Here is a 47,181-nt window from a genome sequence, read left to right as displayed (position 1 = left end):
TCAATTTATGGCAATAAAATATTAAATATATAAATTGCAATATGGTTCTTATCTTAATATTCCGTATTATTTTGCTAAGATTATACTATTACCATCGGTATCAGGAGGTAATCTCTTATTTGAATGTGTTAGTATAATTCAGGAGTTAAAGCGATGACAGAAGAAAGGCTACGGAAGAATCTTGTTTTTTTAATAAAAAAATATGTTCGGGAAAGTCAACAGGAAGCATTTTATGATGACATATCAAACCCTGATGTGCCAGTGAAAGGTATTTTAGCTGACTTTAATAAAGTCAAAATAAGAACCGTTGATGAAGCGGATGGAGATTTGATACGTGATATTTACTTTTATTATTGCTAACTAATAGTCATGCGGGGAATTGATTTTTTCAGGTTGTTTATTATATTTGTTTTTTATGGAGGGTGAACAGGTTGATGCATGGGGAAGGGTAAATGACTCTTGACTCGTCCCATTCCTTACCCTCCTTTATGAAGGATATTAGAAATATATTAATTACAGATTTTATTTTATATATCACACGTTACGCTGATTTCCTTCTTTTAACTATATTCAAAACCTGTTCGCCGCTGATGATAATCCCTTCGAAGGGCGATTGAGAAAATTACCCATAACCACCTGCTGCAGGAAATGCACTGGAATGTGCCGCTGACCTAAGTATACTGCGACCAGACAGTGATGACCCGCTTGCACTTACTGACGACATTAATGCCCCAGAGATCTTCTGGTTCCACTACCAGCCCAACGGCACGCCAGAGCGGATAGTGGATATAGAAGGGCAGATGCGCTGGGAAGGGGCGAACAGAGCCTGAGGTAAGCTACTGCTGGAAAGCGAGGCGCAGCTATCAGGATATCCCCAGAACTGGGTGAGCCAAACAAATCAGTATATGAAGTCAGGAATGCCTATCATGAATTACGATTCATATAAAGAAGTACTCGATTATCTCAGGTTTTTTTTCAACGAAAGAGTGGATTCATCAATTTATTTAGAAAAACTAATGACTTTGATTGAAGGATCTCGCACTGAAAAAACGGTGATAATAAGAGCAATTTATGAAACGTACATGCAGTATGTAAAACAAAGTAGAGATGGCATAAAAATTAACGCTGAGGAAAAAGAAATGTGGATTGACTTATTGCACCATTGGCAATAAGACTTTATTGTTATGCGGGTGTCATTGTAAATGGTTATAATAAATATAATTTGTACGCGGAAAATGCTCCTCATATGGATGTTCTCATGTTGAGTCGATTATATTATTAAGATCTTGTCAGACAATAAAAAGTAAATCAGGACAAAATGATTAAATTAAAATTTAAACCGATTACAGGTGAACTAAATCTTGATGATCTGCCTTTGGAAATTGATACTGAAGAAGGCTTTTGTAAGTGTGATTTATACCGCGAATTAGTAAAGCACAAAGCCGTTAAGAAAACCATGCCAAATCACTACCTTGTTGACTCAGCAGTGTTTTCCGATAAAGAATTTCAAGTTACTATACGCCCAGTGTGCTATGGTTTTCCTTTTATGCTTCATCTTGTTGATAAAAACAGTCAATACTATAAAGCATTAAATGATTGGAATGCTCGAACTAATATTCACATACTAAATGAATCAGTAAAAAGTTTGTCTGATTGGCTGAAAGAATCACTAAACCTGGACACGCCTGATACCATGGAAACAGACATCATTAGGTGGAACTTTGCGTGGGGGCGGGTTTCAGTCTCATATGAGACAAAGTCGTTTAATCATGGGATATATATAGTTTGGAATATAACGTAGTCACTTCCAGACAAGGTTGTTTAGATATGTTAGAAATGAAACTTGATGTTCATACTGGATTTGTAGCAATTAACAACTACCCAATCGAATTAAAAGATGTTGATACTTTTAAAAATTCCGCATTTTACAAGTTCTTCTCGCCATTGGCTAAAATAGGTCCTTTTTATTTCGCTATCGATAATATTAAATGGAAAGATCAAATTTTCATTTTGGAACTGAGGCCCTCAGCATTTTCTTTTACTCCATCATTATTCCTTACTAGTAAGGATGGGAATTTTTATAAAACGCTAGAGGATTGGGATAAAAGGGCTAGTCTGAGTAATTTATCGGATGAGCAGCAACGCTTGACAGCCTGGGTTGAGAGTGAAATAACCTCAAAGCCTAAACTTAAAATTACAACCCCCCCATATGGAATTCAATGGGAGCATGAATGGGGAAGTATTGTTGTACAGTCTAATGAAAAAAGCTTCGATTGTGGTATTTATATCGAATGGAATATTTGATTAAACAATGTTATTAATTAATAAAACCCCTCATTTCCTTCTCGCCTTACTTTTTTATTAATAAAGTTAAAGTCTAAAAAAATGAAAATAACTAATCGACTGAAAAAGAAGATATTAGTCCTGGATGGCATTGATAATGACTTTATAGATTATGGCGCAAAAGTAGCATGCCCTGAATGCGAGGGTGTAATAGTCTATTCCATCGTAAACTCATATGAGTTTGACTCGCTCTCTGAAGAGGTAAAATACTTTTTGGTTAAGAAAATGAGAGGAGTGAAGCTTGTTAGCGATCATAATGAATTTAGCTATGATGAAAGCCAATTACATGTTTCGAAAAAAGCATGTTCAAATTGTTTAAAAGAATTTTCTACTGTATTAACGTATAAAGAAGTGCAGCCAGCCCGATACCGGGTATATCTTGTGGGGCTTTTTGAAGGTGATTTGAAACAGATCAAACTTTAAACGTTGAGGTTTACCAATGATTGAAAATCTCATTTTTATTAAAGAAAATGACCTGGTTCAATGGGTATGTGGTGCAAGTAACATACTGGTTAGTATGCCGTTTTTAGACTATGCAATGGTCGACTCAACTCGCCAGTTAGTCTTTACGTTAAGCGAGCCAAAGCCATTACCAACCGTTTTGACCATCTTCAATGCGCAGGGCGAAAAACTATTTTGGTCTGCACCTCCTGAAGGCGCATTTTTCTATTACTTAACTTTCAACCTGTCAAAGGAAGTGGTTGTGGTCTGTAGCTATGCGGAAAAGCAAAACGGCTGGCATGAGTGGTTTTATTCCTGGGATATGAAGCGTAATGCTTTGTCTCAATTGGGCCCAGCGTATTAACATCAAAAGCGCCAAAAAACGATAACAATAACCGGTAGCCAAAGAGGGCCGAATAAGCAGTTCCAACAAGCGGTTTAAAACAGAGCTAAGAGGCAAAGGATGAGTACGGTTTACATTGTCATATTGACCTATATCAAACCCCTTGAAGAGGTTGACGCAGCGATACCTGCTCATGTGGAGTGGCTAAAAAAGGGGTATGCAGAGGGGATATTTCTGGCATCGGGTAGACGGATCCCAAGAACCGGTGGAGTCATACTCGCTAAATGCGAGAGTCTGGTCTCTCTCGAAGAGCGCTTGCGCGAGGATCCCTTTCAGGCGTTGAAGCTTGCGACTGCCGAAATCATTCCCTTCGAACCCAGTATGAAGGCAGAACTTTTAGACAATGTGTTTTGACCCCCCAATAAAAAAATCCACGCCAGGGCGTGGATTTTTTTATTCAAGACGACTCAGACGTTGAACAGGAAGTTCATCACGTCGCCATCTTTAACGATGTAATCTTTCCCTTCCGCACGCATCTTGCCTGCTTCTTTCGCGCCTTGCTCACCCTTGTAGGTGATAAAGTCTTCAAACGCGATAGTCTGCGCACGAATGAAGCCTTTCTCGAAGTCGGTGTGGATCTTACCGGCCGCCTGAGGCGCAGTCGCTCCCACAGGGATCGTCCATGCACGTACTTCCTTCACGCCAGCGGTGAAGTAGGTCTGCAGGTTCAGCAGCTCATAGCCCGCGCGGATCACGCGGTTCAGGCCCGGCTCTTCCAGACCCAGCTCGGCCATGAACTCTTCACGGTCGGCATCGTCCAGCTCGGCGATATCGGATTCAACGGCAGCGCAAACCGCCACAACCACAGAACCTTCCGCCGCGGCGATTTCACGGACTTTGTCCAGGTACGGGTTGTTCTCGAAACCGTCTTCGTTAACGTTGGCGATGTACATGGTTGGCTTCAGGGTCAGGAAGCTCAGGTATTTGATCGCCGCTTTGTCTTCGTCAGTCAGGTTTTTCAGCGCGCGCAGCATGCCCGCATTTTCCAGCTGTGGCAGGCATTTTTCCAGCGCAGCCAGTTCCGCTTTCGCATCCTTGTCGCCGCCTTTCGCTTTCTTCTGCACGCGGTGAATGGCGCGTTCGCAGGTGTCGAGGTCAGAGAGCGCCAGCTCGGTGTTAATGACGTCGATGTCGTCAGCCGGATCCACTTTGTTATTAACGTGGATGATGTTGTCGTTCTCGAAGCAGCGCACAACGTGGCCGATCGCTTCAGTTTCACGGATGTTGGTCAGGAACTGGTTACCCAGACCTTCGCCTTTGGAGGCACCCTTCACCAGGCCCGCGATGTCCACGAACTCCATGGTGGTTGGCAGAATGCGCTGCGGCTTCACGATTTCCGCAAGCTGGTCCAGTCGCGGGTCCGGCATTGGCACCACGCCGGTGTTCGGTTCGATGGTACAGAACGGGAAGTTCGCCGCTTCGATACCCGCTTTGGTAAGCGCGTTAAACAGGGTGGATTTGCCCACGTTTGGCAGACCGACGATACCGCATTTGAATCCCATTTCTAAATCACCTTAATATCTTGATAATCAATCCGTTAACGATAACCGATTGATGAAAAGTAAATAACTACGCCTATTATACACGTAACCCGCATGACGCGCGGTAAAAAAGCCGTATCGGGCGGATTATTGCGCTTTGAAAGCGTGTAAGCGATTTGTCGCTTTGGTTAAGCCGTCTTGCAGCCAGATTTCAGTGCAGCGCGCCGCTTCGTCTACCGCCTCGTCAATCAGTTTTTGTTCGGAAACCGGGGGTTTACCGAGCACGAAACCGACAACTTTGTTTTTATCGCCCGGATGGCCGATTCCCACGCGCAAACGGTGGAAATTCGGGTTATTGCCCAACTTGCTGATGATGTCTTTAAGACCGTTGTGACCGCCGTGTCCGCCGCCCAGCTTGAATTTTGCTACGCCAGGCGGGAGATCCAGCTCATCGTGAGCCACCAGAATTTCATCCGGATTGATGCGATAAAACGTAGCCATCGCCGCCACCGCTTTACCGCTCAGGTTCATAAAGGTGGTGGGCACCAGCAGGCGAACATCCGCGCCAGCAAGGTTGATACGTGAGGTATAGCCGAAGAATTTAGGTTCTTCACGCAGGGGAGCACGTAACCGTTCGGCCAGCAGATCGACGTACCAGGCTCCGGCGTTGTGGCGGGTGGCCGCATACTCCGCGCCCGGGTTGGCGAGGCCGACAATCAGTTTAATCGTCACGATTCAATTCCTAATGGGTTCCAGATCTGGCGCGTAGTTTACTGTCTGGCGCGCCGCTTGACAAAATTCTGCGGTTATCCCGGCGAAATTCGAATAATTACTCATCTGAACAATTAGAATTTCAAGCTGTTCAACACCTTATTTGTAAACTTTTGTTTGTGCGTTATCCGTAATTGTGATCATTCACGCAACTCATAAAAGGGGCGTTGTCTATACTTTACACACAAGGATTAGGGGCTTTTCCCCTGACAACCCAAAGTTCCGGAGGTGACATATGAAACGCAAAAACGCTTCGATGCTCGGTAACGTGCTAATGGGGTTGGGACTGTTCGTGATGGTAGTCGGCGTAGGTTATTCCATTTTAAACCAGCTGCCGCAGCTTGATCTCCCACAATACTTCGCGCATGGCGCGGTATTGAGCATCTTCCTCGGTGCAGTATTGTGGCTCGCCGGGGCGCGCGTAAGCGGACATGAGGAAGTCTGCGATAAATACTGGTGGGTGCGCCACTACGACAAACGCTGTCGTCGTGACCAGCATAAGCACAGCTAGTGCCTGATTAAGAACATCGAAACGACTCCATCCGGAGTCGTTTTTTTTTGCATAGCATATTGACCCTCACGTAACGTAAGGCTCCAGAGTGGTGGCACTGGCAAAGTAAAAAGGAGCAGTTATGTTGATTCAGGTGGGTGAGCTGGCGAAACGAGCCGGTATCACCGTGCGGACATTGCATCACTACGAGCAAACAGGGCTGCTGCTGCCTTCTGCCAGAAGCGCGGCAGGTTACCGGCTTTACAACCTGGCGGATGTCCAGCGTCTGCACATGATCCAGGCGCTGGCAAAAGCGGGGCTGGAACTTGCCGAAATCAGGGATTTTCTGGAAAAGGAGTCGCTGTCGTTGACCGAGCTACTCGATGCGCAAATCACGCTGCTGGATAAACAGCTGCGCAGCATACACACGCTGCGCGACCGGCTGGTGGAGTTGCGTACCGGGCTTACCGACGATGCGACGCCGGATCTGGAGTCCTGGCTACAGACTCTGGAGTTAATGAATATGTACGATCGCTGGTTTAGCAAAGAAGAGTTACAGCAGTTGCCGTTTGCGGTACAGAAGGATGCGCTGGCGGCTATCTGGTCAGGGCTGGTGGCAGAGGCTAACGCGCTGCTGGAACAGGATATACCCGTTACTGACACGCAGGCGATGGATCTGGCGACCCGCTGGATGGAACGTCTTGAACAGGACACGGCGGGCAAGCCGGAGTTTCTCACCCGGCTGAACGAGATGCACAGCGTAGAGCCACAGATGCAGGCGCAGACCGGCATCACCCCGGAGATGTCAGATTACATCACGCGGGCGTTTGCGGAATCTAAGCTCAGCATATGGGAGAAGTATCTCACTGCCGAAGAGATGGCCTTTACCCGGGCACATTATTTTGACCGCATGATGGAGTGGCCGCCGCTGGTGGCGAAACTGCATCAGGCGCAGCGGGACAATATCGCTCCTGACTCGAAGGAGGCGCAAAAGCTGGCTGAAAACTGGCTGGCATTGTTCCAGTCCTACGCAGGCACCAACCCGGAGACCCAGCAAAAGTTTCGTACGGCTATGCAGCAGGAGCCGCATCTGATGAAAGGAACCTGGATGACGCCTGCCGTGCTTGCATGGCTCCAGCAGGCGATCGGGGTGATGATGCAGAGATGTTTCTCTGCATCAGATAACTCACAGATCCGCTAACGCGGCTTCACGGTTAGGATAAAAGGCAAGGCGGCCAGGGATCGGCTGCACGCCCGCACGCGCCATGGTGCGCAGGGGCTGGAATTCCAGGTTGCTGACCCGCAGCTCGCAGCCTTCAGGCAGACGTGCAACAAAGCGCTGGAAGGCATCCAGACCACCGGCATCCAGTACCGGGACGGCATCCCACTTCAGCACCACAACCCGTTTCCCCGCGATGCGGGACTCCAGATCGCTGAACAACCCTTCCGCCGCGGCAAAGAAGAGCGGGCCAATCACGCGCAGCACCAGCACATCCTCAGGCACCTCCACGTTAACCGGAGAGAGGCGCGTCATCTGCGCGATGCGGCGCATAAACAGCAGGGACGCGAGCACGATCCCAACGCTGATGGCGATTACCATATCGAACAGCACGGTCAGCGACATGCAGATCAGCATCACGATGATGTCGTCTTTCGGCGCACGGCGCAGCAGATTCACCACCTTATGCGCCTCGCTCATGTTCCAGGCCACCATCAGCAGCAGGGCGGCCATGGCGGAAAGCGGCAGCCAGGAGAGCAGCGGGGCAAGGATCAGCAGCGCCAGAATCACCAGCACGGAGTGGATAACCGCTGAAACGGGGGAGGTCGCACCTGCGCGCACGTTTGCCGCAGAACGGGCGATGGCTGCCGTGGCGGTAATCCCGCCAAAGAATGGTGCGATGAGGTTGCCTAAGCCCTGACCGACCAGTTCGCTGTTGGCTTTGTGCTTGATGCCGGTCATGCCGTCGAGCACCACGGCGCACAGCAGGGATTCAATCGCTCCCAGCATCGCCATAGAGAACGCGGCGGGCAGCAGGGCGCGAAGGGAATCCCAGCTCAGGGTGAAGCTCGAACCAGGCATGTCCCACGGCAGCACCAGCTGCGGCAGCAGCTGTGGAATGCCGTTACCCTGCGAACCGTCCGCCAGAACATAGTGGAACTGCGAGCCGATAGTCGCGACATGGCCACCGAACATATTGACGATAGCCATCACCGCGCAGCCCAGCAGCAAGGCGGGCAGATGGCCCGGCAGGCGAATACCGAGGCGAGGCCAGACGATCAGCGTCCCCAGGGTGACTATTCCGATGGCGGCGTCGCCCAGGTTGGCCGTTGGCAGCGCCATAAACAGCGCCCCCACTTTCTGTAAATAGTGCTCCGGAACATGGGTCATTTGCAGACCGAGGAAATCCTTAATCTGCATGGTTCCGATGGTGATCCCAATCCCCGAGGTGAACCCCAGCGTCACGGAAAGAGGAATATATTCAATCAAGCGACCAAAACGGGCCAGACCGAACAGAATCAAAAAGACGCCGGACATCAGGGTGGCAACCAGCAGGCCTGCCAGACCAAACTGTTGTGAAACCGGGTAGAGGATCACCACAAAGGCGGCGGTCGGGCCGGAGACGCTGAAGCGCGAGCCGCCCGTCAGGGCAATAACAATCCCGGCAACGGCCGAGGTATACAGACCGTACTGTGGCGCAACGCCGCTGCCAATCGCCAGCGCCATCGCCAGTGGGATGGCAATAATCCCGACGGTGATCCCGGCAATCAGGTCACGGATAAAGCGTGACGAGGTGTACTTCTCTTTCCAGCAGGCGTCGATGAGGGCGCGAAAGGGCAGAACATGTGAGGAGGCTACGTTTTTCACAATTATCTATCATCCGTGTGCGCATCATCTGTCATGTGAATGGCAGGTGAAGGAGGCATTAATCATACAAATAAAACCCAGAGACAAAAAAACCCGCCGCAGCGGGTTTTTTGGCCGTGTTCGATTAGTGTTCGAACATTGCAGAGATGGATTCTTCGTTGCTGATACGACGAATCGCTTCGGCCAGCATCCCGGACAGGGTCAGGGTACGCACGTTTGGCAGTGCCTTGATCTCGTCGCTCAGTGGGATGGTATCGCATACCACAACTTCGTCAATGACGGAGTTGCGCAGGTTGTTCACGGCATTACCGGAGAAGATCGGGTGGGTCGCGTAAGCGAACACGCGCTTGGCACCGCGCTCTTTCAGCGCTTCAGCGGCTTTACACAGCGTACCGCCGGTATCGATCATGTCGTCAACCAGCACGCAGTCGCGGCCAGCCACGTCACCGATGATGTGCATCACCTGAGAAACGTTAGCGCGCGGACGACGCTTGTCGATGATCGCCATGTCGGTATCGTTCAGCAGCTTAGCGATAGCACGGGCACGTACCACGCCGCCGATGTCCGGAGAAACCACGATTGGGTTGTCCAGGTTCAGCTGCAGCATGTCTTCCAGAAGGATTGGGCTGCCGAATACGTTATCAACCGGGACGTCGAAGAAGCCCTGGATCTGCTCTGCGTGCAGGTCAACGGTCAGTACGCGGTCAACGCCGACGCTGGACAGGAAGTCAGCGACAACTTTTGCGGTGATTGGCACACGCGCGGAACGGACGCGACGGTCCTGGCGGGCATAACCAAAGTAAGGGATAACAGCAGTGATACGGCCTGCGGAAGCGCGACGCAGAGCGTCGACCATAACAACCAGTTCCATCAGGTTGTCGTTTGTTGGAGCACAGGTGGACTGGATGATGAAAATATCACCACCGCGTACATTTTCGTTGATTTGTACGCTGACTTCGCCGTCGCTAAAGCGACCTACGGCGGCGTCGCCGAGGGAAGTGTACAGGCGGTTGGCAATACGTTGTGCTAGTTCCGGGGTGGCGTTACCAGCAAAAAGCTTCATATCAGGCACGAGAAGAACCTCAGGCATGCGTCCAGTGGTGGATAGCGTTCGCCGCAAACTGCGGGGCCTAAGCGAAGGCTATCCAGGCGGTGTATTAAAGAGCGCGATGCAACGTCTGGAACAGGGTGACGTTGTCACCGAAACTCAGTCTGCGCCAGAATGGCCTGCTGTAGGGGGGAGGTGTTCATCCCGCGCGCTACAAAACCATGCAGCCAATCCGGCGCTTGCTCAAGCACCTGACGGGCGGCGGATTCGGTGTCAAATTCAGCAAAGACACAGGCCCCTGTACCGGTCAGGCGCGACGGCGCGTATTCTAACAGCCAGGAAAGCACCGCATCAACCTCGCGAAAACGTTTTCTTGCGATATCCTCGCAATCGTTGCTGAATTCACAATTTAATAACGTTTCTATTGACCGTACCGGGGTATTTCTTTTCAGGTCAGGATCTTTAAAGATGACCGGGGTCGGAATGCTCACGCCGGGGTGGGCAACCAGATACCATTTTTCCGGCGGGTTGACCGGGGAGAGGATCTCGCCCACGCCCTCGGCAAAGGCCGCGTGGCCGCGAACAAACACAGGGACATCTGCGCCCAGCGTTAAGCCCAAACCAGCCAGTTCATCCGTCGACAGCCCGCAGCCCCAGAGGTGGTTCAGCGCAACCAGCACGGTGGCGGCGTTGGATGAGCCCCCGCCGAGACCGCCACCCATCGGCAGACGCTTCTCAATGCGGATATCCGCACCGCTTCCCGCCGGCAGACGGCCCGACTCCGCGGCGGCTTTCATCAGCAGGCGCGCGGCGCGGACGATCAGGTTGTCCTCATGCGCCACGCCGTCGACCGGCGTCAGCAGGCAAATCTGCCCATCCTGACGCGGTTCGATGGCAATCGTGTCGCCATAGCCAATAAACTGAAACAGCGTCTGCAGAGTGTGATAGCCGTCAGCACGCTGGCCGGTGATGTATAAAAACAGGTTCAGTTTTGCCGGAGAAGGCCAGTGGGTCATCATTTAACGATCCAGTTGTCCATTTTCAGCTTGATGCGCTGGCTGCCCTGGGTCAGCTCCATGTTTGATGGCAGCGACGGTTTACTCTTGCTGTCATAGGCGCTGTACACCACTTTCCAGGTTTTGCCGTTCTGGGTGTAGTTGACCTGGCTCAGACGGTATTGATCGTCAAGCGTATAGTCGGTCGCTTCGCCCGGCAGGCCGAGGATCCACTGGCGCAGGCTGTTTAGCGGAATTGGCATCCCGGTCAGCTTGCCAATCATCTCTTCGGCATCGGTCGCCGTGTAGTGCTGGCCTTTGTTATCGGTGATCTGAGCTTCGCCCGGTTTGGCGATAAGCTCCAGCTCGGTGCTGCCAAGCGGGTTCAGCAGCAGCAGGCGATAGTTGTCCTGCCCCGTTTGCTGCCAGAAGAAGCGGGCATAAACCTTTTGTTCGTCAGAGAGATACGCGAAGGCGCCGCGCGTCTGGTACTGCTTCAAATTAAGGACGTCCTGCTGGTGCTGACGCCACTGCGGTGAATCAGGGCTTTTGCCCGGGCCTTTTGGTTGGGTGACAGTACAGGCGGTCAGAACCAGTGCTGCCAGCGGCAGCAGGCGAATCAGTCGGGTCATAATGAGGACAAATCCTTGAGATACGTTGCAGTTATAACTGTTAATGCTAGCGCCCCGCAGTGCTACCGTCTACGTTCAAATTATCTCAAAGCGTTGAGTAACCTATTACTCCGAAAGGAGGCGGTCTCTTTTATTGATCTCGCGCATCCTGTATGATGCGTCCTGCTAACCTTATTAACGCTGGTACTACTCCCGCTCAACATGACCCTATTAGCACTCGGCATCAACCACAAAACGGCCCCGGTTTCGCTGCGAGAACGCGTTACGTTTTCGCCGGATACGCTTGACCTGGCGCTGGACAGCCTGCTTGCACAGCCGATGGTGCAGGGTGGCGTGGTGCTTTCGACGTGCAACCGTACCGAGCTGTATTTGAGCGTGGAAGAGCAGGATAACCTGCACGACGCGCTGATCCGCTGGCTATGTGACTACCACAATCTCAACGAAGACGAACTGCGTAACAGCCTGTACTGGCATCAGGATAACGATGCGGTCAGCCATCTGATGCGCGTCGCCAGCGGTCTGGATTCGCTGGTGCTGGGCGAGCCGCAGATCCTCGGCCAGGTAAAAAAAGCCTTCGCAGATTCCCAGAAAGGGCATCTCAAGGCCAGCGAGCTGGAGCGCATGTTCCAGAAGTCCTTCTCCGTGGCGAAGCGTGTGCGAACCGAAACCGACATTGGTGCCAGTGCGGTTTCTGTTGCTTTCGCGGCCTGTACCCTTGCACGGCAAATCTTTGAATCCCTGTCGACCGTCACCGTGATGCTGGTAGGCGCGGGCGAAACCATCGAGCTTGTGGCGCGCCATCTGCGCGAGCATAAAGTGAAAAAGATGATTATCGCGAACCGCACCCGCGAACGCGCGCAGGTGCTGGCGGACGAAGTGGGTGCCGAGGTGGTGGCGCTGAGCGATATTGATGAACGTCTGAAAGAGGCTGACATTATTATCAGCTCTACCGCCAGCCCGCTGCCGATCATCGGTAAAGGGATGGTGGAGCGTGCGCTGAAATCCCGCCGTAATCAGCCAATGCTGCTGGTGGATATCGCCGTTCCGCGCGATGTTGAGCCAGAGGTTGGCAAGCTGGCTAACGCCTATCTTTACAGCGTGGATGACCTGCAAAGCATTATTTCGCACAACCTCGCCCAGCGTAAAGCGGCGGCGGTGCAGGCGGAAACCATTGTTGAGCAGGAAACCAGCGAATTTATGGCCTGGCTGCGCGCGCAAAGCGTCAGCGAGACCATCCGCGAGTACCGCGGGCAGGCGGAGCAGGTGCGTGATGACCTGACTGCCAAAGCGTTAGCGGCCCTGGAACAGGGCGGCGACGCGCAGGCGATTATGCAGGATCTGGCGTGGAAGCTGACCAACCGCCTGATCCATGCGCCAACCAAATCTCTTCAACAGGCTGCCCGTGACGGGGATGATGAACGCCTGACTATTCTGCGCAACAGCCTCGGGCTGGAATAGCGCCCTATACCCATTTTCTAAGACAAGGTGCACTTACGCCTATGAAGCCTTCTATCGTCGCTAAACTGGAAGCTCTGCACGAGCGCCATGAAGAAGTACAGGCGCTGCTCGGCGATGCCGGGACTATCGCAGACCAGGAACGTTTTCGCGCGCTTTCGCGTGAATATGCGCAGTTGAGTGATGTATCAAAATGCTTTACCGACTGGCGACAGGTTCAGGAAGATATTGAAACCGCGCAGATGATGCTCGACGATCCTGAGATGCGCGAGATGGCGCAGGAAGAGCTGCAGGATGCAAAAGCGCGTTCCGAAGAGATGGAGCAGCAGCTTCAGGTGCTGCTCCTGCCGAAAGATCCGGACGATGAACGTAACGCGTTTGTCGAAGTGCGCGCCGGGACCGGCGGTGACGAAGCGGCGCTCTTTGCCGGGGATCTGTTCCGCATGTACAGCCGCTACGCCGAATCGCGCCGCTGGCGCGTGGAGATCATGAGCGCCAACGAAGGCGAACATGGCGGCTACAAAGAGGTTATCGCCAAGATCAGCGGCGACGGCGTGTACGGACGTCTGAAGTTTGAATCCGGCGGTCACCGCGTGCAGCGCGTTCCGGCCACCGAATCTCAGGGCCGCATTCATACCTCCGCCTGTACGGTGGCGGTGATGCCGGAGCTGCCGGAAGCGGAACTGCCGGACATCAACCCGGCGGACCTGCGCATCGACACCTTCCGCTCCTCCGGGGCGGGCGGTCAGCACGTTAACACCACCGACTCCGCCATCCGCATTACCCACCTGCCGACCGGCATCGTGGTGGAGTGTCAGGACGAACGTTCGCAGCACAAAAACAAAGCCAAAGCGTTGACCGTGCTGGGCGCGCGCATCCACGCGGCGGAAATGGCGAAGCGTCAGCAGGCGGAAGCCTCTACGCGTCGTAACCTGCTGGGCAGCGGCGATCGCAGCGACCGTAACCGCACCTACAACTTCCCTCAGGGGCGCGTGACCGACCACCGCATCAACCTGACCCTGTACCGTCTGGACGAGGTGATGGAAGGGAAGCTGGATATGCTGATTGAGCCTATCGTGCAGGAATACCAGGCCGACCAGCTGGCGGCGCTGTCCGAGCAGGAATAATGGATTTTCAGCGCTGGTTACGCGAGGCGGCCGCTGAGCTTTCAAAAAGCGAAAGCCCGAAGCGCGACGCCGAAATTTTGCTTGAGCATGTGACGGGTAAAGCCCGTGCGTACCTGCTGGCGTTCGGCGAAACTGAGTTGACCGTAGAGCAGGAAGCACGGCTCGCCGCGCTGCTTGCCCGCCGTAAAAACGGCGAGCCGGTGGCGCACCTTGTCGGTGAGCGCGAGTTCTGGTCGCTACCGCTTTACGTCTCGGCGGCGACGCTGATCCCGCGTCCGGATACCGAGTGTCTGGTTGAGCAGGCGCTGGCACGTTTACCCGCAGCGGCCTGCAGCATTCTCGATCTCGGTACTGGCACTGGTGCTATCGCGCTGGCGCTGGCCAGCGAGCGGCCTGACTGCGATGTGACGGCAGTGGATGTGATGCCCGACGCGGTGGCGCTGGCACTGCGTAATGTGGAACGTCTCAGGCTCAGCAACGTAACGGTGCTGCAAAGCAGCTGGTTTGCTGCGCTGGAGAACCGCTCATTTGCGATGATTGTCAGCAATCCTCCTTACATTGACGAACATGATCCGCACCTTGCGCAGGGGGATGTTCGCTTCGAACCGCTGACGGCGCTCGTGGCCGCCAACGCGGGATTAGCCGATCTTGATCACATTGTGACAACGTCACGAGAGCATTTGCTTCCCGGCGGCTGGCTGCTCGTGGAGCATGGCTGGACGCAGGGAGAATCCGTGCGGGCACTGTTTACCCAGGCAGGCTACGCCGCTGTCGAAACCTGCCGCGACTACGGCGGCAACGAACGCCTGACGCTGGGGCAGTGGTCTTGAGTTCCGGGTATCTGCCATTTACTGATAAAGGCGTAAGGCTGACTGAAAGGCAGTTTGGCGTTATCATCTACATCGTTTTGAGTTTTATCGCGCCTGAGCGTCATTGTTCGCTCAGTCGTTACTGGGGTAAGTCATGAGGTCCTTAGCCGATTTCGAATTTAATAAAGTGCCGCTTTGCGATGGCATGATCCTGATTTCGGAGATGATACGCGACGATTTTACGTCGCAGTACGTTTACGATGAGCTGGAGAATCTGGTCAGCCTGGCGCGTGAAGAGATCAATCAGGCGCGCCCGCAGGACTGGCAATTAGAGAAGCTTCTGGAGCTTTTCTACGGCGAATGGGGTTTCTGCGACACGCGTGGCGTGTATCGCCTGTCTGACGCATTATGGCTGGACCAGGTCTTAAAAAATCGTCAGGGCAGCGCCGTTGCGCTGGGCTCTATTTTGCTGTGGGTTGCGCACCGCCTGGATATTCCGCTGGTGCCGGTTATTTTCCCGACGCAGATGATCCTGCGTGCGGAGTGGCTGGACGGTGAGATGTGGCTCATTAATCCGTTTAACGGCGACACGCTGGACGAGCATACGCTGGACGTCTGGCTGAAAGGCAACATCAGCCCGGTGGCCGAGCTCTTTAACGAAGATCTCGACGAAGCCGACAACGCCGAAGTCATTCGCAAGCTGCTGGATACGCTGAAGTCAGCGCTGATGGAAGAGCGTCAGATGGAGCTGGCCTTGCGTGCCAGTGAAGTGCTGCTGCAGTTTAATCCGGAAGATCCGTACGAAATTCGCGACCGCGGGCTTATCTATGCCCAGCTCGACTGCGAGCACGTGGCGCTGAACGATCTGAGCTATTTCGTCGAGCAGTGTCCGGAAGATCCTATTAGCGAAATGATTCGCGCGCAGATCAACGCGATCTCGCACAAACAAATTACACTGCATTAATCTTAATTCCGATTCACACCTGAATAAGGCGATCCTATGAAACAAAAAGTGGTTAGCATTGGTGATATCAAGGTAGCAAACGACCTGCCGTTCGTGCTGTTTGGCGGTATGAACGTGCTGGAGTCCCGCGATCTCGCCATGCGTATCTGCGAGCACTACGTGACCGTGACCCAGAAGCTGGGCATTCCGTACGTGTTTAAAGCCTCTTTTGACAAAGCCAACCGCTCCTCCATCAACTCTTACCGTGGCCCGGGCCTGGAAGAGGGGATGAAAATTTTCCAGGAGCTGAAGCAGACGTTTGGCGTGAAAGTGATCACCGACGTGCATGAGTCCTGGCAGGCGCAGCCTGTGGCAGACGTGGTAGACGTAATCCAGCTTCCGGCGTTCCTGGCGCGTCAGACCGACCTGGTTGCCGCGATGGCGAAAACCGGTGCCGTGATCAACGTGAAAAAACCACAGTTCGTGAGCCCTGGCCAGATGGGTAACATCGTCGATAAGTTTATCGAAGGCGGTAACGACAAGATTATTCTGTGCGACCGTGGCGCTAACTTCGGTTACGACAACCTGGTTGTGGACATGCTGGGCTTCAGCGTGATGAAGAACGTCTCTAACCAGTCGCCGGTGATCTTCGACGTGACCCACGCGCTGCAGTGCCGCGACCCGTTTGGTGCAGCCTCTGGCGGCCGTCGTGCTCAGGTGACCGAGCTGGCGCGCGCCGGTATGGCGACCGGCCTGGCAGGTCTGTTCATTGAAGCGCACCCGGATCCGGCTAACGCGAAATGCGATGGCCCATCCGCGCTGCCTCTGGATAAGCTGGAGCCGTTCCTGAAGCAGATCAAAGCGATTGACGATCTGGTGAAAAGCTTCGACGAGCTGGATACCAGCAACTAATAAAAAAACCCGCTTCGGCGGGTTTTTTTATGGGACATATTGCCGGGTAAGCGAAGCGCCGCTGGGCAAAAAGACTACGCAAAAATTGTCATCAAATACGCTACAAACAGCGCCATATGCGCCGCGCCGTTCAGGACATTGGTGCGGCCAGTGGAGAATGAAATCTGGCACAGCAGCAGCGAGGCCACCATCACAATCATCTCCGGCGCGCCCAGCGCAAACTGCAGCTCGTTACCGGTCATAAAGGCGATCAGCGTCACCACCGGTACGGTGAGTGAAATGGTCGCCAGCACGGAGCCGAAGAACAGATTCATCGCACGCTGCACCTGATTGTTCAGCACCGCCTTCAGCGCACCTAAACCCTCAGGGGAGAGGATCAGCAGCGCCACCAGGAAACCGGTAAAGGCCACCGGCGCGTTCAGCTCGGTTAACAGCGTCTCCAGCGGGTTGGCGTTCATCTTGGTGACGGCAATCACCGCAATCAGATGCACGATCAGCCAAACCGTGTGCCACGCGCTGCTGTGGGCCGACGGCTTGCCGTGGTGCGGGTCATCGTCGTCGCTGTCATCTTCATGTTCGTAAACAAACAGGCTCTGGTGCGTTTTGGTCTGAATGAGCAGGAACACGCCGTACATGGCGGCGGAAATCAGCGCGACCAGCAGCGACTGGCCGGTGGAGAAGTTTGCGCCCGGCAGCGCCATCGGGAAGACCAGCACGATGATGGCCAGCGGGAAGAGGGCGATCAGATACTGTTTAATGCCGAAAAGATTCATGTACTGGGTCGCAAATTTGCGTCCGCCCAGTAACAGAGAGAAGCCTACCAGGCCGCCCGTCACAATCATAATGATGGAGTAAAGCGTATCGCGCATCAGGGTCGGGGCGGCATCGCCGGTTGCCATCAGCGCGGAAATCAGGCTGACTTCGAGAATAACGACGGAAAGGCTGAGAATTAAAGAGCCATAAGGCTCGCCCAGGCGGTGGGCTAATACGTCCGCATGGCGAACGACGCTAAATGCGCTGGTTAAAATGCCCACCAGGGCAAGAATATTGATACCAACCACCACTGGCAGTGACTGACTGCTTCCCCAGAAGAGCAGCACAGCCAGTGCCAGAACCGGGAAAATGAGAGACGTCTCCTTGTGGCGGGTCTTTACCGCCTCGTGTGTTGCTGTCATGTGCTTCTCCATCAATGCAGGTGCTTGTAATTATAGATAGATTTTAAGGGCATTAAATTAACAGAAATCTGTTAAATAACCTTTATTTTTTACTTAATTTTACCCTTTGTTATGGTTTTCATGTTTAATGCCTATAATAAGATATTTCTTTTAAATATATATTTAATAACAATGAATTATGAAATTCATCCGTTCATTGTTTATGACCGGCTGGCACACCGGCGTATCGTCGTCCACACTTAACTCTTTAGGCAAAAGAGAGGTTAGTGATGCCATATAAAACGAAACGCGAATTACCCGATAACGTGAAAAACGTCCTGCCCGAACACGCGCAGGATATCTACAAAGAAGCGTTTAACAGCGCCTGGGATCAGTACAAAGATAAAGACGATCGGCGGGATGATGCCAGCCGGGAAGAGACGGCGCACAAGGTCGCCTGGGCCGCAGTAAAACATGACTATGAGAAAGGAGACGATGATAAATGGCATAAAAAGAAATAGCCGTGAAATTATTCGCTGCCTTCATTTTGACTTTTCAGGCGGTTGAACTTCCGTTGTATTGCAACTGGTCCGCTAATTGCTTATCGTAATTTGACTGCTGGCAAAATGACCAGCACAGAATGCCGGGAAGGCGAATTACAGATGTCGCAAGGAAGCATGCAGTGGCGGAGGTGGAAAGTGTTAACGCGTGATTTCTTAATGAAGGCAGATTGTAAGACGGCATTTGGTGCTATTGAGGAATCGCTTCTCTGGTCAGCTGAACAACGTGCGGCGTCGCTCGCTGCCACGCTTGCCTGCCGCCCGGATGATGGCCCGGTATGGATTTTTGGCTACGGTTCACTGATGTGGAACCCGGCTCTCGAATTTGTTGAATCGGCAACCGGCACGCTGCCCGGCTGGCATCGCGCATTTTGCCTGCGCCTGACGGCCGGACGCGGCAGCGCCTGTCAGCCAGGGCGCATGCTTGCACTAAAAGAGGGCGGACGCACCACGGGCGTCGCGTATCGCCTTCCGGATGCCACGCTCGAAGAGGAGCTGACGCTGCTCTGGAAGCGCGAGATGATCACCGGCTGCTATATGCCGAGCTGGTGCAAGCTGGAGCTCGACGACGGGCGCACCGTTAACGCGCTGGTGTTTATTATGGATCCGCGCCACCCGCTGTATGAAGCGGACACCCGCACGCAGGTGATTGCCCCGTTAATCGCCGCCGCCAGCGGGCCGCTGGGCACCAACGCGCAATATCTCTTCTCCCTCGATCAGGAGCTGACCCGCCTCGGCATGCAGGACGATTGTCTGAATGAGCTGGTGGTGAAAGTGAAGGCGCTGCTGGAAGGGAACCCGCTCAACAGCACGCTGCGACCGGGTTTTGCCTGAGAATACGCCCGGCGAGCCGGGCGTTTAAATTATGCTGCCACGTAGCTGACCGAATGCTCCAGCGACTGGCTGTGGCTGTCGATCAGCACATCCCACGTGCCGGTATACGGCACGGTAAGCCAGGCCTTGTCATCCTGCACGGTCAGAATATCCGCCTGGGATTGTTTCTGTGCTTTCGCACTCATCAGATGAATACGACAGCGCTCTGAGCAACGCACCACCACCGTATCCCCGCCAAACAGTTTCAAACTTGTTTTCACCAGTGCCATTTTCTACCCCGTCGATTTTGCCCATCCCGAGCGTGATGTTGTTCACAAAATACTCATTGCATAACACCAAAGCGGGGAGCGAGGGATGCTGATTTTGATCAAAAAATGGCATAACGATTAAACAAAAATGACAAAATTCCTGAAACCTTTCAGCTGACGCGCGTTTACCCTGTTTAACGCGCGCCTGAAGAAAATTAAATGCGGAAATGGCCGGCGGTTTCAGCAAGGTCGCCCGCCTGGCTTTGCAATGCGCTGGCGGCCGCGGCGGACTGCACCACCAGCTCGGCATTCTGCTGCACCATTCTGTCGAGATGGGTCACCGCGTGGTTGATCTCGTGAATGCCTTTCATCTGCTCGCTGGTGGCAATCGAGATCTCGCGCATGATGCCGGAGACGCTGCCGATGCTGGAGCGGATCTCATCCATGCTTTCCCCGGCCAGATGCACGTAGCGCGAGCCGGTGGCCACGCTGTCGGTGGTGGAGTCGATAAGCGATTTGATCTCTTTCGCCGCCTGGGCGCTGCGGCTGGCGAGGTTCCGCACTTCACCAGCGACCACGGCGAACCCGCGGCCCTGCTCACCGGCACGCGCCGCCTCGACGGAGGCGTTCAGCGCCAGAATGTTGGTCTGGAAGGCGATGCCGTCGATCACGCTGGTGATATCGCCAATCTTAGCGGACGCCACTTCGATGGACTGCATGGTGCTGATGGCCTGCGAAACCACTTCACCGCCGCGCGCTGCGGCCGCAGAGGCCTTGCTGGCCTGATCGTTGGCTTCTGCTGCCGATTCATTCGACTGGGTGACAGAGGCGGTGATCTCTTCCACGGCGCTGGCGGTTTCGCGAAGGCTGGACGCCGCCTGCTCGGTACGGCCTGAAAGATCCTGGTTACCTGCCGCAATCTCCTGCGCGGCGTTTTTCACCGAGGCGCTGGCGTCGCGGAGCTGAACCATTACCACCGAGAGCTTATCGCTGAAGGCGTTAAACGCCTGCGCAATTTGCGCCACTTCGTCATCGCCGCTGTCCGGCAGGCGCTGGGACAGATCGTTAGTGCCGTTGGCAATGTTGTGCATCGCGTCACGAATGTCGGACAGGCGCTTCAGCAGGCGGGCAATCAGGACGTGAACAATGGCGCCGCTCAGGAGTGCGAGGATCACCAGCGAAATCGCCGACGCTTTCAGCAGGGAACGCATGCCGGAGGTGGCATCGCTGCTGTCGAGGGCGACGACCAGGAGCCAGTTCGTGCCCGGCACGGCTGAGGCGATAAAGGTTTTATCCTTGTCATTCAGCGTTCCGTCGACCGGGTTACCGCTCTTCAGCGCCGCAAGGTCGATGCCTTTGATCGTCTCGGCAAACGGCTTCAGCGTCAGGGCCGGCTCGTTGGCGGCAATCACCGTGCCGTCGCTGTTCAGAAGCAACCCGCTGCTGGCCGGCGTGGGGTGGATCCCGCGCACGTTCGCCACCACGCTATCCATGGCGACATCGCCCGCCACCACCGCTTTCAGAGCGCCATTCTCTTTCACCGGCACGGCAAACGTGACCACCAGCTTCCCGGTCCCGGCATCAACGTAGGGTGCCGTTACCACCGGGCCGTCCGTGCTCACCACCTGTTGATACCAGGGTCGAACGGTGGGGTCATAATCCGCCGGGACGCCTGTCGGGTCGGAGAATTTCGCCGTCTTGCTGGCGTAACCCACGTAAACGTTGGTGAAACCGCCCGCCAGGGCAAGCTGCTTAAACGCCGGAACCGGATCGTCAGCCAGCGCGATGCTCTGTGCGGAGGTAATCACCGTCATTTTGCTTTTGACCCAGTCGGCAATCGCCATGTTGTGGCTGGCGCGGGTGCTGGTCAGAATATCGCGCTGGGACTGCTGGTTATCCTGGCGCGTGACCTGGAAGTTAATTACGGTATTGAGAAGAAGGGCGACGACGAGGCAGCCTGTCGTCGCGGCGATAATGCGTGCGCGAATGGATCTGAACATAAGTGAAATACCTGCTGTGTTGTTTCCATGCCTATCGGCAACCCCGCAGGTAAACTTGATGCTGAAACCGCGTCCATAAGAAAATAATATTTTTACGGGTTTATTATTAAAAAGTTAATACTTTATCCGCGGTCAGCGTCCATTCGGCCAGTTCAACCAGCGTACCAATTTCTACGCCCTCGATCAGCGGCAGCCCGGTAACGCCGCGCCCGTCGGTGCAGGTCTTACAGAGTTTTACCGGCACGTCCTGCGCGGTCAGGATCTCCAGCATCTGCTGAATGTTGTAGCCTTCCGCCGGTTTTTGACCCTTCAACCCCGCGGTCACGGCATCGGACATTAAAAATATCCGCAATACCAGGTCGCTCTCTTTTTCGCGTAGCGCGATCGCCAGGCGCAGGCTGTTGAAAAGGGATTCGCTGCCGTAGGCCGCACCGTTGGCGACGATCACAATCTTCTGCATGTTGACTCCTGTTTTTATAAAGGCACGAATATTGCTTAATTTCCCCGGAGTTTCGCTGTCCGGGAGAGTAAGCATGACATTAATGGCCGGCATTTCGCCAGGTGCAACCGAATGGCTCCAGCGCGCAAGGCGGATGCGCCGGGAGCAGCTCAGCAGGCTGGCGCAGCTGAACGTGCTGGTGCGCGGCATTAGCCAACTGGTGCATATGCTCCAGTGCGAGCGCGGCGCATCTAACGTCTGGCTCTGCTCACAGGGTAAGCTCTATGCGCCTGAATGCAAAGCCAGCCGGGCGCTGGTGGATGAAAACCTTGCTGCACTGAACGGCATTCTTGGAAAACAGTCCGCCTTTCCGGGAAGCGCCGTTTGCGAACGTATCGGCAATGCGCTGCTCACGCTGGAGACGCTTCCCGCGCTGCGCGACGGTGTAAATCGGCAAACGCTGACGGCTCCGCAGGCAATGGAGCACTACTCCCGCATGCTGCGCCACCTGCTCAGTATCGTACCGCAGCTTAATGACAGCATTGACGACCCGCAAATCGCGGGCCGTTTCGTCGCGCTATATAGCCTGATGCAGGGGAAAGAGCTGGCGGGACAAGAGCGGGCCCTGGGGGCGATTGGCTTCACGCAGGGCTTTTTCGATGACGTGACCCGCCAGCGGCTGGTTGACCGCATTGACGGGCAGCAGGCCTGCTTTGAGATCTTTCTCTCCCACAGCCAGGCCGACGTGCAGACTTCGTTCTCCCTTAATTGTCAGCCCGATCGTGAGACGGAGCAGCTCCGGCGCGTGGCCTGTACCCGCCAGCCTGCCGCAGACAATGGCCATACCGCACTCGCCTGGTTTGCGCTGCAAACGGCGCGGCTGGAGCATCTGCGCGCGCTGGAGGAGACGATCATCGCCGATCTGATGGTCGCGGTGGATGAGCGTATTCAGCGCGACGAGGCATACCCGCTTCCCGGGGATGAACAGGACGATCCGCTGGCGCACTACCCGGATAAACCGCTGCTGACCCTGGTTCGCCAGCAGGCACGAGAGATAGAGCAGCTTTCCCGCCAGCTCGCGTCGCTGCGCGATACGCTTGAGGAGCGCAAAACCATTGATAAAGCCAAAAGCGTGCTGATGACCCACCAGAACATGAGTGAAGAACAGGCCTGGACAACGCTGCGCAAAATGGCGATGGACAAGAACCAGCGCATGGTCGATATCGCCCGCGCGCTGCTTACGGTGAAGAGCGTCTGGCAGGTAACACCAAAGGAGTAGCTGCACAATCAGCGGGCATTTTATGCCTGATTGAGGTGCGTGAACGCGGTCAAAACCGGTTTTCGGCCCTGAAAGAGGGTCTTTAAACCTGGCACTGGCTTTGCATTATTTAATTAACCATTTTTGACGGTGCGCCAACGGCGGTGCATCAGTCTTCGGGATAAAGGCGTCCAGCGGTGCTTCGGCACGGCGGGCGCTTTTTTTTGGCTTTTTTTCGGGAGCGGTTATGGCGGATTTGTCGAGACGGCGATTTTTGCAGGCCAGCATGCTGGCGAGTGGCGCAGCGCTGTTACCGGGTGTTATGCAGGCTGCCTGGGCGGCTGGCTCAGATAAACCGGAACAGGAGACGGTGCGCGTCGGGTTTATCCCGTTGACCGACTGCGCGCCGGTGGTTATCGCAGCGTTAAAAGGCTTTGATAAAAAATACGGTATCACCATCGTTCCCACCAAAGAGGCGAGCTGGGCGGCGGTGCGCGACAAGCTGGTGGCGGGAGAACTGGACGCCGCACACATTCTTTACGGTCTGCTGTACGGGCTGGAGCTGGGCATCGCCGGCAAGCCGCAGCAGATGGCGAATCTGATGACGCTCAATCAGAACGGCCAGGCCATCACGCTTTCAAGCGATCTGGCGGAGAAGGGCGTTCGCGATCTCGACGGGCTGAAAACGCTGATCGGGCAGCAGGCGCCGGGAACCTACACCTTCGCGCACACCTTCCCGACCGGGACGCATGCCATGTGGCTTTACTACTGGCTGGCCAGCGCGGGCATTAACCCCTTTGACGACGTGCGCACGGTGGTGGTGCCGCCGCCGCAGATGGTGATGAACATGCGCATCGGCAACATGGTGGGCTTCTGCGTCGGCGAGCCGTGGAACGCGCGCGCGATTAACGACCGTATCGGCTTTACCGCCGCCACGTCGCAGTCCATCTGGGCCGATCATCCGGAAAAGATCCTCGGCACGCGTCGCGACTGGGTGGAGAAAAACCCGCACACCGCCCGGGCGCTGGTGAGCGCGGTGCTGGAGGCCGCGCGCTGGATCGAGGCGTCCCCGGAAAACAAACGCGAAACCGCGCAGATCCTCTCCCGCCGGGCGTGGCTCAACTGCAAAGAACAGTATCTCACCGGGCGCATGCTCGGCGAGTACGACAACGGCCTGGGCCAGCGCTGGCAGGACGCGCACCCGATCCGCTTCTTCAACGAGGGGGCTGTGAGCTACCCGTATCTCTCCGACGGCATGTGGTTCTTAACCCAGTTCCGCCGCTGGGGCTTGCTCAAAGCCGCGCCGGACTACGCGGGCATCGCGCAGCGCATCAACCAGACCTCGGTCTGGCAGGATGCCGCCACCGCCGTCGGCGGTATGTCCACGCCGTCATCACCGTACCGCAGCAGCACGCTGATGGACGGCACCGTCTGGAACGGCGCCGATCCGGAAGGGTACGCCAGCCGTTTCGCCATTCACCGTAAAGGGGCCTGATTATGCCGCATCTGCAAAACACGAAACCACAAGAGACGCCAGAGAGCGGGGAAGTGATTGTCCTGCCTCCGGTACAGGTTCGCCGCCGCCCGCCCGCGTTAGCGCGCCGGATGAACGACTTTTTCCAGCGCGTTATTCCGGCGCTGCTCGGCCTCGGGCTGCTGGTGGTGCTCTGGCAACTGGCGGCGATAAACAGCAAAGGCTTCCCGACGCCGCTCAGCACGCTTGATTCCGCCATTACCCTGTTTGCCGACCCGTTTTATCGCGACGGGCCTAACGATATGGGCATTGGCTGGAACGTGCTTGCTTCACTGCAGCGCGTCGCCATCGGTTTTGGCCTGGCAGCGCTGGCGGGTATTCCGCTGGGCTTTTTGATTGGCCGTTTCACCTTTTTCTCGCGCATGTTCAACCCGCTGATTGCGCTTCTGCGCCCGGTCAGCCCGCTGGCCTGGCTGCCCATCGGCCTGCTGCTGTTCCAGAAAGCGGAGCCCGCGTCGAGCTGGACCATTTTCATCTGCTCTATCTGGCCGATGGTGATCAACACCGCCGAAGGCGTGCGCCGCATTCCGCAGGACTACCTCAACGTCGCCCGCGTATTGCAGCTTTCCGAGTGGACGATCATGCGCCGCATACTCTTCCCGGCTGTGCTACCCGCTGTGCTGACCGGGGTGCGCCTCTCCATCGGCATCGCCTGGCTGGTGATTGTCGCCGCCGAGATGCTCACCGGGGGGCTGGGTATCGGCTTCTGGATCTGGAACGAGTGGAACAACCTCAACGTCGAAAACATTCTGATCGCCATCGTCATCATCGGCGTGGTCGGGTTGCTGCTGGAGCAGGGGCTGATGCTGATCGCCCGTCGCTTTAGCTGGCAGGAAAAATAAGGAGCGAACATGAAACCATTAATTCAGGTCCAGGCCGTGAGCCAGCGTTTTTCCACCGCCAGCGGCGAGTTTCTGGCGCTGCAGAACGTCTCTTTTGATATCCACGAGGGCGAAACCGTGAGTCTTATCGGCCACTCCGGCTGCGGCAAGTCGACGCTGCTTAACCTTATCGCCGGGATCGCACTGCCGACGGAAGGCGGGCTGATTTGCGACAACCGCGAAATCGCCGGGCCGGGGCCCGAGCGCGCGGTGGTGTTCCAGAACCATTCGCTGCTGCCGTGGCTGACCTGCTTCGACAACGTGGCGCTGGCAGTGGATCAGGTGTTCCGTCACACCATGAGCAAGGCCGAGCGCAAAGAGTGGATCGAGCACAACCTCGACCGCGTGCAGATGGGCCACGCGTTGCACAAGCGTCCGGGGGAGATCTCCGGCGGCATGAAGCAGCGCGTCGGGATTGCCCGCGCGCTGGCGATGAAGCCGAAAGTATTGCTGATGGATGAGCCGTTCGGCGCGCTGGATGCGCTGACGCGCGCCCATCTGCAGGACTCGGTGATGCAGATCCAGCAGGCGCTGAACACCACCATCGTGCTCATTACCCACGACGTGGACGAGGCGGTGCTGCTCTCCGATCGCGTGCTGATGATGACCAACGGCCCGGCGGCCACCGTCGGGGAGATCCTGCGCGTTGACCTGCCGCGCCCGCGCAACCGGGTGCAGCTGGCGGAAGACAGCCGCTATCACCACATGCGCCAGCAGATCCTCCATTTCCTCTACGAAAAACAGCCGAAAGCGGCGTAACGAGGGGGCGTTGATGCGACTGGTCATTATCGGGAATGGCATGGCGGCAACCCGGCTGATTGCTTCGCTCACCGGGCGAGCTTCCGGTCGGTTCGCTATCACCGTCATCGGTGACGAGCCGGAGCATGCCTATAACCGCATCCAGCTTTCGCCGGTGCTGGGAGGGGAAAAAACGGCTGCGGGCATCTGCCTTCAGGATGACCAATGGTACCAGGAGCGCGGCGTGACGGTGCTGCGGGGCGAAAAGGCACTCGCCGTGAACGTGGACGCACGGGAAGTGCAAACCACCGCCCGCACGCTGGGCTGGGATGCGCTGGTCTTTGCCACCGGGTCAACGCCGTTTGTGCCGCCGATTCCTGGGGGCGATGCGCCGCACGTCTTCACGTTCCGTACCCTGGAGGATACCCGCGCCATTCAGGCGATAGCCGGTCCGGCGGTGGTGCTGGGGGGCGGCGTGCTCGGCGTAGAGACGGCGGCAGCGCTGGCTCGTTCAGGTGACAACGTCACGCTCGTTCATCGCGGCCCGTGGCTGATGGAGCAGCAGCTGGACCAGCAGGCGGGCGTACTGCTTGAAGAGGCGCTGGCGGCGCGGGGCGTGCGCTCTGAACTCGCCTCCGGCATCGCGGCGATTAACGGGAATAGCGTGACGTTGCTCAACGGACGCCGCGTCGCCGCCGCGCGCGTGGTGCTGGCGACCGGCGTGCAGCCCAACGTCGCGCTTGCGCAGGCCAGCGGTGTTCGCTGCGCGCGCGGCATCGTGGTGGATAGCCAGATGCGGACCTCCGCACCGGACGTCTACGCCATTGGCGAGTGCTGCGAAATTGACGGCCAGACCTTTGGCCTGGTCGCCCCCTGTATGACGCAGGCGGATATTCTCGCCGCGCGGCTGGCGGGCGACACAGCCGCGCCGTTTGCCCTCACCGACAACGGCGTGCGCCTCAAGGTGACGGGCGTGGAGCTGTTCAGCCTCGGGCGCGCGGCGGCGCAGGCGGGCGATGTGGTCTGGAGCTCCTGGGATCCGCTAACCCGTCACTATCGTCGGTTACTGATCCATCAGGGTGCGCTGGCTGGCGTGCTGCTGATGGGCGACTGCCGCAGCGCGGCAACATTTACCGATTTACTGGCAACGGCTGCGCCCGCACGCGCGGACTGGCTGTTCGATCGTTTCACTACGCAACCGCAGGTTGCAGGACAGAACGCTATGACAAAACCTACTCTGGTGGTGGTTGGACACGGTATGGTCGGCCATCATTTTCTCGAAGACTGCGTTAACCGCAATCTGCATCAGCAGTATCAGATCGTTGTCTTTGGTGAGGAGCGCTATGCCGCCTATGACCGCGTGCATCTGTCGGAATACTTTGGCGGCCGAAGCGCGGCGTCGCTCTCGCTGGTGGAGGGGGAGTTCTTTTCCGATAACGGCATTGAGCTGCGCCTCTCGCAGCAGATCGTCGCTATCGATCGCGACGCGCGCGTGGTGCGTACCCCCAGCGGGCATGAGACCCACTGGGACAAGCTGGTGCTGGCGACCGGCTCATACCCGTTCGTACCGCCGGTACCGGGCAACGATCTGCCGGGCTGCTTTGTCTACCGCACCCTTGACGACCTGGACAACATAGCGGCCCACGCGGCGGGCTCGCGTCGTGGCGTGGTGATTGGCGGCGGCCTGCTCGGGCTGGAGGCGGCGAATGCCCTCAAGCAACTCGGGCTGGAAACGCACGTGGTGGAGTTTGCGCCCAATCTGATGGCGGTGCAGCTTGATAATGACGGCGCGGCGATGCTGCGCAGGAAAATCGAGGCGCTGGGCGTTGGCGTTCACACCAGTAAAGCCACCACGGAAATTGCTGCGACGGACGACGGGCTGGTGCTGCGCTTCGCCGACGGTGAACAGCTGGAAACGGACATGGTGGTCTTCTCTGCCGGTATTCGTCCTCAGGACGCGCTGGCGCGCAGCAGCGGGCTGGCTATTGGCGAGCGCGGCGGGATCTGCATTGATGACGCCTGCCGGACCTCCGATTCGAATGTGTTTGCCATCGGTGAATGCGCCCTGTGGGAGGGGAAAATCTTTGGCCTGGTGGCGCCCGGCTACCAGATGGCGCGCGTGGCCGCCGCCGTGCTCGCGGGCGAAGATAAAACCTTCACCGGGGCAGATATGAGCACTAAGCTCAAGCTGCTCGGCGTGGACGTGGCGTCGTTTGGCGATGCTCACGGGCGCACGCCGGGGGCGCTAAGCTACCAGTGGACGCACGGCCCGCAGCAAATCTACAAGAAAATCGTGGTCAGCCACGACGGCCAAACGCTGCTCGGCGGCGTGCTGGTGGGCGATGCCAGCGAATACGCCACGCTGGTGCAGATGATGCTTAACGGCATCAGCCTGCCGAAAGAGCCGGAAACGCTGATACTACCTGCGTTGTCAGGCAGCGCGCCAAAAGCGCTGGGCGTGGCGGCGCTGCCGGAAAGCGCGCAGATCTGTTCGTGTCATAACGTCAGCAAAGGCGATATCTGCCGGGCGGTGAGCGCGGGCGCAGCGGATATCGGCGCCGTTAAGCAGTGCACCAAAGCGGCGACCGGCTGCGGGGGCTGCAGCGCGCTGGTGAAGCAGGTGATGGAGTTCCAGCTTGCCGAGCAGGGCGTGGAGGTGAAAAAGGACATCTGCGAACACTTCCCGTACTCGCGCCAGGAAATTTATCACCTGGTGCGCGTCAACCATATCCGAACCTTCGACCAGCTTATCAGCCGCTACGGTCAGGGGCACGGGTGCGAGATCTGTAAGCCGCTGGTGGGGTCAGTGCTGGCCTCCTGCTGGAATGAGTATCTGCTCAAACCGGCGCATCTGCCATTGCAGGACACCAACGACCGCTACTTCGCCAATATTCAGAAGGACGGGACGTATTCCATCGTGCCGCGCATGCCCGCAGGAGAAGTGACCGCCGACGGGCTGATCGCCATCGGCCAGATTGCGAAACGCTACGGCCTGTACAGCAAAATCACCGGCGGGCAGCGTATCGACCTGTTTGGCGCCACCCTGGAACAGCTGCCGGAAATCTGGCAGGCGCTGGTGGAGGCCGGGTTTGAAACCGGGCACGCTTACGGGAAATCCCTGCGCACGGTGAAATCCTGCGTCGGGTCGACCTGGTGCCGCTACGGCGTGCAGGACTCCACTGGTCTCGCGGTCAGGCTGGAGCACCGCTACAAGGGCCTGCGCGCCCCGCACAAAATCAAAATGGCCGTTTCCGGCTGCACCCGCGAGTGCGCGGAGGCGCAGAGCAAAGACGTGGGGGTGATTGCCACGGACAAAGGCTGGAACCTCTATCTGTGCGGCAACGGCGGGATGAAGCCTCGCCATGCAGATCTCTTCGCCAGCGATCTGGATGACGAAACGCTGATCCGCACCGTCGACCGTTTCCTGATGTTCTACATCCGCACGGCGGATCGCCTGCAGCGCACCAGTACCTGGATGGACAACCTGGAAGGCGGCCTCGACTATCTGCGTGAGGTGATCCTCAACGACAGCCTGGGCATCGCCCACGAGCTGGAGCAGGAGATGGCCCGGGTAGTCGAGACGTACCAGTGCGAATGGCAAACCACGCTCAACGATCCTGACCGCCTGGCGCTGTTCCGCACCGCGGTGAACGTCGCGCCGTCGGACGAAAGCAAGCGCTGGCAGGAAATCTGCGGCATTGACGATATTCCGGAGCAGGCGGGCATTGGCGCGCGTCTTGGCCGTAAACCGATCGCGCTGTTCCGCTTTGGTCAAACTGTTTATGCCCTGGACGACCTGGAGCCGGGCAGCCGCGCGAACGTGCTGTCACGCGGCATTCTCGGCGATGCGGCGGGCGAGCCGGTCGTTGTCTCTCCGCTATACAAGCAGCGCATTCGCCTGCGCGACGGCTGTCAGGTGGAGAGCGGCGAACCCGCGGTGCGCGCCTGGCCGGTAAAAATTGAAAATGGCAAGGTGTGGGTCGGCAACGAAGAGCTGGTGATGCGCGCGGAGGCCTCATGACGGAAACCAGGACAACGTGCCCCTACTGCGGGGTCGGCTGCGGCGTGATCGCCAGCGTGGAGGATGGAGCGGTCAGCGTTCGGGGGGACGACACCCACCCTGCAAACTTTGGCCGCCTGTGCGTGAAAGGATCGGCCCTGGGGGAGACAACGGGCTTGCAGGGGCGATTGCTGTACCCCGTTGTCGATGGACTTGAGGTGGACTGGTCCCAGGCGCTGAACGCGGCGGGCGAGCGGTTGCGGGAGATCATCGACACATGGGGGCCACGGGCGGTGGCGTTTTACGCCTCCGGCCAGCTGTTAACCGAGGACTACTATGCCGCAAACAAACTGATGAAAGGGTTTATCGGCGCGGCGAACATCGATACCAACTCCCGGCTCTGCATGTCCTCGGCGGTGGTTGGCTACAGGTGCGCCTTTGGCGAAGACGTGGTGCCGTGCAGCTACGAGGATGTGGAAAACAGCGACCTGGTGGTGCTGGCCGGCTCGAACGCGGCCTGGACGCATCCGGTGCTCTATCAGCGTCTGGTGCAGGCAAAGCACATCAATCCACAGATGAAGGTGGTGGTGATTGACCCGCGTAAAACAGCCACCTGCGATATTGCCGACCTGCATCTGGCGCTTAAACCCGGCAGCGACGCCGGGCTGTTTGTGGGGTTGCTCAATCTGATCCAGGGCACCGATGAGTGGCCGATTGCCCGCGTGGCGGCGTTTTGCGACCTTCCGGCAGAGGATATTGGTACCTTTTACGACTGGTTTGTTACCGTGCCTCGCGCCATTACGCTCTACACCATGGGGATCAACCAGTCCTCCAGCGGCAGCGACAAGTGCAGCGCCATCATCAACGTGCATCTTGCCAGCGGGAAGTTCAACCGTCCGGGCTGCGGCCCATTTTCGCTGACCGGACAGCCAAACGCCATGGGCGGCCGGGAAGTGGGCGGGCTGGCGAACCAGCTGGCGGCGCATATGAGCTTCGAGCCGGACGATCTTTCGCGGGTGGCGCGTTTCTGGGGAACGGAACGGCTGGCACAGACGCCTGGGTTGATGGCGGTGGAACTGTTTGACGCCATCGCCCGCGGCGAGGTGAAGGCGGTGTGGATCATGGGCACCAATCCTGCCGTATCGCTGCCGGACAGCCACGCGGTGTGTCAGGCGCTGGCGGCCTGTCCGCTGGTGATTGTCTCTGAGGTGATGAAAGATACCGACACCAGCCGGTTCGCCCATATCCGTTTTCCGGCGCTGGGCTGGGGGGAAAAGGACGGCACGGTGACCAATTCCGAGCGGCGCATTTCGCGCCAGCGCGCGTTTCTGCCCGCGCCGGGTGAGGCGAAGCCGGACTGGTGGATCGTGGCTCAGATTGCAAAACGGCTGGGCTACGGCGAGGCCTTTGCCTGGCAACATCCGCAGGAGATTTTTTGCGAACATGCGGCGCTGACGGCGTTTGAAAATGACGGTGCGCGGGCGTTGAACCTTCAGGAACTGGCGGGGTTAACCCGTGAAGCGTGGGAGACGCTTGAGCCGTACCAGTGGCCGACGGGAAATTTACCGCGTCGAAACGTAGTGCCTGTCGATCCGCTGCCGCACGGCGCGACGGCTACCGCGCTATACCCGGCGATCCTCAACACTGGCCGTATCCGCGACCAGTGGCACACCATGACCCGTACGGGATATGTGCCCCGGCTGATGCAGCATATCGCGGAGCCGTTTGTTGAGGTCTGCGCCGCAGACGCCATTCGGTTTTCACTGTGCGACGGCCAGCTGGCGCGGATCGGCTCGCCGCGAGGCGTGATGGTGGCCAGAGTACGAATCAACGAGGGAATACGGGAAGGCGAAGCGTTTGCTCCTATGCACTGGAACGCTGAGTTTGCCCGCCAGGGAAAGGTTAACGCGCTGGTGGAAGGGCGCATCGATCCGGCTTCCGGCCAGCCGGAGAGTAAGCAAACCGCCGTCAGAATCATGCCCTGGCAGCCCGCCTGGCAGGGGGAGCTCTATGCCCGGGAATGGCCGGAAATCCCCTCTTCGGCTCACTGGTGGCGTAAAGCCTCGCGAATGACGATAGCGGGTGAAAAGCCGCTGCTGTCGTGGGTCATGGACTATGCCAGCGGCCGGGGCTGGCAGCTGCAGGTTGCGCAAACCGGGGAACGCAGCAGCGTGCTGGCCTGGCATAACGGCCATCTGATGCTGGGTTTTTGGGAAGGCACCGCCTTGCCCGATCTGGCGCACCCGGTGATAGAAGCCGCTTTTCAGTCACCACCCTCGACGCCCGCTGAGCGCCATGCGCTGCTGAACGGGCAGGGCGTGGGGAAGGTTACAGATCCGGGGCGCATCATCTGCAGCTGTTTCAGCGTTGGAGAAAACGCGATACGGGAGGCGATTGCCGGAGGCTGCGGTTCCGTTACCGCGCTGGGGGCGACGCTACGGTGCGGCACGAACTGCGGTTCGTGCGTGCCTGAGCTCAAAACAATGTTTCAGGAAATTCCGGAAAATTCCCCGTAAAGCTGCAAAGAGGGAGAAATCACGTTAAGGTACCTGGTGTTCTTACGTAAGCACCGGGTAATTCTTACGACATTGATGACTGTTTCTCCCCCTTTCCGAACGCTGGTTTTACTCTCCCTTGTTACTGCCGGAGCCGTTCACGGTGCGCCGAATTCCTTTATCCAGCAGGCACAAAACCCCTTTGATAATAACGGGGATAATCTCCCCGATCTCGGTATGGCAGCCCCCACCGGGGAGGGGGAAAAGCATCTCGCCGAAATGGCGAAAGCCTTTGGTGAAGCCAGTATGACCGACAACGGCCTGACTACGGGCGAGCAGGCGCGGCAGTTTGCCTTTGGTCAGGTGCGCGACGCGGTGAGCGGCGAGGTGAACCAGCAGATTGAATCCTGGCTGTCGCCCTGGGGGAACGCCAGCGTCAATTTGCTGGTGGATAACGACGGGAAATTCAACGGCAGCAGCGGGAGCTGGTTTATCCCCTGGAACGATAACAACCGTTACCTGAGCTGGAGCCAGCTCGGCCTGACGCAGCAGACGGATGGCCTGGTCAGTAACGCCGGAATCGGCCAGCGCTGGGTGGCCGGAAACTGGCTGCTGGGTTACAACACCTTTTACGACAACCTGCTGGATGAGAACCTGCAGCGTGCCGGGCTGGGAGCGGAGGTGTGGGGAGAAAATCTGCGCCTGTCGGCTAACTATTATCAGCCTTTTGCCGGCTGGCGCGACAGCTCTGACGTCCAGGAGCAGCGCATGGCGCGGGGATATGACGTGACCGCCAAAGCCTGGCTGCCGTGGTTTCATCACCTGAACACCAGCGTCAGCTTTGAGCAATATTTTGGCGACAACGTTGACCTCTTCAACAGCGGAACCGGGTATCACAACCCGGTGGCGGTCAATCTCGGGCTTAACTATACCCCCGTGCCGCTGGTGACGCTAACCGCCGGGCATAAGCAGGGCGAAAGCGGAGAGAGCCAGAATAACCTCGGGCTGAAGCTCAACTATCGCTTCGGCGTGCCGCTGGTTAAGCAGCTCTCCGCCGGAGAGGTCGCGGCCACGCGATCCCTGCGCGGAAGCCGCTATGACTCGCCGGAGCGTAACAGCCTGCCGGTGATGGAGTTCCGCCAGCGTAAAACGCTCTCCGTCTGGCTGGCAACCCCGCCGTGGGATCTCAAAGGAGGCGAAACCGTCATGCTGAAGCTGCAGGTTCGCAGCACTCACGGTATTCGTCAGATCCACTGGCAGGGTGATACCCAGGCATTGAGCCTGACGTCCCCGGGGAAAAGTGACAGCACCGACGGCTGGAGCGTGATCATGCCTGCCTGGAATGACGCTGAAGGGGCGACAAACCGCTGGCATCTCTCGGCGGTGGTGGAAGATGCGAAGGGCCAGCGCGTCTCATCCAATGAGATCACGCTCGCTGTGGTGCAGCCGCTGGTCGCATTACCTGACGACGACCCGCGCTGGAAGCTGCTGCCGGATGAGTAATGCTTAAAAAATACGTTCCTGATGGACCCACACCGCGGCTTCAACGCGGGATTTTAGCTTCATTTTCTTGAGCATATGCTTCACGTGCACTTTAACCGTGCTTTCGGTGATATCCAGGCGGCGGGCGATCATTTTGTTCGGCAGGCCCTGGGCAATCAGCTTAAGAATATCGCGCTCGCGCGGCGTTAACTGGCTGACGTCGCGGTCAGAGGTGGCGCGGTTCGCCCGCAGGCTGGCGGCCAGCACCGGCGTCAGGGCCTCGCTCAGCACCATCTCGCCTGCGGCGGCCTGCTGCAGCGCCTTCAGCAGGTCTTCTGGCTCCATATCCTTCAGCAGATAGCCATCCGCGCCGCGCTTCAGCGCCGTGACCACATCCTCTTCGTGGTTGGAGACGCTAAAGACCACCACGCGACCGGAAAGGGATTTCTCGCGCAACTTGTCGAGGGTTTCCAGACCGTTCATGCCGGGCATGTTGAGATCGAGCAGGATCAGATCCGGATCGAGGGATTCGGCCAGCTCAATACCCTGTTCACCGTTGCTGGCTTCGCCAACCACGGTAATGTCGGGTGCCATGCTGACCAGCTGTTTTACGCCAGTACGCAGCATCGGATGGTCGTCGATCAACAGGATGGATGCCGGTTCCTGATTAGTCATGGGTTTCTCCTTGAGCAGTTGTAAGCGGTTTTTCGGGAATAAAGGTGACCACAACTTCCGTGCCACCCGTCTCTCTCCGTCGAACCTGGCAATCACCGCGCAGGCTTTGGGCGCGGTCTCGCATAATGATTAAACCATAGTGGTTAGTGCGTTCGGCATTTTCCGGCACGCCGCGACCGTTGTCGTGAACCGTCAGCCTGACCTGATTAGCGTGCTGGCTGACGGTAACCGTAACCGCCGTCGCTTCAGCGTGTTTGAGCACGTTGCTCAGCGCTTCGCGGGCGATCTGCAGCAGATGAATCGCCTGATGGGAAGGGACAAACCGCGGCGGCAGCTGGTAATCCAGCTTCACCGGGAAGCCGAGCCGGGCGCTAAATTCCTGGCAGCTGGATTCCAGCGCCGGGCGCAGCCCCGGCTCGGTCAGCTGCAGGCGGAAGGTGGTCAGCAGCTCGCGCAGCTGTACCCAGGAGGTGTTCAGCTCGTTGCGGATCTGGCTCAGCAACTGTTTGTTGCTTTCCGGCATTTCCGCGTCCTGCATCTGCAGGCAGCTCACCTGCATTTTCATACAGGAGAGCGACTGGGCGATAGAGTCGTGGAGCTCGCGGGCGATGGTCGCGCGCTCTTCCATGACGATCAGCTGCTGCTGTTTTTCCTGGTGCCTGTCGAGCGCCAGCGTGGCCGTTAGCTGTTCAACCAGGGTGTCCACCAGCTGCTGCTGGTCGTGGCTCAGATGACGTCCGGCTGGCAGGGTGGCCAGCAGAATACCGTACTGGGTGTGGCTGTCCGTCAGCCGCCACTTCAGGGTAGTGCCGCCAGAAGCCTGCAGCGGCAGGCCGCGCGGGCACAGGTGACAGCCTTTATCATCGCAGGACATGTCGGACTGACAGGTAAACTCCTGATGATTATCTTCATCTTCCACATCGTAAACCCGCAGCTCCAGGTCATGCAGCAGGGTCAGATTTTGCAGGCCGTTCAGCACCGGCGAAAGGCGTTCACATAGCGGCACCTGCATGTGCAGCCGACGGTTGGCTTGCCACAGGAAGGAGAGGATCTCATTTTTCTGCTCCAGCCCGGCGGTTTTTTCCTGCACGCGCTGCTCCAGCACCGCGTAGCTTTCGGAGAGCTCCGCCGACATGGTGTTCAGCGCCTGGCCGAGCATGGCCATCTCGTTGCGCCCGCTGATGTGCGTGCGCTGGGTAAAATCTCTGTTCGTTACGGCGCGCGCCATCGCCAGCAGCTGTTTCCAGGGATTCAGCAGCCGCGCCCGGAGCCAGATAATGGTGAAGATCAGCAGCAGGCCCATAAACAGCGCCATGGCACGGTGTACCATTACCACCCGGTCGATGCGTAATTCGGTGGTTTGGTCGAAAGAGGAGACCAGCGCGTCAATGCGGGAGACGAAACCCGCTACGTCCTGCGCAACGGTTTCGGTGCTGCGCGCCTGTTTCAGACCGGGTTCCAGCTGGGTGTGCCAGTAGCCCTGCAGGGCTTTAAGCTGGGACTGCTGGCCGGCGCGGATGGCGGCGTTTTCCAGTTCGGGGCTGAAGGCCGTGCGCTCCATTTCATCAATTAAGGGCCGATCGTCCTGCGTCAGGGGGACCGACGCCAGCAGACGATAACTCTGCATGCGTAGAGAACCTGCCTCGTTGATGGCATGTGCATTACCCTGTACCCCTTGTACCAGCCAGCCGGAAATCGCCATGCCGGCCACGCCCAGGGCGGTAGACAGCAAAACAATCAGGGCTAGCTGATTGACGAGAGTCAGCGGTGATAAACATCTTTTTAACATAGAGTTGCCGGGCTCCTGACGTGGCCTGCTTGCAGGAATGGCGCTATTCTGGTGCATACCCTGGAGTATACCCATACCAATAAAGGATTACCTCTAAATTGCCAACGGAGTATAGGTGAAGAAGCGGTGGTAGCAAGGAACCTTCAGTGCAGTGAAAAACCACGTCTTTTTTACCGAATTATCCTACTCACTAAGGATAACCCCTTTTTTTGCGCCGCAAATCCCCGCACTTTTCCTTTGATTTATATCAACTTACCGCCGCCCTAAAACCCTAATGTTTGCAGCATCATTCGAGAATCAGAGGTGTCTATGAGTCACTCATCCGCTCCCGAAAGGGAAAATGGTGCCGTTATTACAGACTGGCGTCCAGAGGATCCGGCGTTCTGGCAACAGCGCGGCCATCGTGTAGCAAGCCGGAATCTGTGGATTTCCGTTCCGTGTCTGCTTTTAGCGTTTTGCGTATGGATGTTGTTTAGCGCGGTCGCGGTAAACCTGCCGAAAGTAGGGTTTACGTTCACGACCGATCAGCTGTTTATGCTTACCGCATTGCCGTCGCTGTCTGGCGCGCTGCTGCGTGTCCCTTACGCGTTTATGGTCCCGGTATTCGGTGGACGTCGCTGGACGGCGTTCAGTACGGGCATCATGATCGTCCCTTGCGTGTGGCTAGGCTTCGCGGTGCAGGATACCTCCACGCCGTTCAGCGTGTTCGTGATTATCTCCCTGCTGTGCGGTTTCGCCGGCGCTAACTTCGCCTCCAGCATGGCGAACATCAGCTTCTTCTTCCCGAAAGCGAAGCAGGGCGGCGCGCTGGGTATTAACGGCGGTCTGGGCAACATGGGCGTAAGCGTGATGCAGTTGATTGCGCCGCTGGCGATCTCTGTTTCTATTTTTGCCGCCTTCGGTGGCGGCGGCGTTGAGCAGGCGGATGGTTCTTCCCTCTACCTGCAGAACGCGGCCTGGATTTGGGTTCCGTTCCTGGTGGTGTTCACCCTCGCTGCGTGGTTCTTTATGAACGATCTGAGCGCGTCGAAAGCATCCCTGAGCGAGCAGCTTCCGGTGCTGAAGCGTGGACACCTCTGGGTGATGGCGCTGCTGTATCTGGCTACCTTCGGTTCGTTTATCGGCTTCTCAGCGGGCTTTGCCATGCTGTCGAAAACCCAGTTCCCGGACGTGCAGATCCTGCAATTCGCCTTCTTCGGTCCGTTCATTGGCGCACTGGCACGTTCGCTGGGCGGCATGATCTCCGACCGTCTGGGCGGGACTCGCGTTACGCTGGTGAACTTTATTGTGATGGCAGTCTTCTGCGCGCTGCTGTTCCTGACGCTGCCTTCTGACGGGCAGGGCGGTAACTTCTTTGCCTTCTTCGGCGTGTTTATGGTGCTGTTCCTGACGGCCGGGTTGGGGAGTGCTTCTACCTTCCAGATGATCTCCGTGATCTTCCGCAAGCTGACGATGGATCGCGTGAAAGCGCAGGGCGGAAGCGAAGAGCAGGCCATGCGTGAAGCGGCGACGGATACGGCTGCGGCCCTGGGCTTTATCTCGGCTATTGGCGCAATTGGCGGCTTCTTTATTCCGAAAGCGTTCGGCATCTCGCTTGACCTGACCGGCTCTCCGGCTGGCGCCATGAAAGTCTTCCTCGTCTTCTATATCGCCTGCGTCGTGATTACGTGGCTGGTATATGGCCGTAATACCAAGAAAAACAAGTAAGTGTGATTATCCGTTAACGTGGCCTTCGGGCCGCGTTTTTTTTCGACTGAATAATAGTTACAACATACTGAAAGCTTTTACAGCAGTCATCTGCGGGTAACACCGTGATCGCCATCGCTTTGCAGGGATGTCTACCCCTTAATACCTGAGATGTTAAATTTTGCCGGGGTTATTGTACGATGAATGATAAATATCTTTATAAATCATTCATTTATTCGTTTTAAAAATATACCGCTTTGGTGGTATTTGGTCTAACCCCTCCTTTTACAGTCCCTCTTCGTCTTGATCGTTATCAATTCTCCCCCTCTTTCAGGGCGTTACCTTCGCTGCAAATCAGCAATGTCGATTTAGAGAGCCACAGGCTCCATACAGGAGATACCCGATGAGCAAATTTTTGGACCGGTTTCGCTACTTCAAACAGAAGGGTGAAACTTTTGCCGATGGGCACGGCCAGGTTCTGGATACCAACCGGGACTGGGAAGACGGTTACCGCCAGCGCTGGCAGCATGACAAAGTCGTCCGGTCTACCCACGGCGTAAACTGCACTGGCTCATGTAGCTGGAAGATTTTCGTTAAAAACGGTCTGGTGACCTGGGAAATGCAGCAGACCGACTATCCGCGCACCCGTCCGGATATGCCGAACCATGAACCGCGCGGCTGCCCGCGCGGGGCCAGCTACTCTTGGTATCTCTACAGCGCCAACCGTCTGAAATATCCGCTGATGCGCAAACGCCTGATGAAAATGTGGCGTGAAGCGAAAGTGCAGCACAGCGACCCGGTTGATGCGTGGGCCTCTATCATTGAAGATGCCGACAAAGCGAAAAGCTTCAAGCAGGCGCGCGGTCGCGGTGGTTTCGTTCGTTCTTCCTGGAAAGAGGTGAACGAGCTGATTGCCGCCTCTAACGTCTATACCGTAAAAACCTACGGTCCTGACCGCGTGGCGGGCTTCTCGCCAATCCCGGCGATGTCGATGGTCTCTTACGCTTCCGGCGCGCGCTACCTGTCGCTTATCGGCGGGACCTGCCTGAGCTTCTACGACTGGTACTGTGACCTGCCGCCTGCCTCTCCGCAGACCTGGGGTGAGCAGACCGACGTGCCGGAATCCGCCGACTGGTACAACTCCAGCTACATTATCGCCTGGGGATCTAACGTTCCGCAGACCCGTACCCCGGACGCGCACTTCTTTACCGAAGTCCGCTACAAAGGGACCAAAACCGTTGCGGTCACCCCGGACTACGCGGAAATCGCCAAGCTGTGCGACCTGTGGCTGGCACCGAAACAGGGTACCGATGCCGCGATGGCGATGGCGATGGGCCACGTCATGCTGCGCGAATTCCACCTCGACAAACCGAGCCAGTACTTCACCGACTACGTGCGTCGCTACACCGACATGCCGATGCTGGTGATGCTGGAAGAGCGTGAGGGCTACTATGCCGCGGGCCGCACGCTGCGCGCCGCCGATCTGGTGGACGCGCTGGGCCAGGAAAACAACCCTGAGTGGAAAACCGTTGCCTATAACAGCAACGGCGAGCTGGTGGCGCCAAACGGCTCTATCGGCTTCCGCTGGGGCGAGAAGGGCAAGTGGAACCTTGAGCAGCGCAACAGCACCACCGGTGAAGAGACGGAGCTGCGCCTCAGCATGCTGGGCAGCCAGGACGAGATCGCCGAGGTTGGCTTCCCGTACTTTGGCGGTGAAGGTTCCGAGCACTTCAACAAGGTTGAACTGAAAAACGTGCTGATGCACAAGCTGCCGGTTAAGCGCCTGCAGCTGGCCGACGGTTCTACCGCGCTGGTCACCACCGTCTATGACCTGACCATGGCGAACTACGGCCTGGAGCGCGGTCTGAACGACGAAAACTGCGCAACCAGCTATGACGACGTGAAGGCCTATACCCCGGCCTGGGCGGAGCAGATCACCGGAGTACCGCGCGCGCAGATCGTTCGTATCGCCCGCGAGTTTGCGGAAAACGCCGACAAGACCCACGGTCGCTCGATGATCATCGTGGGTGCCGGTCTGAACCACTGGTATCACCTCGATATGAACTATCGCGGCCTGATCAACATGCTGATCTTCTGCGGCTGCGTCGGGCAGAGCGGCGGCGGCTGGGCGCACTACGTGGGCCAGGAAAAACTGCGTCCGCAGACCGGCTGGCAGCCGCTGGCGTTTGCCCTTGACTGGCAGCGTCCGGCACGTCACATGAACAGCACCTCCTACTTCTATAACCACTCCAGCCAGTGGCGCTACGAGACGGTTACCGCGCAGGAACTGCTGTCGCCGATGGCGGATAAATCCCGCTACAGCGGCCACCTGATTGATTTCAACGTGCGCGCTGAACGCATGGGCTGGCTGCCGTCTGCGCCGCAACTGGGCACTAACCCGCTGCGCATTGCACAAGAGGCGAAGCAAGCGGGGATGTCGCCGGTGGATTACACCGTGAAATCGCTCAAGGAAGGCTCCATCCGCTTCGCGGCAGAACAGCCTGAGAACGGCAAAAACCATCCGCGCAACCTGTTCATCTGGCGCTCCAACCTGCTGGGCTCGTCCGGTAAAGGCCACGAGTACATGCTGAAATACCTGCTGGGCACCGAGAACGGTATTCAGGGTAAAGATCTCGGCAAGCAGGGCGGCGTGAAGCCAGAAGAAGTGGAATGGAAAGACAACGGTCTGGACGGCAAGCTGGATCTGGTGGTGACGCTGGACTTCCGTCTGTCCAGCACCTGCCTGTACTCCGATATCGTGCTGCCAACCGCCACCTGGTACGAAAAAGACGACATGAATACCTCGGACATGCATCCGTTTATTCATCCGCTGTCTGCGGCCGTTGACCCGGCGTGGGAATCGAAAAGCGACTGGGATATCTACAAAGACATCGCGAAGAAATTCTCCGAAGTCTGCGTAGGTCACCTGGGCAAAGAGACCGACGTGGTGACGCTGCCAATCCAGCACGACTCCGCTGCCGAACTGGCGCAGCCGCTTGACGTGAAGGACTGGAAAAAAGGCGAATGCGACCTGATCCCGGGCGTGACCGCGCCGCACATCATTCCGGTTGAACGTGATTACCCGGCAACCTACGAGCGCTTTACCTCCATCGGCCCGCTGATGGAGAAAATCGGTAACGGCGGCAAAGGCATCGCCTGGAACACCCAGAGCGAAATGGACCTGCTGCGCAAGCTCAATTACACCAAAGCGGACGGCCCGGCCAAAGGCCAGCCAATGCTCAACACGGCAATTGATGCGGCGGAGATGATCCTGACTCTGGCACCGGAAACCAACGGCCACGTGGCGGTGAAAGCGTGGGCGGCCCTGAGTGAATTTACCGGTCGCGACCACACGCATCTGGCGAAGAATAAAGAGGAAGAGAAAATCCGCTTCCGCGATATCCAGGCCCAGCCGCGCAAGATTATCTCCAGCCCGACCTGGTCTGGTCTGGAAGATGAGCATGTGTCCTATAACGCTGGTTATACCAACGTTCACGAGCTGATCCCATGGCGCACGCTTTCTGGTCGTCAGTCACTGTATCAGGACCACCAGTGGATGCGCGACTTCGGTGAAAGCCTGCTGGTGTACCGTCCGCCAATCGACACCCGCTCCGTGAAAGCGGTGATGGGCGCGAAATCGAACGGTAACCCTGAGAAGGCGCTGAACTTCCTGACGCCGCACCAGAAGTGGGGTATCCACTCCACCTACAGCGACAACCTGCTGATGCTGACCCTGTCGCGCGGTGGTCCGATTGTCTGGATGAGCGAAGCGGACGCCAAAGATCTGGGTATCGAAGATAACGACTGGATTGAAGTGTTCAACAGCAACGGCGCCCTGACGGCGCGTGCGGTGGTGAGCCAGCGCGTGCCGGCCGGGATGACCATGATGTACCACGCGCAGGAACGTATCGTGAACCTGCCGGGTTCAGAGATCACCGAGCAGCGCGGCGGTATTCACAACTCCGTGACCCGTATTACGCCGAAGCCGACCCACATGATCGGTGGCTATGCGCAGCTGGCCTACGGCTTTAACTACTACGGCACCGTAGGATCGAACCGCGATGAGTTCGTGGTGGTACGTAAGATGAAGAATATTAACTGGTTAGACGGCGAAGGTAATGACCAGGTACAGGAGAGCGTAAAATGAAAATTCGTTCACAAGTCGGCATGGTGCTGAATCTGGATAAGTGCATCGGCTGCCACACCTGTTCAGTGACCTGTAAAAACGTCTGGACCAGCCGCGAAGGTATGGAGTACGCCTGGTTCAACAACGTGGAAAGTAAGCCGGGCACCGGCTTCCCGACCGACTGGGAAAACCAGGAGAAGTGGAAGGGCGGCTGGATCCGCAAAATCAACGGCAAGCTGCAGCCGCGCATGGGTAACCGCGCAATGCTGCTGGGTAAAATCTTCGCTAACCCGCACCTGCCGGGGATTGAGGATTATTACGAGCCGTTTGATTACGACTACCAGAACCTGCACAACGCGCCGGAAAGCAAACACCAGCCGATCGCCCGCCCTCGCTCGCTGATCACTGGTCAGCGCATGGACAAAATTACCAGCGGTCCAAACTGGGAAGAAATTCTGGGCGGCGAGTTCGAAAAGCGCGCCAAAGACCAGAACTTCGAGAACATGCAGAAGGCGATGTACGGCCAGTTCGAAAACACCTTCATGATGTATCTGCCGCGCCTGTGCGAACACTGCCTGAACCCGGCGTGCGTCGCGACCTGCCCGAGCGGTGCCATCTACAAGCGTGAAGAAGACGGCATCGTGCTGATCGACCAGGACAAGTGTCGCGGCTGGCGCATGTGCATCACCGGCTGTCCGTACAAAAAAATCTACTTCAACTGGAAGAGCGGTAAGTCTGAGAAGTGCATCTTCTGCTACCCGCGTATCGAAGCCGGTATGCCGACCGTCTGCTCCGAGAGCTGCGTAGGTCGTATTCGTTACCTCGGCGTGCTGCTGTACGACGCGGACGCGATTGAGAATGCCGCAAGCACCGAGAATGAGAAAGATCTCTATCAGCGTCAACTGGACGTCTTCCTCGATCCGAACGATCCGAAGGTGATTGAGCAGGCGCTGAAAGACGGCATTCCACAGAGCGTGATTGACGCCGCGCAGCAGTCGCCGGTGTACAAAATGGCGATGGACTGGAAGCTGGCTCTGCCGCTGCACCCGGAATACCGCACCCTGCCGATGGTCTGGTACGTGCCGCCGCTGTCTCCGATTCAGTCTGCGGCGGACGCGGGCGAGCTGGGCAGCAACGGTATTCTGCCGGACGTGGAAAGCCTGCGTATCCCGGTTCAGTATCTGGCAAACCTGCTGACAGCAGGGGATACCCAGCCAGTACTGCTGGCGCTGAAACGTATGCTGGCGATGCGCCACTTCAAACGTGCGGAAACCGTTGACGGCGTGAACGATACCCGCGCGCTGGAAGAGGTCGGCCTGACCGAAGCGCAGGCGCAGGAGATGTACCGCTACCTGGCGATTGCTAACTACGAAGACCGTTTCGTGGTGCCAAGCAGCCACCGCGAGCTGGCCCGCGAGGCCTTCCCGGAGAAAAGCGGGTGTGGCTTCACCTTTGGCGACGGTTGCCACGGGTCAGACAGTAAATTCAACCTGTTCAACAGCCGCCGCATCGACGCCATGGATGTGACCAGCAAAACGGAGCCGCACCAATGATTGAACTCGTCATTGTTTCGCGTCTGCTCGAGTACCCTGATGCTGCGCTTGCGCAGCATCAACAGGAACTCTTTGATGCACTCGCGTCATCTGAAAACCTGGATAAAGAGGATGCCCAGAAGCTGGGCGTTTTCCTCCGCGATCTGCTGGCGCGCGATCTGCTCGACGTGCAGGCGGACTACAGCCAGCTGTTTGACCGTGGTCGTGCGACGTCTCTGCTGCTGTTTGAGCACGTTCACGGTGAATCCCGCGACCGCGGTCAGGCGATGGTGGACCTGATGGCCCAGTACGAGCAGCACGGCCTGCAGCTCGACAGCCGCGAGCTGCCGGACCACCTGCCGCTGTACCTGGAGTATCTGGCGCAGCTGCCGAAAGAAGAGGCGCTGGGTGGTCTGCAGGATATCGCCCCGATTCTTGCGCTGCTCGGCGCGCGTCTTCAGCAGCGTGAGAGCCGCTATGCGGTGCTGTTCGATCTGCTGGTGAAGCTGGCGAACGCCTCGGTCGACAGCGAAAAAGTGGCGGAAAAAATCGCGGATGAAGCCCGGGATGATACCCCGCAAGCGCTGGATGCGGTCTGGGAAGAAGAGCAGGTGAAATTCTTTGCTGACCAGAACTGCGGCGAGTCTGAAATCTCCGCTCACCAGCGTCGTTTTGCCGGCGCGGTTGCCCCGCAATATTTGAATATCTCTAACGGAGGACGGCACTAATGCACTTCCTGAATATGTTCTTCTTTGACATTTACCCGTATATCGCGGGCACCGTATTCCTGGTGGGAAGCTGGCTGCGCTATGACTACGGCCAGTACACCTGGCGTGCTGCCTCCAGCCAGATGCTGGATCGCAAAGGGATGCACGTCGCGTCTAACCTGTTCCACATCGGTATTTTGGGGATTTTTGCCGGTCACTTCCTTGGGATGCTGACGCCGCACTGGATGTACGAAGCGTGGCTGCCGATTGAAGTGAAGCAGAAGATGGCGATGATCGCCGGCGGTGCCTGCGGTGTGATGACCCTGGTGGGTGGCCTGCTGCTGCTGAAACGGCGTCTGTTCAGCCCGCGCGTGCGTGCAACCACCACTGCAGCGGACATCCTGATCCTCTCCCTGCTGATGGTGCAGTGCGCGCTGGGTCTGCTGACTATTCCATTCTCTGCGCAGCATATGGACGGCAGTGAAATGATGAAGCTGGTGGGGTGGGCGCAGTCCGTCGTGACCTTCCACGGCGGAGCGTCTGAGCACCTGGACGGCGTGGCGTTTATCTTCCGCGTTCACCTTGTGCTGGGGATGACGCTGTTTGTGCTGTTCCCGTTCTCCCGTCTGGTGCACATCTGGAGCGCGCCGGTTGAGTACCTGACGCGCAAATACCAGATTGTGCGTGCCCGTCGCTAATTCAGCGTCTTGATACCAACCCCGCATTCGCGGGGTTTTTTTTCGCCCCAGCCCAGGTTGTTGCCCGCTGCAGCAAACAGGATCAGCGCGCCGCCCGCCAGCTGCGTCAGGTTCAGCGAGTGTCCGAATACCAGGTTATCGACAACGATCGCCACCACCGGATAGATAAACGACAGGGAGCCGGTAATGGGGGTAGGTAGCTTCTGAATCGCGCTGTAGAGCAGCTGGTACATAATGCCGGTATGGACGATGCCGAGCGTCAGCAGGATCGGCCAGGGAAAATCACCGGAAAATGACGGCCGGCTGGCAAACGGCAGAAGCATCACGACGCCCGTCAGCACCTGAATAAAGGCAATATGCTGCGGTGCGATTGTTTTCAGTTTGCGCGCAATGATTGCCGTCAGCGCGTAGAAGAAGGCCGCGGCCATTGCCAGACCAATACCCGCCAGCCATTTAGTGTCGTGGGTGCCGGTCAGCTCGCTGGAGAGCAGTATCACCACGCCGCCGAAGGCGAGGAACAGCCAGCCCCATTTCACCACGCTGACGCGCTCGCCTAAAAACATCCCCATCAGGACCAGCATAAACGGCTGAGTGTTATAGACCACGGTCGAAAGACCAATAGAGATCCGCTCATAGGCTGCGAAGAGCAGCAGCCAGTTCACCACTAATGCCACACCGCCGAGAATCGCCAGCAGCAGCGTGGTGCGGGTGAGGGGGCTAAAGGGCTTTTGACTTACCCGGATAAAAATGAAAAGCGCTATTGCCCCAATAAGGCAGCGCCAGAACACCACTTCCGTCACCGGCAGACCGCTGAGCAAAACAAACGCGCCGATAGAGCCGGAAATTAACATCGCCAGACTCATCTGCCAGACGCCTTTATGTAAATCACGCATTATTCACCTCCTGATTAATAACGCTATTGTCGGAAATCGCTGTTGGGTTTTACAGGGGTGAGATAAGGTTGAAGGTGTTAACTGCATTTTTAAATTAGGTGAAACGAGTGGAATACCTTATTGATGATATCGATCGGCAAATTTTAACCTGCCTGGTTGAGGATGCGCGCATGTCGTTGAAGGTGCTCAGCGGCCGCATCGGCCTGACCTCACCCAGCACGGCAGAGCGTCTGAAGCGGCTGGAAGAGCGGGGCGTGATTCAGGGGTATGGCGCACGGGTGAATCTCGCGGCGCTGGGGTATACGCTGCAGGCGCTGGTACGGGTTCGCCCCTTACCGGGGCTGTTGCATAAGGTGGATAAGTATATTCAGGCGATGCCGGAGTGTATTGAGAGCGACAAGGTGACCGGGGAAGACTGCTTTGTGATTAGGCTGGTGGTGCGATCGATAGAACAACTGGATGCGCTGCTGGACGGGCTGGCGGAGCATGCCCAATGTAATACGTCGATTGTGAAAAGTTCGCCAGTGAAGCGTCGTTTGCCGCCAATGTAGTCGTCTGTCGCCGGGTGGCGGCTGCGCCTCGCCCTTCGGGTCGTTGCCTGCGGCAACGCTTTCTCGCTGCGCTCGAATCGAACCTTAGTCGAAGCTTCTCATCCTTCCCCTTACGGAAATACATGATGCACGGTGCGAGCAGAATGTTAAGTGTCGTTTGAAAGTGATGGTGGTGGGGGAAGGAT

At 57.1% G+C, this 47,181-nt stretch carries 43 protein-coding genes, 1 other RNA gene and 1 pseudogene; 31 read left to right on the top strand and 14 right to left on the bottom strand.

What is annotated here, in order from left to right; all coding sequences use genetic code 11:
- The first annotated feature begins 153 nt into the window (after positions 1–153).
- From IM295_RS20450 to IM295_RS20415, 8 genes are all read left to right on the top strand, one after another.
- Positions 154–360, top strand: coding sequence for a hypothetical protein (locus tag IM295_RS20450; RefSeq protein WP_049138207.1), 207 nt, complete (start codon positions 154–156; stop codon positions 358–360).
- A gap of 293 nt (positions 361–653) precedes the next feature.
- The gene (locus tag IM295_RS23315) at positions 654–830 is read left to right on the top strand and encodes an RHS domain-containing protein (protein WP_349675188.1); all 177 of its coding nucleotides are present in this window, start codon (positions 654–656) and stop codon (positions 828–830) included.
- A gap of 96 nt (positions 831–926) precedes the next feature.
- Positions 927–1,172, top strand: a complete 246-nt coding sequence (locus tag IM295_RS20440) for a hypothetical protein (protein WP_193067258.1) — start codon at positions 927–929, stop codon at positions 1,170–1,172.
- A gap of 146 nt (positions 1,173–1,318) precedes the next feature.
- Positions 1,319–1,801 carry a hypothetical protein gene (locus tag IM295_RS20435; protein WP_045261113.1) on the top strand — a complete coding sequence of 161 codons (483 nt, stop codon included), beginning with the start codon at positions 1,319–1,321 and terminating at the stop codon, positions 1,799–1,801.
- Positions 1,802–1,827: 26 nt separating this feature from the next.
- Positions 1,828–2,304, top strand: a complete 477-nt coding sequence (locus tag IM295_RS20430) for a hypothetical protein (RefSeq protein WP_193067257.1) — start codon at positions 1,828–1,830, stop codon at positions 2,302–2,304.
- 81 nt (positions 2,305–2,385) lie between these two features.
- Positions 2,386–2,766, top strand: a complete 381-nt coding sequence (locus IM295_RS20425; protein WP_045261112.1) for a hypothetical protein — start codon at positions 2,386–2,388, stop codon at positions 2,764–2,766.
- Positions 2,767–2,782: 16 nt separating this feature from the next.
- A complete protein-coding gene (locus IM295_RS20420) occupies positions 2,783–3,148 on the top strand; it encodes a hypothetical protein (protein WP_038416203.1) in 366 nt (121 codons plus the stop codon).
- 99 nt (positions 3,149–3,247) lie between these two features.
- On the top strand, positions 3,248–3,541 hold the full coding sequence (locus IM295_RS20415; RefSeq protein WP_038416202.1) for a YciI family protein: 294 nt from the start codon (positions 3,248–3,250) through the stop codon (positions 3,539–3,541).
- A gap of 53 nt (positions 3,542–3,594) precedes the next feature.
- Here the strand turns inward: IM295_RS20415 and ychF are convergent, their stop codons facing one another.
- On the bottom strand, positions 3,595–4,689 hold the full coding sequence (gene ychF, locus IM295_RS20410; protein ID WP_003856650.1) for a redox-regulated ATPase YchF: 1,095 nt from the start codon (positions 4,687–4,689) through the stop codon (positions 3,595–3,597).
- 126 nt (positions 4,690–4,815) lie between these two features.
- Positions 4,816–5,400: an aminoacyl-tRNA hydrolase gene (gene pth / locus IM295_RS20405; protein WP_008499504.1), complete on the bottom strand. Its 585-nt coding sequence runs from the start codon at positions 5,398–5,400 to the stop codon at positions 4,816–4,818.
- A gap of 274 nt (positions 5,401–5,674) precedes the next feature.
- On the opposite strand from pth, the gene ychH reads away from it, so the two are divergent.
- Positions 5,675–5,950 (top strand): stress-induced protein YchH, encoded by a 276-nt coding sequence (gene ychH / locus IM295_RS20400; protein WP_028013466.1) that lies wholly within the window; start codon positions 5,675–5,677, stop codon positions 5,948–5,950.
- A gap of 121 nt (positions 5,951–6,071) precedes the next feature.
- On the top strand, positions 6,072–7,130 hold the full coding sequence (locus tag IM295_RS20395) for a MerR family transcriptional regulator (protein ID WP_193067256.1): 1,059 nt from the start codon (positions 6,072–6,074) through the stop codon (positions 7,128–7,130).
- Here the strand turns inward: IM295_RS20395 and dauA are convergent.
- From dauA to lolB, 4 genes are all read right to left on the bottom strand, one after another.
- Positions 7,116–8,795 (bottom strand): C4-dicarboxylic acid transporter DauA, encoded by a 1,680-nt coding sequence (gene dauA / locus IM295_RS20390; RefSeq protein WP_193067255.1) that lies wholly within the window; start codon positions 8,793–8,795, stop codon positions 7,116–7,118. The genes IM295_RS20395 and dauA overlap by 15 nt on opposite strands.
- Positions 8,796–8,919: 124 nt before the next feature.
- Positions 8,920–9,867, bottom strand: a complete 948-nt coding sequence (gene prs, locus IM295_RS20385; protein WP_003856663.1) for a ribose-phosphate diphosphokinase — start codon at positions 9,865–9,867, stop codon at positions 8,920–8,922.
- Between the two features lie 125 nt (positions 9,868–9,992).
- Positions 9,993–10,862 (bottom strand): 4-(cytidine 5'-diphospho)-2-C-methyl-D-erythritol kinase, encoded by an 870-nt coding sequence (ispE, locus tag IM295_RS20380; RefSeq protein ID WP_193067254.1) that lies wholly within the window; start codon positions 10,860–10,862, stop codon positions 9,993–9,995.
- Entirely contained in the window at positions 10,859–11,470 is a 612-nt protein-coding gene (lolB, locus tag IM295_RS20375) for a lipoprotein insertase outer membrane protein LolB (RefSeq protein WP_028013462.1), read from the bottom strand. Before lolB ends, ispE begins: the two co-directional genes overlap by 4 nt.
- A gap of 201 nt (positions 11,471–11,671) precedes the next feature.
- On the opposite strand from lolB, the gene hemA reads away from it, so the two are divergent.
- From hemA to kdsA, 6 genes and pseudogenes are all read left to right on the top strand, one after another.
- On the top strand, positions 11,672–12,928 hold the full coding sequence (gene hemA, locus IM295_RS20370; RefSeq protein ID WP_021240361.1) for a glutamyl-tRNA reductase: 1,257 nt from the start codon (positions 11,672–11,674) through the stop codon (positions 12,926–12,928).
- A gap of 41 nt (positions 12,929–12,969) precedes the next feature.
- Positions 12,970–14,052, top strand: a complete 1,083-nt coding sequence (gene prfA / locus IM295_RS20365; protein ID WP_193067253.1) for a peptide chain release factor 1 — start codon at positions 12,970–12,972, stop codon at positions 14,050–14,052.
- Positions 14,052–14,882: a peptide chain release factor N(5)-glutamine methyltransferase gene (gene prmC / locus IM295_RS20360; protein ID WP_193067252.1), complete on the top strand. Its 831-nt coding sequence runs from the start codon at positions 14,052–14,054 to the stop codon at positions 14,880–14,882. The genes prfA and prmC overlap by 1 nt, the downstream gene beginning before the upstream one ends.
- A gap of 8 nt (positions 14,883–14,890) precedes the next feature.
- Positions 14,891–14,974 (top strand): annotated as a pseudogene (locus tag IM295_RS23135) (siroheme synthase); the annotation flags it as partial.
- A gap of 41 nt (positions 14,975–15,015) precedes the next feature.
- A complete protein-coding gene (gene sirB1 / locus IM295_RS20355; RefSeq protein WP_028013460.1) occupies positions 15,016–15,825 on the top strand; it encodes an invasion regulator SirB1 in 810 nt (269 codons plus the stop codon).
- A gap of 36 nt (positions 15,826–15,861) precedes the next feature.
- Positions 15,862–16,716, top strand: coding sequence for a 3-deoxy-8-phosphooctulonate synthase (gene kdsA / locus IM295_RS20350; protein WP_028013459.1), 855 nt, complete (start codon positions 15,862–15,864; stop codon positions 16,714–16,716).
- A 74-nt stretch (positions 16,717–16,790) separates the two neighbouring features.
- Here the strand turns inward: kdsA and chaA are convergent, their stop codons facing one another.
- Positions 16,791–17,891: a sodium-potassium/proton antiporter ChaA gene (gene chaA, locus IM295_RS20345; RefSeq protein ID WP_041909576.1), complete on the bottom strand. Its 1,101-nt coding sequence runs from the start codon at positions 17,889–17,891 to the stop codon at positions 16,791–16,793.
- Positions 17,892–18,160: 269 nt separating this feature from the next.
- On the opposite strand from chaA, the gene chaB reads away from it, so the two are divergent.
- The gene (gene chaB, locus IM295_RS20340; RefSeq protein ID WP_014884191.1) at positions 18,161–18,391 is read left to right on the top strand and encodes a putative cation transport regulator ChaB; all 231 of its coding nucleotides are present in this window, start codon (positions 18,161–18,163) and stop codon (positions 18,389–18,391) included.
- 177 nt (positions 18,392–18,568) lie between these two features.
- Positions 18,569–19,264, top strand: a complete 696-nt coding sequence (locus tag IM295_RS20335; RefSeq protein ID WP_028013457.1) for a gamma-glutamylcyclotransferase — start codon at positions 18,569–18,571, stop codon at positions 19,262–19,264.
- 29 nt (positions 19,265–19,293) lie between these two features.
- Here IM295_RS20335 and IM295_RS20330 read toward each other — a convergent pair whose 3' ends face one another.
- The 3 genes from IM295_RS20330 to IM295_RS20320 all read right to left on the bottom strand — a co-directional run bounded on the left by IM295_RS20330 (position 19,294) and on the right by IM295_RS20320 (position 21,972).
- On the bottom strand, positions 19,294–19,533 hold the full coding sequence (locus tag IM295_RS20330; RefSeq protein WP_013096243.1) for a DUF1883 domain-containing protein: 240 nt from the start codon (positions 19,531–19,533) through the stop codon (positions 19,294–19,296).
- Between the two features lie 194 nt (positions 19,534–19,727).
- Entirely contained in the window at positions 19,728–21,512 is a 1,785-nt protein-coding gene (locus IM295_RS20325; protein WP_193067251.1) for a methyl-accepting chemotaxis protein, read from the bottom strand.
- Between the two features lie 106 nt (positions 21,513–21,618).
- Positions 21,619–21,972, bottom strand: coding sequence for a DsrE/DsrF/TusD sulfur relay family protein (locus IM295_RS20320; RefSeq protein ID WP_048998380.1), 354 nt, complete (start codon positions 21,970–21,972; stop codon positions 21,619–21,621).
- 73 nt (positions 21,973–22,045) lie between these two features.
- Here IM295_RS20320 and nasR point away from each other — a divergent pair, with 73 nt between their 5' ends.
- The 7 genes from nasR (at position 22,046) to IM295_RS20285 (ending at position 34,360) form a co-directional block, all read left to right on the top strand.
- Positions 22,046–23,230 carry a nitrate regulatory protein NasR gene (gene nasR, locus IM295_RS20315; RefSeq protein ID WP_069732824.1) on the top strand — a complete coding sequence of 395 codons (1,185 nt, stop codon included), beginning with the start codon at positions 22,046–22,048 and terminating at the stop codon, positions 23,228–23,230.
- Between the two features lie 226 nt (positions 23,231–23,456).
- A complete protein-coding gene (locus IM295_RS20310; RefSeq protein ID WP_028013453.1) occupies positions 23,457–24,704 on the top strand; it encodes a CmpA/NrtA family ABC transporter substrate-binding protein in 1,248 nt (415 codons plus the stop codon).
- A 2-nt stretch (positions 24,705–24,706) separates the two neighbouring features.
- The gene (ntrB, locus tag IM295_RS20305) at positions 24,707–25,585 is read left to right on the top strand and encodes a nitrate ABC transporter permease (protein ID WP_028013452.1); all 879 of its coding nucleotides are present in this window, start codon (positions 24,707–24,709) and stop codon (positions 25,583–25,585) included.
- 9 nt (positions 25,586–25,594) lie between these two features.
- Entirely contained in the window at positions 25,595–26,383 is a 789-nt protein-coding gene (locus IM295_RS20300; protein WP_028013451.1) for an ABC transporter ATP-binding protein, read from the top strand.
- 13 nt (positions 26,384–26,396) lie between these two features.
- Positions 26,397–30,383 (top strand): nitrite reductase large subunit NirB, encoded by a 3,987-nt coding sequence (gene nirB, locus IM295_RS20295; RefSeq protein ID WP_193067250.1) that lies wholly within the window; start codon positions 26,397–26,399, stop codon positions 30,381–30,383.
- Complete coding sequence (locus tag IM295_RS20290; RefSeq protein ID WP_193067249.1) at positions 30,380–32,878, top strand: nitrate reductase; 2,499 nt, start codon at positions 30,380–30,382, stop codon at positions 32,876–32,878. The genes nirB and IM295_RS20290 overlap by 4 nt, the downstream gene beginning before the upstream one ends.
- A gap of 75 nt (positions 32,879–32,953) precedes the next feature.
- Positions 32,954–34,360 (top strand): YchO/YchP family invasin, encoded by a 1,407-nt coding sequence (locus IM295_RS20285; RefSeq protein ID WP_047368715.1) that lies wholly within the window; start codon positions 32,954–32,956, stop codon positions 34,358–34,360.
- A gap of 3 nt (positions 34,361–34,363) precedes the next feature.
- Here the strand turns inward: IM295_RS20285 and narL are convergent, their stop codons facing one another.
- Together narL and narX are read right to left on the bottom strand one after the other, a co-directional pair.
- Positions 34,364–35,014 (bottom strand): two-component system response regulator NarL, encoded by a 651-nt coding sequence (gene narL / locus IM295_RS20280; protein WP_003856701.1) that lies wholly within the window; start codon positions 35,012–35,014, stop codon positions 34,364–34,366.
- Positions 35,007–36,803, bottom strand: coding sequence for a nitrate/nitrite two-component system sensor histidine kinase NarX (narX, locus tag IM295_RS20275; protein WP_032644884.1), 1,797 nt, complete (start codon positions 36,801–36,803; stop codon positions 35,007–35,009). Before narX ends, narL begins: the two co-directional genes overlap by 8 nt.
- Positions 36,804–37,112: 309 nt before the next feature.
- Between narX and IM295_RS20270 the strand changes: the two genes are divergently transcribed.
- The 5 genes from IM295_RS20270 to narI all read left to right on the top strand — a co-directional run bounded on the left by IM295_RS20270 (position 37,113) and on the right by narI (position 45,552).
- The gene (locus tag IM295_RS20270; protein ID WP_047364940.1) at positions 37,113–38,510 is read left to right on the top strand and encodes a NarK family nitrate/nitrite MFS transporter; all 1,398 of its coding nucleotides are present in this window, start codon (positions 37,113–37,115) and stop codon (positions 38,508–38,510) included.
- A gap of 382 nt (positions 38,511–38,892) precedes the next feature.
- Entirely contained in the window at positions 38,893–42,636 is a 3,744-nt protein-coding gene (locus IM295_RS20265) for a nitrate reductase subunit alpha (RefSeq protein ID WP_126345830.1), read from the top strand.
- Entirely contained in the window at positions 42,633–44,168 is a 1,536-nt protein-coding gene (narH, locus tag IM295_RS20260; protein WP_028013444.1) for a nitrate reductase subunit beta, read from the top strand. The genes IM295_RS20265 and narH overlap by 4 nt, the downstream gene beginning before the upstream one ends.
- Positions 44,165–44,875 carry a nitrate reductase molybdenum cofactor assembly chaperone gene (gene narJ, locus IM295_RS20255; RefSeq protein ID WP_193067248.1) on the top strand — a complete coding sequence of 237 codons (711 nt, stop codon included), beginning with the start codon at positions 44,165–44,167 and terminating at the stop codon, positions 44,873–44,875. The genes narH and narJ overlap by 4 nt, the downstream gene beginning before the upstream one ends.
- A complete protein-coding gene (gene narI / locus IM295_RS20250) occupies positions 44,875–45,552 on the top strand; it encodes a respiratory nitrate reductase subunit gamma (protein ID WP_021240339.1) in 678 nt (225 codons plus the stop codon). The genes narJ and narI overlap by 1 nt, the downstream gene beginning before the upstream one ends.
- On the opposite strand, the gene IM295_RS20245 is transcribed toward narI, so the two are convergent.
- Positions 45,549–46,445 carry a DMT family transporter gene (locus IM295_RS20245; protein WP_193067247.1) on the bottom strand — a complete coding sequence of 299 codons (897 nt, stop codon included), beginning with the start codon at positions 46,443–46,445 and terminating at the stop codon, positions 45,549–45,551. The two genes, narI and IM295_RS20245, sit on opposite strands and share 4 nt — an antisense overlap.
- A 107-nt stretch (positions 46,446–46,552) precedes the next feature.
- On the opposite strand from IM295_RS20245, the gene IM295_RS20240 reads away from it, so the two are divergent.
- The gene (locus IM295_RS20240) at positions 46,553–46,996 is read left to right on the top strand and encodes an Lrp/AsnC family transcriptional regulator (RefSeq protein WP_100170128.1); all 444 of its coding nucleotides are present in this window, start codon (positions 46,553–46,555) and stop codon (positions 46,994–46,996) included.
- 5 nt (positions 46,997–47,001) lie between these two features.
- Here IM295_RS20240 and IM295_RS20235 read toward each other — a convergent pair.
- Positions 47,002–47,119, bottom strand: a non-coding RNA gene (locus tag IM295_RS20235) — RtT sRNA.
- Positions 47,120–47,181 lie beyond the last annotated feature (62 nt).

Origin of the sequence: Enterobacter cloacae complex sp. P14RS (genome assembly GCF_014895895.1) — a bacterium.
Classification (GTDB): domain Bacteria; phylum Pseudomonadota; class Gammaproteobacteria; order Enterobacterales; family Enterobacteriaceae; genus Enterobacter; species Enterobacter bugandensis.
The sequence above is the reverse complement of the archived record's forward strand: the minus strand, read 5'-3'. Positions and strand labels throughout refer to the sequence as shown.

Excerpts from the sequence above, each read along its gene's own strand:
- IM295_RS20450 (WP_049138207.1), top strand. The coding sequence starts at position 154 with ATGACAGAAGAAAGGCTACGGAAGAATCTTGTTTTTTTAATAAAAAAA.
- IM295_RS20440 (WP_193067258.1), top strand. The coding sequence starts at position 927 with ATGAATTACGATTCATATAAAGAAGTACTCGATTATCTCAGGTTTTTT.
- IM295_RS20435 (WP_045261113.1), top strand. The coding sequence starts at position 1,319 with ATGATTAAATTAAAATTTAAACCGATTACAGGTGAACTAAATCTTGAT.
- IM295_RS20430 (WP_193067257.1), top strand. The coding sequence starts at position 1,828 with ATGTTAGAAATGAAACTTGATGTTCATACTGGATTTGTAGCAATTAAC.
- IM295_RS20425 (WP_045261112.1), top strand. The coding sequence starts at position 2,386 with ATGAAAATAACTAATCGACTGAAAAAGAAGATATTAGTCCTGGATGGC.
- IM295_RS20420 (WP_038416203.1), top strand. The coding sequence starts at position 2,783 with ATGATTGAAAATCTCATTTTTATTAAAGAAAATGACCTGGTTCAATGG.
- IM295_RS20415 (WP_038416202.1), top strand. The coding sequence starts at position 3,248 with ATGAGTACGGTTTACATTGTCATATTGACCTATATCAAACCCCTTGAA.
- ychF (WP_003856650.1), bottom strand. The coding sequence starts at position 4,689 with ATGGGATTCAAATGCGGTATCGTCGGTCTGCCAAACGTGGGCAAATCC.
- ychH (WP_028013466.1), top strand. The coding sequence starts at position 5,675 with ATGAAACGCAAAAACGCTTCGATGCTCGGTAACGTGCTAATGGGGTTG.
- IM295_RS20395 (WP_193067256.1), top strand. The coding sequence starts at position 6,072 with ATGTTGATTCAGGTGGGTGAGCTGGCGAAACGAGCCGGTATCACCGTG.
- ispE (WP_193067254.1), bottom strand. The coding sequence starts at position 10,862 with ATGATGACCCACTGGCCTTCTCCGGCAAAACTGAACCTGTTTTTATAC.
- lolB (WP_028013462.1), bottom strand. The coding sequence starts at position 11,470 with ATGACCCGACTGATTCGCCTGCTGCCGCTGGCAGCACTGGTTCTGACC.
- hemA (WP_021240361.1), top strand. The coding sequence starts at position 11,672 with ATGACCCTATTAGCACTCGGCATCAACCACAAAACGGCCCCGGTTTCG.
- prfA (WP_193067253.1), top strand. The coding sequence starts at position 12,970 with ATGAAGCCTTCTATCGTCGCTAAACTGGAAGCTCTGCACGAGCGCCAT.
- prmC (WP_193067252.1), top strand. The coding sequence starts at position 14,052 with ATGGATTTTCAGCGCTGGTTACGCGAGGCGGCCGCTGAGCTTTCAAAA.
- sirB1 (WP_028013460.1), top strand. The coding sequence starts at position 15,016 with ATGAGGTCCTTAGCCGATTTCGAATTTAATAAAGTGCCGCTTTGCGAT.
- kdsA (WP_028013459.1), top strand. The coding sequence starts at position 15,862 with ATGAAACAAAAAGTGGTTAGCATTGGTGATATCAAGGTAGCAAACGAC.
- chaA (WP_041909576.1), bottom strand. The coding sequence starts at position 17,891 with ATGACAGCAACACACGAGGCGGTAAAGACCCGCCACAAGGAGACGTCT.
- chaB (WP_014884191.1), top strand. The coding sequence starts at position 18,161 with ATGCCATATAAAACGAAACGCGAATTACCCGATAACGTGAAAAACGTC.
- IM295_RS20330 (WP_013096243.1), bottom strand. The coding sequence starts at position 19,533 with ATGGCACTGGTGAAAACAAGTTTGAAACTGTTTGGCGGGGATACGGTG.
- IM295_RS20325 (WP_193067251.1), bottom strand. The coding sequence starts at position 21,512 with ATGTTCAGATCCATTCGCGCACGCATTATCGCCGCGACGACAGGCTGC.
- IM295_RS20320 (WP_048998380.1), bottom strand. The coding sequence starts at position 21,972 with ATGCAGAAGATTGTGATCGTCGCCAACGGTGCGGCCTACGGCAGCGAA.
- nasR (WP_069732824.1), top strand. The coding sequence starts at position 22,046 with ATGACATTAATGGCCGGCATTTCGCCAGGTGCAACCGAATGGCTCCAG.
- IM295_RS20310 (WP_028013453.1), top strand. The coding sequence starts at position 23,457 with ATGGCGGATTTGTCGAGACGGCGATTTTTGCAGGCCAGCATGCTGGCG.
- ntrB (WP_028013452.1), top strand. The coding sequence starts at position 24,707 with ATGCCGCATCTGCAAAACACGAAACCACAAGAGACGCCAGAGAGCGGG.
- IM295_RS20300 (WP_028013451.1), top strand. The coding sequence starts at position 25,595 with ATGAAACCATTAATTCAGGTCCAGGCCGTGAGCCAGCGTTTTTCCACC.
- nirB (WP_193067250.1), top strand. The coding sequence starts at position 26,397 with ATGCGACTGGTCATTATCGGGAATGGCATGGCGGCAACCCGGCTGATT.
- IM295_RS20290 (WP_193067249.1), top strand. The coding sequence starts at position 30,380 with ATGACGGAAACCAGGACAACGTGCCCCTACTGCGGGGTCGGCTGCGGC.
- IM295_RS20285 (WP_047368715.1), top strand. The coding sequence starts at position 32,954 with ATGACTGTTTCTCCCCCTTTCCGAACGCTGGTTTTACTCTCCCTTGTT.
- narL (WP_003856701.1), bottom strand. The coding sequence starts at position 35,014 with ATGACTAATCAGGAACCGGCATCCATCCTGTTGATCGACGACCATCCG.
- narX (WP_032644884.1), bottom strand. The coding sequence starts at position 36,803 with ATGTTAAAAAGATGTTTATCACCGCTGACTCTCGTCAATCAGCTAGCC.
- IM295_RS20270 (WP_047364940.1), top strand. The coding sequence starts at position 37,113 with ATGAGTCACTCATCCGCTCCCGAAAGGGAAAATGGTGCCGTTATTACA.
- IM295_RS20265 (WP_126345830.1), top strand. The coding sequence starts at position 38,893 with ATGAGCAAATTTTTGGACCGGTTTCGCTACTTCAAACAGAAGGGTGAA.
- narH (WP_028013444.1), top strand. The coding sequence starts at position 42,633 with ATGAAAATTCGTTCACAAGTCGGCATGGTGCTGAATCTGGATAAGTGC.
- narJ (WP_193067248.1), top strand. The coding sequence starts at position 44,165 with ATGATTGAACTCGTCATTGTTTCGCGTCTGCTCGAGTACCCTGATGCT.
- narI (WP_021240339.1), top strand. The coding sequence starts at position 44,875 with ATGCACTTCCTGAATATGTTCTTCTTTGACATTTACCCGTATATCGCG.
- IM295_RS20245 (WP_193067247.1), bottom strand. The coding sequence starts at position 46,445 with ATGCGTGATTTACATAAAGGCGTCTGGCAGATGAGTCTGGCGATGTTA.